The sequence below is a fragment of the Amycolatopsis sp. cmx-8-4 genome (assembly GCF_046548675.1).
Taxonomy (GTDB): domain Bacteria; phylum Actinomycetota; class Actinomycetes; order Mycobacteriales; family Pseudonocardiaceae; genus Amycolatopsis.
Genome location: NZ_JAEBDZ010000015.1, coordinates 166,613 through 224,283, shown reverse-complemented (window position 1 = coordinate 224,283; position 57,671 = coordinate 166,613). Strand labels below are relative to the sequence as shown.

48 protein-coding genes and 1 other RNA gene (2 of these 49 running past the window's edge) are annotated in these 57,671 nt (G+C 71.8%); 17 read left to right on the top strand and 32 right to left on the bottom strand.

The window, feature by feature from the left end; translation table 11 throughout:
* Positions 1-494 carry the beginning of an alpha/beta hydrolase gene (locus ACLJQZ_RS29760; RefSeq protein WP_410623180.1) on the bottom strand. The gene continues 1,075 nt to the left of window position 1, outside the view, so 494 of the gene's 1,569 nt are visible here — the first part of the coding sequence; its start codon is at positions 492-494; the stop codon falls past the left edge of the window.
* A gap of 149 nt (positions 495-643) precedes the next feature.
* Between ACLJQZ_RS29760 and secA2 the strand changes: the two genes are divergently transcribed.
* From secA2 to ACLJQZ_RS29745, 3 genes are all read left to right on the top strand, one after another.
* Positions 644-2,986 carry an accessory Sec system translocase SecA2 gene (gene secA2, locus ACLJQZ_RS29755; RefSeq protein ID WP_410623161.1) on the top strand — a complete coding sequence of 781 codons (2,343 nt, stop codon included), beginning with the start codon at positions 644-646 and terminating at the stop codon, positions 2,984-2,986.
* Between the two features lie 73 nt (positions 2,987-3,059).
* Complete coding sequence (locus ACLJQZ_RS29750; RefSeq protein WP_410623160.1) at positions 3,060-3,506, top strand: hypothetical protein; 447 nt, start codon at positions 3,060-3,062, stop codon at positions 3,504-3,506.
* Positions 3,482-3,619, top strand: coding sequence for a hypothetical protein (locus tag ACLJQZ_RS29745; RefSeq protein ID WP_410623159.1), 138 nt, complete (start codon positions 3,482-3,484; stop codon positions 3,617-3,619). The genes ACLJQZ_RS29750 and ACLJQZ_RS29745 overlap by 25 nt, the downstream gene beginning before the upstream one ends.
* Here ACLJQZ_RS29745 and ACLJQZ_RS29740 read toward each other — a convergent pair.
* Complete coding sequence (locus tag ACLJQZ_RS29740; protein WP_410623158.1) at positions 3,603-4,211, bottom strand: hypothetical protein; 609 nt, start codon at positions 4,209-4,211, stop codon at positions 3,603-3,605. The genes ACLJQZ_RS29745 and ACLJQZ_RS29740 overlap by 17 nt on opposite strands.
* Before the next feature lie 158 nt (positions 4,212-4,369).
* On the opposite strand from ACLJQZ_RS29740, the gene ACLJQZ_RS29735 reads away from it, so the two are divergent.
* Entirely contained in the window at positions 4,370-6,091 is a 1,722-nt protein-coding gene (locus ACLJQZ_RS29735) for an NAD+ synthase (RefSeq protein ID WP_410623157.1), read from the top strand.
* Positions 6,092-6,164: 73 nt separating this feature from the next.
* Here the strand turns inward: ACLJQZ_RS29735 and ACLJQZ_RS29730 are convergent, their stop codons facing one another.
* Positions 6,165-6,779, bottom strand: a complete 615-nt coding sequence (locus tag ACLJQZ_RS29730) for a VOC family protein (RefSeq protein WP_410623156.1) — start codon at positions 6,777-6,779, stop codon at positions 6,165-6,167.
* 62 nt (positions 6,780-6,841) lie between these two features.
* Here ACLJQZ_RS29730 and ACLJQZ_RS29725 point away from each other — a divergent pair, with 62 nt between their 5' ends.
* The gene (locus ACLJQZ_RS29725) at positions 6,842-7,375 is read left to right on the top strand and encodes a methylated-DNA--[protein]-cysteine S-methyltransferase (RefSeq protein ID WP_410623155.1); all 534 of its coding nucleotides are present in this window, start codon (positions 6,842-6,844) and stop codon (positions 7,373-7,375) included.
* Positions 7,376-7,529: 154 nt separating this feature from the next.
* Here the strand turns inward: ACLJQZ_RS29725 and ACLJQZ_RS29720 are convergent, their stop codons facing one another.
* From ACLJQZ_RS29720 to lysX, 3 genes are all read right to left on the bottom strand, one after another.
* The gene (locus tag ACLJQZ_RS29720; RefSeq protein ID WP_410623154.1) at positions 7,530-8,120 is read right to left on the bottom strand and encodes a DinB family protein; all 591 of its coding nucleotides are present in this window, start codon (positions 8,118-8,120) and stop codon (positions 7,530-7,532) included.
* Between the two features lie 67 nt (positions 8,121-8,187).
* Positions 8,188-8,757, bottom strand: coding sequence for a hypothetical protein (locus ACLJQZ_RS29715; protein ID WP_410623153.1), 570 nt, complete (start codon positions 8,755-8,757; stop codon positions 8,188-8,190).
* A 64-nt stretch (positions 8,758-8,821) separates the two neighbouring features.
* Complete coding sequence (gene lysX / locus ACLJQZ_RS29710; RefSeq protein ID WP_410623179.1) at positions 8,822-12,145, bottom strand: bifunctional lysylphosphatidylglycerol synthetase/lysine--tRNA ligase LysX; 3,324 nt, start codon at positions 12,143-12,145, stop codon at positions 8,822-8,824.
* 253 nt (positions 12,146-12,398) lie between these two features.
* Here lysX and panB point away from each other — a divergent pair, with 253 nt between their 5' ends.
* Entirely contained in the window at positions 12,399-13,283 is an 885-nt protein-coding gene (gene panB / locus ACLJQZ_RS29705) for a 3-methyl-2-oxobutanoate hydroxymethyltransferase (protein ID WP_410623152.1), read from the top strand.
* On the opposite strand, the gene ACLJQZ_RS29700 is transcribed toward panB, so the two are convergent.
* Together ACLJQZ_RS29700 and ACLJQZ_RS29695 are read right to left on the bottom strand one after the other, a co-directional pair.
* Positions 13,280-14,149, bottom strand: a complete 870-nt coding sequence (locus tag ACLJQZ_RS29700; RefSeq protein WP_410623151.1) for a cytochrome c oxidase assembly protein — start codon at positions 14,147-14,149, stop codon at positions 13,280-13,282. The genes panB and ACLJQZ_RS29700 overlap by 4 nt on opposite strands.
* Before the next feature lies 1 nt (position 14,150).
* Positions 14,151-15,077, bottom strand: a complete 927-nt coding sequence (locus ACLJQZ_RS29695) for an undecaprenyl-diphosphate phosphatase (RefSeq protein ID WP_410623150.1) — start codon at positions 15,075-15,077, stop codon at positions 14,151-14,153.
* Between the two features lie 459 nt (positions 15,078-15,536).
* On the opposite strand from ACLJQZ_RS29695, the gene pip reads away from it, so the two are divergent.
* Positions 15,537-16,475 carry a prolyl aminopeptidase gene (gene pip, locus ACLJQZ_RS29690; protein ID WP_410623149.1) on the top strand — a complete coding sequence of 313 codons (939 nt, stop codon included), beginning with the start codon at positions 15,537-15,539 and terminating at the stop codon, positions 16,473-16,475.
* Between the two features lie 91 nt (positions 16,476-16,566).
* On the opposite strand, the gene ACLJQZ_RS29685 is transcribed toward pip, so the two are convergent.
* From ACLJQZ_RS29685 to ACLJQZ_RS29665, 5 genes are read right to left on the bottom strand one after another with little or no spacing between them, the layout of a single operon-like run.
* Entirely contained in the window at positions 16,567-17,349 is a 783-nt protein-coding gene (locus ACLJQZ_RS29685; protein ID WP_410623178.1) for an ABC transporter permease, read from the bottom strand.
* A 25-nt stretch (positions 17,350-17,374) separates the two neighbouring features.
* A complete protein-coding gene (locus ACLJQZ_RS29680) occupies positions 17,375-18,214 on the bottom strand; it encodes an ABC transporter permease (protein ID WP_410623148.1) in 840 nt (279 codons plus the stop codon).
* 1 nt (position 18,215) lies between these two features.
* A complete protein-coding gene (locus ACLJQZ_RS29675) occupies positions 18,216-19,418 on the bottom strand; it encodes an ABC transporter substrate-binding protein (protein ID WP_410623147.1) in 1,203 nt (400 codons plus the stop codon).
* Positions 19,415-20,497: an ABC transporter ATP-binding protein gene (locus ACLJQZ_RS29670; protein ID WP_410623146.1), complete on the bottom strand. Its 1,083-nt coding sequence runs from the start codon at positions 20,495-20,497 to the stop codon at positions 19,415-19,417. Before ACLJQZ_RS29670 ends, ACLJQZ_RS29675 begins: the two co-directional genes overlap by 4 nt.
* Positions 20,498-20,505: 8 nt before the next feature.
* Positions 20,506-21,954: a gamma-aminobutyraldehyde dehydrogenase gene (locus tag ACLJQZ_RS29665; RefSeq protein WP_410623145.1), complete on the bottom strand. Its 1,449-nt coding sequence runs from the start codon at positions 21,952-21,954 to the stop codon at positions 20,506-20,508.
* Positions 21,955-22,066: 112 nt separating this feature from the next.
* On the opposite strand from ACLJQZ_RS29665, the gene ACLJQZ_RS29660 reads away from it, so the two are divergent.
* Positions 22,067-22,801, top strand: coding sequence for a FadR/GntR family transcriptional regulator (locus ACLJQZ_RS29660; RefSeq protein WP_410623144.1), 735 nt, complete (start codon positions 22,067-22,069; stop codon positions 22,799-22,801).
* A gap of 33 nt (positions 22,802-22,834) precedes the next feature.
* Positions 22,835-23,554 (top strand): cache domain-containing protein, encoded by a 720-nt coding sequence (locus ACLJQZ_RS29655; RefSeq protein WP_410623143.1) that lies wholly within the window; start codon positions 22,835-22,837, stop codon positions 23,552-23,554.
* A gap of 4 nt (positions 23,555-23,558) precedes the next feature.
* Here ACLJQZ_RS29655 and ACLJQZ_RS29650 read toward each other — a convergent pair whose 3' ends face one another.
* A complete protein-coding gene (locus ACLJQZ_RS29650) occupies positions 23,559-25,028 on the bottom strand; it encodes a PucR family transcriptional regulator (protein ID WP_410623142.1) in 1,470 nt (489 codons plus the stop codon).
* A gap of 102 nt (positions 25,029-25,130) precedes the next feature.
* On the opposite strand from ACLJQZ_RS29650, the gene gabT reads away from it, so the two are divergent.
* Complete coding sequence (gene gabT / locus ACLJQZ_RS29645; RefSeq protein WP_410623141.1) at positions 25,131-26,486, top strand: 4-aminobutyrate--2-oxoglutarate transaminase; 1,356 nt, start codon at positions 25,131-25,133, stop codon at positions 26,484-26,486.
* A complete protein-coding gene (locus ACLJQZ_RS29640) occupies positions 26,483-27,910 on the top strand; it encodes an aldehyde dehydrogenase family protein (protein WP_410623140.1) in 1,428 nt (475 codons plus the stop codon). Before gabT ends, ACLJQZ_RS29640 begins: the two co-directional genes overlap by 4 nt.
* 22 nt (positions 27,911-27,932) lie before the next feature.
* Here the strand turns inward: ACLJQZ_RS29640 and ACLJQZ_RS29635 are convergent, their stop codons facing one another.
* On the bottom strand, positions 27,933-28,706 hold the full coding sequence (locus ACLJQZ_RS29635) for a helical backbone metal receptor (RefSeq protein WP_410623139.1): 774 nt from the start codon (positions 28,704-28,706) through the stop codon (positions 27,933-27,935).
* The gene (locus ACLJQZ_RS29630; RefSeq protein ID WP_410623177.1) at positions 28,703-30,109 is read right to left on the bottom strand and encodes an RNB domain-containing ribonuclease; all 1,407 of its coding nucleotides are present in this window, start codon (positions 30,107-30,109) and stop codon (positions 28,703-28,705) included. The genes ACLJQZ_RS29635 and ACLJQZ_RS29630 overlap by 4 nt, the downstream gene beginning before the upstream one ends.
* A gap of 129 nt (positions 30,110-30,238) precedes the next feature.
* On the opposite strand from ACLJQZ_RS29630, the gene ACLJQZ_RS29625 reads away from it, so the two are divergent.
* Positions 30,239-31,183, top strand: coding sequence for an AAA family ATPase (locus ACLJQZ_RS29625; protein ID WP_410623138.1), 945 nt, complete (start codon positions 30,239-30,241; stop codon positions 31,181-31,183).
* Here ACLJQZ_RS29625 and ACLJQZ_RS29620 read toward each other — a convergent pair.
* The 12 genes from ACLJQZ_RS29620 to ACLJQZ_RS29565 all read right to left on the bottom strand — a co-directional run bounded on the left by ACLJQZ_RS29620 (position 31,180) and on the right by ACLJQZ_RS29565 (position 46,919).
* Positions 31,180-31,365 (bottom strand): hypothetical protein, encoded by a 186-nt coding sequence (locus ACLJQZ_RS29620; protein WP_410623137.1) that lies wholly within the window; start codon positions 31,363-31,365, stop codon positions 31,180-31,182. The genes ACLJQZ_RS29625 and ACLJQZ_RS29620 overlap by 4 nt on opposite strands.
* Positions 31,366-34,811: 3,446 nt before the next feature.
* A complete protein-coding gene (locus tag ACLJQZ_RS29615) occupies positions 34,812-35,813 on the bottom strand; it encodes a C40 family peptidase (protein ID WP_326955785.1) in 1,002 nt (333 codons plus the stop codon).
* A 2-nt stretch (positions 35,814-35,815) separates the two neighbouring features.
* Positions 35,816-36,421: a hypothetical protein gene (locus ACLJQZ_RS29610; protein WP_410623136.1), complete on the bottom strand. Its 606-nt coding sequence runs from the start codon at positions 36,419-36,421 to the stop codon at positions 35,816-35,818.
* 3 nt (positions 36,422-36,424) lie between these two features.
* Positions 36,425-38,590: a magnesium transporter gene (locus ACLJQZ_RS29605; RefSeq protein ID WP_410623135.1), complete on the bottom strand. Its 2,166-nt coding sequence runs from the start codon at positions 38,588-38,590 to the stop codon at positions 36,425-36,427.
* The gene (locus ACLJQZ_RS29600; protein ID WP_410623134.1) at positions 38,587-41,568 is read right to left on the bottom strand and encodes an ATP-binding protein; all 2,982 of its coding nucleotides are present in this window, start codon (positions 41,566-41,568) and stop codon (positions 38,587-38,589) included. The genes ACLJQZ_RS29605 and ACLJQZ_RS29600 overlap by 4 nt, the downstream gene beginning before the upstream one ends.
* Positions 41,569-41,571: 3 nt before the next feature.
* On the bottom strand, positions 41,572-42,051 hold the full coding sequence (locus tag ACLJQZ_RS29595) for a hypothetical protein (RefSeq protein ID WP_410623133.1): 480 nt from the start codon (positions 42,049-42,051) through the stop codon (positions 41,572-41,574).
* 13 nt (positions 42,052-42,064) lie between these two features.
* The gene (locus ACLJQZ_RS29590) at positions 42,065-42,331 is read right to left on the bottom strand and encodes a hypothetical protein (RefSeq protein WP_247061182.1); all 267 of its coding nucleotides are present in this window, start codon (positions 42,329-42,331) and stop codon (positions 42,065-42,067) included.
* Positions 42,332-42,786: 455 nt separating this feature from the next.
* Positions 42,787-43,647: an SCO6745 family protein gene (locus ACLJQZ_RS29585; protein ID WP_410623132.1), complete on the bottom strand. Its 861-nt coding sequence runs from the start codon at positions 43,645-43,647 to the stop codon at positions 42,787-42,789.
* 105 nt (positions 43,648-43,752) lie between these two features.
* Positions 43,753-44,147: RNase P RNA component class A (rnpB, locus tag ACLJQZ_RS29580), an RNA gene on the bottom strand.
* A gap of 29 nt (positions 44,148-44,176) precedes the next feature.
* Entirely contained in the window at positions 44,177-45,433 is a 1,257-nt protein-coding gene (locus ACLJQZ_RS29575) for an NAD(P)/FAD-dependent oxidoreductase (RefSeq protein WP_410623131.1), read from the bottom strand.
* Positions 45,430-46,242, bottom strand: a complete 813-nt coding sequence (locus tag ACLJQZ_RS29570) for a ferredoxin (RefSeq protein WP_410623130.1) — start codon at positions 46,240-46,242, stop codon at positions 45,430-45,432. The genes ACLJQZ_RS29575 and ACLJQZ_RS29570 overlap by 4 nt, the downstream gene beginning before the upstream one ends.
* An 8-nt stretch (positions 46,243-46,250) precedes the next feature.
* On the bottom strand, positions 46,251-46,919 hold the full coding sequence (locus ACLJQZ_RS29565) for a DUF4142 domain-containing protein (protein ID WP_410623129.1): 669 nt from the start codon (positions 46,917-46,919) through the stop codon (positions 46,251-46,253).
* Positions 46,920-47,166: 247 nt separating this feature from the next.
* On the opposite strand from ACLJQZ_RS29565, the gene ACLJQZ_RS29560 reads away from it, so the two are divergent.
* The 5 genes from ACLJQZ_RS29560 to ACLJQZ_RS29540 all read left to right on the top strand — a co-directional run bounded on the left by ACLJQZ_RS29560 (position 47,167) and on the right by ACLJQZ_RS29540 (position 53,478).
* Positions 47,167-47,745 carry a sigma-70 family RNA polymerase sigma factor gene (locus ACLJQZ_RS29560; protein ID WP_410623176.1) on the top strand — a complete coding sequence of 193 codons (579 nt, stop codon included), beginning with the start codon at positions 47,167-47,169 and terminating at the stop codon, positions 47,743-47,745.
* A complete protein-coding gene (locus ACLJQZ_RS29555; RefSeq protein WP_410623128.1) occupies positions 47,742-48,161 on the top strand; it encodes a hypothetical protein in 420 nt (139 codons plus the stop codon). Before ACLJQZ_RS29560 ends, ACLJQZ_RS29555 begins: the two co-directional genes overlap by 4 nt.
* A gap of 31 nt (positions 48,162-48,192) precedes the next feature.
* Positions 48,193-50,988, top strand: coding sequence for an AAA family ATPase (locus tag ACLJQZ_RS29550; protein WP_410623127.1), 2,796 nt, complete (start codon positions 48,193-48,195; stop codon positions 50,986-50,988).
* A 57-nt stretch (positions 50,989-51,045) separates the two neighbouring features.
* A complete protein-coding gene (gene sfnG / locus ACLJQZ_RS29545; RefSeq protein WP_410623126.1) occupies positions 51,046-52,161 on the top strand; it encodes a dimethylsulfone monooxygenase SfnG in 1,116 nt (371 codons plus the stop codon).
* A gap of 75 nt (positions 52,162-52,236) precedes the next feature.
* Entirely contained in the window at positions 52,237-53,478 is a 1,242-nt protein-coding gene (locus ACLJQZ_RS29540; RefSeq protein ID WP_410623125.1) for an SLC13 family permease, read from the top strand.
* A 120-nt stretch (positions 53,479-53,598) separates the two neighbouring features.
* Here the strand turns inward: ACLJQZ_RS29540 and ACLJQZ_RS29535 are convergent, their stop codons facing one another.
* From ACLJQZ_RS29535 to ACLJQZ_RS29520, 4 genes are all read right to left on the bottom strand, one after another.
* On the bottom strand, positions 53,599-55,344 hold the full coding sequence (locus ACLJQZ_RS29535; protein ID WP_410623124.1) for a hypothetical protein: 1,746 nt from the start codon (positions 55,342-55,344) through the stop codon (positions 53,599-53,601).
* A gap of 184 nt (positions 55,345-55,528) precedes the next feature.
* Positions 55,529-56,644 (bottom strand): bifunctional RNase H/acid phosphatase, encoded by a 1,116-nt coding sequence (locus ACLJQZ_RS29530; protein ID WP_410623175.1) that lies wholly within the window; start codon positions 56,642-56,644, stop codon positions 55,529-55,531.
* A gap of 83 nt (positions 56,645-56,727) precedes the next feature.
* A complete protein-coding gene (locus ACLJQZ_RS29525; protein WP_410623123.1) occupies positions 56,728-57,465 on the bottom strand; it encodes a zinc ribbon domain-containing protein in 738 nt (245 codons plus the stop codon).
* A gap of 10 nt (positions 57,466-57,475) precedes the next feature.
* Positions 57,476-57,671, bottom strand: the end of a protein-coding gene (locus ACLJQZ_RS29520) for a Nif3-like dinuclear metal center hexameric protein (protein WP_410623122.1). Its footprint extends 626 nt past the window's final position; 196 of the gene's 822 nt are visible here — the last part of the coding sequence; the start codon falls outside the window, past its right edge — the gene reads right to left on this strand; it ends in the stop codon at positions 57,476-57,478.

Sequence of the window (57,671 nt, the reverse complement as noted above, 5' to 3'; positions counted from 1 at the left end):
GCGTCGCGCTCGGAGTCGGTGAGGCAGCGGATGATCGGCTGGCTCGCGCCGATCCCCCGCGGGTCGAAGCCGACCAGGTCGAAGCGCTTGGCGAGGTCGGTGTTCGACGCCGGCTTGATCAGCCCGGCGGCGGCGACCATGCCCGAAGCGCCCGGTCCGCCCGGGTTGACCACCAGCGACCCGATCCGCGATCCCCCGTCGGTCGCCTTGTGCCGGAGCAGGCCGAGCGTGATGGTCGTTCCGTCCGGTTTCGCGTAGTCCAGCGGAACCATCAGCCGCGCGCACTGGATGTCTTTCGCCTGGAACGCCGACCTCGCGTCCTCCGACGTCGCGTAAGGTGCGCAGTCGGCCCAGGTCAGGCTCTGACCGTAGAACCGCTCCAGCCCCGCGGGCACCGGCCCGGACGGCGGGTGCGACTCGGTCGTCGGCGACGGCGGCGTGGTCTTGCCGGTGGACGTGCAGGCGGTCAGCGAGGCCGCGAGCAGCGCGGACACCGCGATCGCGGTGATCGCGCGACTACGGGACCTGGCGCTGGGATGTGGGAACACGGTTGGATCGTCCCATCCGGCCGCGGAACTCGAACGCACCACCGCCACGTTGGGTGGGGCAGGCCGGTCGAGCGAGAGAGAACGGGAGACCAGGGGTGGCAGCACTGATCAGCCGGGTGGGCAAACGGCTCCGCCGGATCATCCAGCGTCCGGGCAGCGTCGAGCTGACCCGCTACGAAGCACTGCTGCCCGCAGTCGAGAAGCTCGAACCCGAGCTCGAGAAGCTCTCCGACGAGGAGCTGACCGAGCGGGCCGGGAAGCTTCGCGCGACGCTGAAGGACACCGCGTTCGGCGACAATCACCTGATCGAGGTGTGCGCGCTCGGTCGTGAGGCCGCTCGGCGGGCGCTCGGCGAGCGCGCGTTCGACGTCCAGATCCTCGGCACGATGGGCCTGCTCAGCAAGCACGTCGTGCAGATGGAGACCGGTGAGGGCAAGACGCTCGCCGGGGCGCTGGCCGCGGCCGGGTACGCGCTGCGCGGCAAGCGCGCCCACGTCGTCACGGTCAACGACTACCTGGCGCGACGCGACGCCGAGTGGATGGGCCCGGTCTACGCGCTGCTCGGCGTGTCGGTCGGCTGGGTCGAACCGGCGCACTCCCAGCAGGAGCGCAAGGAGGCCTACGCCAAGGACGTCACGTACGGCGCGGTCGCCGAGATCGGCTTCGACGTCCTGCGCGACCGCCTGGTCTCGAAGGTCGACGACCTGGTCCAGCCGGACCCGGAGGTCGCGATCGTCGACGAGGCGGACTCGGTGCTGGTCGACGAGGCCCGCGTCCCGCTGGTGATGGCCGGCTCGATCGACCACACCGACGCCGACGACGAGGTCGCGAAGGTCGTCCGGCGGCTGCGGCTCAACCTGCACTACGAGACCGACAGCGAAGGCCGCAACGCCTGGCTGACCGACGCCGGTGCCTCGGTGGTCGCGAAGTCACTCGGCCTGGAGGTCGACGACCTCTACGGCGACGCGGCCTCGGACCGGCTCCCCGCGGTGAACGTCGCGCTGCACGCGCACGCGCTGCTCACCCGCGACGTCGACTACCTCGTCCGCGACGGCAAGGTCCAGCTCATCAACGCCGCCCGCGGCCGCGTCGCCGAGCTGCAGCGCTGGCCGGACGGCCTCCAGGCCGCCGTCGAGGCGAAGGAGCAGGTCACCGCGACCGACCGCGGCGAGATCCTGGACTCGATCACCGTCCAGGCCCTGCTGGCGCGCTACCCCGAGGTCGCCGGCATGACCGGTACCGCGGTCGCCGTCGCCGAGCAGCTGCGCGAGTTCTACGAGCTCGAGGTCGCGGTCATCCCGCCGAACACCCCGAACGTCCGCGAAGACCAGGAGGACCGGGTCTTCGCGTCGCCGTCGCAGAAGCTGCGGGCGATCGAGGAGGAGATCCGCACGGTCCACGAGACCGGGCGGCCGATCCTCGTCGGCACGCAGGACGTCGCCGAGTCGGAGGAGCTGGCCGAGAAGCTGGCGAAGGTCGACCTCGAGTGCGTCGTGCTCAACGCGCGCAACGACGCCGAAGAAGCGTCGATCATCGCCGAGGCCGGCAAGAAGGGCGCGGTCACCGTCTCGACCCAGATGGCCGGGCGCGGTACCGACATCCGGCTGGGCGGCACCGACGGCGCGACCCGCGAAGAGGTCGTCGAGCTGGGCGGGCTGCACGTCATCGGCACCGCGCGGTACCCGTCGAGCCGGCTCGACGGGCAGCTGCGCGGCCGCTCCGGCCGCCAGGGCGACCCGGGCAGCGCGATCTTCTTCGCCAGCCTCAACGACGAGCTCGTGCTGTCGAACGCACCGGACGTGCCCGAGGGCATCACCGACGACGAGGAGACCGGCGAGATCACCGACAACGCGGCGCTGCGGCAGCTCAACCACGCCCAGCGCGTCGCCGAGGGCGTCGACCTGGAGATCCACCGCAACACCTGGCGCTACACACGGCTGATCGAACGGCAGCGGCGTGACCTGCTGACCCACCGCGACAAGGTGCTTCGCACCGGGTACGCGGCGGAGCAGCTGGAGAAGGCGCACGCCGAGAAGTTCGGTGAGCTGAAGGAGAAGCTGGGCGACGACCAGGAGAAGGTGGAGCAGCTCAGCCGCGAGGTGCTGCTGTTCCACGTCGACCAGCTCTGGTCGGACCACCTGGCGTACCTGACCGACGTCCGCGAGAGCATCCACCTGCGGGCGCTGGCCCGGGAGACGCCGCTCGACGAGTTCCACCGCGCGGCGATCCCGGAGTTCCACAAGATCATCAACGAGGCGAACTCGCGTGCGGCGAAGACCCTCGAAGAGGCCGAGCTGACCGACGACGGCATCGACCTCGGCGACGCCGGCGTCCGGCGGGCGAACACGACGTGGACCTACCTGGTGCACGACAACCCGTTCGACTCCGACTTCGAGCAGACCATCAAGAAGGTCCGGAGCATGATCAAGCGCAAGTAGCGTGGTTCCGAATGCCCCCCGTCCGGTTCCCGGGCGGGGGTTTTTCGGTTGTCCGGCCGGGGATGATGAACCCATGCAGAAGATCCCGACGCTGTTCCGGCGCGACCCGGACGACCTGCGGCGCGTCACCCGCGAAGTGCACCCCGCGTGTCAGTGGGTGCTCGACGGCGAAGGCGTTCCGACGCGCAAGTACGACGGCACCTGCGTGCGGCTCGACGACGCCGGGACCTGGTGGGCGCGGCGCGAGGTGAAGCCGGGCAAGAGCGCGCCCGCCGGGTTCGCGGCCGTCCAGACCGACCCGGAGACGGGCAAGACCGTCGGCTGGGAGCCGGTCGCGCAGTCGGCGTTCGCGAAGTTCTTCGACGAGCCCGTGAGGGCCTCGTCGGCGAGGTGCCGGGCACCTACGAGCTGTGCGGCCCGAAGGTCAACGGCGATCCGGAGCAGCTCGGCGTCCACCGGCTGGTGCGGCACGCGACCGCGGAGGAGTTCGGCGGTGTGCCGCGCGACTTCGACGGGCTGATGACCTGGCTGCTGGCGCACCCGGAGTTCGAGGGCGTCGTCTGGCATCACCCCGACGGGCGGATGGCCAAGCTCAAGTACCGCGACGCCGCGGCGGTCACGACGGCGTCGTGACCCCGGAGATGCAGTAGTGCTCCTGGATGCGCGTCACCTGCAGTTCGCCGTGCACCGGCTTGCTGCCGATGGTGCCGTCGAGCGGGACGCGGATCTCGTCCGCGCCGCTCTGGACGGGCGGGCCGGCGGTGAGGTGCGCGTTGCGGCTGCCGAGCGTCCGCACCGCGGCGGCGACGACGCCTTCGGCGGACGCGCAGGCGGCTTGGCGACCTGTGACCGCGTCGTCGCCCAGGACGGCGAGGATGAACTTGCCCGCGGCGACGCTGCCCGAGTTCAGGTCGAGCGGCGGGCCGGTGCGGGCCGCCGGTTTGCCGTCGGAGACCAGGAATCCGGGCGCGAGGAACCCGGTGATCAGGAAGATCACCACCAGCAGGCCACCACCGCCGGCGAGCAGGCCGATGAGCAGGCCGTTGCCCTTCTTCGGCGGCTGCGGTGACGGATAACCCGGATAGCCCTGCTGGGGATAACCCTGCTGGGGATAACCCTGCTGCGGGTAACCCTGGTGCGGATAGCCCTGGCTGGGCGGTGGCTGCTGCGGGTAACCCTGGCCCGGGTACTGGCCGGGCGGCGGTTGCTGCGGCGGATACGTCAAGGTGGTCCCTCCCCCTGCGGCGATCCGGTTGCCCGGTTCGTCCGATCAGCGGCAACCTACCCGGGTGGGCGAAGGCGCCGCAGGGGATCGGCTCGCCGAGGTGGCATTTCGCCCACATTCGCTCGGCTGGGCGGGTGGCGGTGCGTCAGAATGGCGGCATGCCGCAACTGCGCATCGCGCTCGCCCAGGTCAACACCACCGTCGGTGACCTCGACGGCAACGCCGACCTGCACGTCGAATGGACCCGCCGCGCCGCCGAAGCCGGCGCGCACGTGGTCGTCTTCCCGGAGATGTCGCTGACCGGCTACCCGGTCGAGGACCTCTCGCTGCGCCGCACCTTCGCCGAGGCCTCCCGCCTGGGCGTCGAGGCGCTGGCGCGCCGGCTGGACGACGCCGGCTGCGGCGAAGTGCTGACCTACATCGGTTATCTCGACCTCGACGAGGCCGGCCCGCGCGACGCCGCGGCCGCGCTCTACCGCGGCGAGGTCGTCGCGCGGCAGTTCAAGCACCACCTCCCGAACTACGGCGTCTTCGACGAGCACCGCTGGTTCAAGCCGGGCACCACGCTCGACGTCGTCCGGTTCCGCGGGCTCGACATCGGCATGGTCATCTGCGAGGACATCTGGCAGGACGGCGGGCCGATCTCGGCGCTGGGCCGGGCGGGCGTCGACCTCGTCGTGGCGCCGAACGCGTCGCCGTACGAGCGGTCCAAGGACGAGCAGCGGCTGCCGCTCATCGCCCGGCGCGCCGCCGAAGCCGGGGCGCCGCTGGTCTATACCAACCAGGTCGGCGGCCAGGACGACCTCGTGTTCGACGGCGACTCGCTCGTCGTCGGCGCGGACGGCACGGTGCTGGCGCGCGCGCCGCAGTTCGTCGAGCACCTGCTCGTGCTGGACACCGACCTCGCCGCGGGCGGGCACGCCGGGGACGGCGAGCTCGACGGCCTGCACGTCCGGCGCCGGGTGCTGAGCGAAGAGCCGCTGCCCGCGTACGAGCCGACGGCGTCACCGGTGATCAGCGAACCGCTCGCGGACGAGGCCGAGGTGTGGGCGGCGCTCGTCGTCGGGCTGCGGGACTACGTGCACAAGAACGGCTTCTCGTCGGTGACGTTCGGCTTCTCCGGCGGCATCGACTCGGCCGTCTGCGCGTCACTCGCGGCGGACGCACTGGGCGGCGGCAACGTCTACGGCGTCTCGATGCCGTCGAAGTACTCGTCGGGGCACTCCAAGGACGACGCGGAAGACCTCGCGCGGCGGATCGGCGCGCACTACCGGGTCGAGCCGGTCGAGGACATGGTGCGCGTCTACGTCGACCAGCTGAACCTGACGGGCCTCGCCGAGGAGAACATCCAGGCGCGCACCCGCGGCATGCTGCTCATGGCACTGTCCAACCTGGACGGTCACCTCGTCCTCGCCACCGGCAACAAGACCGAGCTGGCCGTCGGGTACTCGACGATCTACGGCGACGCGGTCGGCGCGTTCGCCCCGATCAAGGACGTCTTCAAGACGCACGTCTGGCAGCTGGCTCGGTGGCGTAATGCCGAGGCTTTGAAACGGGGCGAGACCCCGCCGATCCCGGAGAACTCCATCTCCAAGCCGCCGTCGGCCGAGCTGCGGCCGGGCCAGATGGACTCCGACTCGCTGCCGGACTACGCGCTGCTCGACGACATCCTCGACGACTACGTCGAGGGCGACCGCGGGTACGCCGACCTCGTCGAGGCCGGGTTCGCGCCGGAGACGATCGACCGCGTGGTGCGGATGGTCGACAAGGCCGAGTACAAGCGGCGCCAGTACCCGCCGGGCACGAAGATCACGCTCAAGGCGTTCGGTCGCGACCGCCGGCTCCCGATGACCAACGCGTGGCGCGAGGGCAAGGCCTGACGCTCTCCCGCGGCAAAGGCCGTGAAGGCCTCCTTACCGGCTCTTATGGCCGGGAAGGGGGCCTTCACGGCTTTCAGCTCAGCGCGACCTGGCGGCCCTCCGGGGTGCGGACGGCGGCGTTCAGGGCCGCGCGGTCGGCGCGCCGGACGAGCAGCTCCAGGCCCAGCGCGTCCGTCACCGCGAGGACCGAGTCCGGGTCGGGGTGCGCGCCCGTCACCATGAGCAGCGGGAGGGACGGCAGGCCGCGCGTCGTCGGGTGCGGCGTGGCGCCCCAGTCGATGAGGAACGGCGTGAGCGTGCCCGGGCGGCTCGGCGGGGTCAGCCGCCAGCGCAGCAGTTCGCCGTCGGCCGTCTCGCGGGACATCTCGATCGCGTCGCCGGGGTCGAAGCCGTGGGCGCGGGCGTGCGCGATCGTGGCGTCGAGGTCGGTGGTGCGCACCGCCCAGGCGACCAGGGCCGGCTCGGTGAGGTCGTCGATGCCGAACGGCCGGGGTTGCGCGGGCTGCGGCTGCGCCGGATCCGGGCCGATCACCTCCAGGTAGGCCCCCGCGCCGAGGTCGGCGAGGTGGTTGGCCGTGCCCAGGCCGACGTGACTGCCGCCGGGCGCGGGCGTGACGCCGGTGAGTTCCTTGACGCGCGCGACGGCCTCGGCGAGGTCCGGTCCGGCGTAGACGAGGTGGTCCAGCACCGGCACATCATCCCGTGGCCGGGCCGCGGCCGACAGCCTCCCTTCGGTCGTAGGCTGAGCGCATGACGGTGGGGTTCACGGTGTTCGACACAGCGATCGGGCCGTGCGGGCTCGCGTGGCGCGACGACGTCGTGATCGGGACGACCTTGCCGGACGGCACCGCTCCCGGGACGCGCGCCAAGCTGGCCCGGTGGTTCCCGGACGCCGTCGAAGGCCCGCCGCCTCCGGCCGTGCAGGCGGCGATCGACGGGATCGTCGCGCTGCTGGCCGGCGAAAGACGCGACCTGGCCGAGATCGAGCTGGACCTGGCCGCGGTGCCCGAGTTCAACCGGCGCGCGTACGAGATCGCGCGCACGATCCCGCCGGGCAAGACCCTCACCTACGGCGACATCGCGCACCGGCTCGGGATGCCCGGGTCCGCCCAGGCGGTCGGCCAGGCCATGGGGCACAACCCGTTCCCGATCGTGGTGCCGTGCCACCGGGTCCTCGCGGCCGGCGGCCGCGACGGCGGGTTCTCGGCCCGCGGCGGGGTCGCGACGAAACGCCGGATGCTCGTGATCGAGGGCGCGCTGGCGGACGAGCCGACGCTGTTCTGACCCGCTCGACGCCGTTTCGCGGGTGCCGAGCCGTGATCAGAACGCCGGCACACGTGATTGCCGGGTCGACTCGCGTGATTGAAGGGTCGACACGGCTCGGCCGACCGGCCCGCCGGGAACGCGAACGGACGACTCGCGTGCCTGGAGGGTCGGGTCAGGCTGGTTGGGGCGCCGGTTTCCAGGGCTTCATCCAGGGGGACTCCGGCCAGTTTTCGGCCGCCGCCATCAGCGGGAAGGCCGTGGCGCCGTCGACGTGCTCGCGGATGATGTCCGCGTGGCCGGCGTGGCGGGCCGTCTCCTCGATCAGGTGCAGCAGGACCCAGCGGACCGACCACGCCGGGACGTCGTCCGGGTACCAGGGGACGCCCTTCGGCACCGGGACCGGGCGGCCGAGGTCGTCGATCCGGCCGATGACCTCCGCCGTGCGGGCCGCGACCTCGTCGTAGCGCTCCAGGACGCTCTGCAGCGTCTCCTCCGGGCCCAGCCGGTACGCCTCTTCGTAATCCCGCACGCCCTCGTCGAACGGCTTCTGGGGCAGCTGCAGCGCGATGTCGATCCAGCCGTCCTCGGTACTGGCGACGTGCTTGATCAGCCCGCCCACCGACAGCGCGCTCTTCGTCGGCGTGAGCCGCGCCTGCTCGTCCGTGAGGCCGTGCGCGGCCAGCTTCAGGACGTACCGCTGCTGTTCGAGGTAGCGCAGCAGCCCGTCACGCTCGTCGGCCACCGGGGGCACGTTTCCCGCCATGTCGATCTCCTTCTCCGGGAATCGGGAACCCGATGGTCGCATCCGGCACCGACAAAATCCGGAAGAACTAGATCCGGGGCGCGTGCCGCGGCGCCGGCTTGATGAAGGCGTACGCCCCGCCCGTGCCGAACAGCACCGCGCGCACCAGCAGCTGGAAGCGGCTGAACACGCCCTCGAACTCGCCGAGCTGCGCCGCGAGCACCACGGCCACCCAGGTCGCCAGCACCAGCACCAGGCCCGCGACGGCGAACCGGCGCCAGCCCGGCGGCCACCACAGCACCAGGCTGATCACCCCGACCAGCAGGATAACGCTCAGCAGCGACGAGATGACCCCGCTGCTCTCCGGGTAGGCGGCCTGGACCAGCACGACGGCGCCGAACACGCTCACCGAGATCGAGCTCAGCCGCGCCGGCCACTGGACCGGGCCGAGCCGGTGCAACGGCGGCCCGGCGAGCAGGAACGCGACGCCCGAAACCGCGAGCAGGACCCGGAACACCGGCGGCCCGGCGAGCAGGGCGTCGGCCGGATCGCGCACCGGGGACACGCCCGTCGGGACGGCGAACTCCAGCAGCCATCCCGAATAGGTGAGCACGGCCAGTCCCATGAGGAGGGCCGAGGCGATCCGAGCCGTGCGCACGTGGCACACATTAAGCGACCGCTTGCCATTGCGCGTCCCCGGCGTGATCACGGCGACCCAGTCGTTATGCCTGCGGACGGACGAACGGGAACAGGACCGTCTGGCGGATCGACGCTCCCGTCAACATCATGAGCAGGCGGTCTACGCCCAGGCCGAGGCCACCGGTCGGCGGCATTCCGTGCTCCAGCGCCAGCAAAAAGTCCTCATCGAGTTCCATCGCTTCGACGTCACCACTGGCCGCGCGCAAGGATTGCGCCTCCAGCCGGCGCCGCTGCTCGATCGGGTCCGTCAGCTCGGTGTAGGCCGTGCCGACCTCCGAACCGAACGCGATCAGGTCCCAGCGCTCGGCCAGCAGCGGGTCGGTCCGGTGCTGGCGGGTCAGCGGCGAGACGTCCGTCGGGTAGTCCGTGAAGAACGTCGGCAGCACGGTCGCCCCCTCGACGAGGTGCTCGTGCGCCTTCAGCACGAGGTCGCCGTGGCTCGGGTCCTCCCCGACCGGCACGCCGGCGGCGAGGCAGAACCGGCGCAGGTCCGCCACGGACGTCCCCGAATCGACGTGCTCCCCCAGCGCCGCCGAGACGGCTTCGTGCACCGGGACCACCGGCCAGTCACCGGAGATGTCGTACTCGACGACCTTGCCGCCGGTGTCGGGCCGCCGCACGACCTGGGCGCCGTACGCCGCTTCGGCCGCGTGCTGGACGAGCTCGCGCGTCAGCTTCCGCATGGTGTCGTAGTCCGCGTACGCCTGGTACGCCTCGAGCATCGTGAACTCGGGGTTGTGGGTGGCGTCGACGCCCTCGTTGCGGAAGTTGCGGTTGAGCTCGAAGACGCGCTCGACGCCGGCCACGCACAGCCGCTTGAGGTACAGCTCGGGCGCGATCCGCAGGTACATCCGCATGTCGTAGGCGTTGATGTGGGTGACGAACGGGCGGGCGTTGGCGCCACCGTGCACCGTCTGCAGCATCGGCGTCTCGACTTCGAGGTAGTCGGCGTGGTGCAGCCGTTCGCGCACCGCGCGGACCACTGTGGACCGCAGCCGCAGCATGTTCGTCGAGTCCGGGTTGACCGCCAGGTCGAGGTAGCGCTGCCGCACCCGCGTCTCCGGGTCGGTGAGACCCTTCCGCTTGTCCGGCAGGGGGTGCAGGCACTTCGCGGTGACCGTCCACTCGTCGACGAGCACCGAGAGCTCGCCGCGCTTCGACGTGACGACCTGGCCGCTGACGCCGACGTGGTCGCCGAGGTCGACGCCGGTCCGCCAGCCCGTGAGGTCCAGCTCCGCCGCGTCCAGCATCAGCTGGATCTCGCCGCTGAAGTCCTTGACGCGCGCGAAGCACAGCCCGCCGAGGATGCGCATCGCCAGCACGCGCCCGGCGATCCGGACCCGGTGCCCGGTCGCGCTGTCCGGCTGCAGGTCGCCGAACTTCTTGACGACGTCGCCGATGTGGTCGTCGCGGCGGAACCCGACCGGGTACGGGTCGATCCCGGCCTCGCGCAGCTTGTCGAGCTTCGCGACGCGCACGCGCACCTGCTCGGGCCGCCGCACGGCCTTGGTCACCGGCACGGCGGCCGACTCCTCGATCTCCCGGACGCGGGCGACGAAGCCGTCGGTGACCGTCTCCAGCCGCAGCGACCGCGACCGGCCGGTCGGGACGAACCCTTCGAGCGCGCCCGCGACGATGCCGACCCGCGGGAGCCGCCGCGCCGAGGAGTAGCAGAGGAACCGCGGTTCCCAGTCCGGCCCGTACTTGGCGTTGGAGCGGTACAGCGACTCCAGCTGGAAGAACCGCGAGGCGACGCTCAGGATCCCGCGCCAGGCGCGCAGCACCGGGCCCGCGCCGATCCGCTCCCCCTCCGAGAAGACCGCGCGGAACATGGCGAAGTTGAGCGAGATCCGCTGCGCGCCCAGTACCGGCCCGGCCGCGACGACCACGGCGATCATGTACTCGTTGAGGCCGTTTTCGGCGTCGCGGTCGCGGCGCATGAGGTCCAGCGAGAGCCCGCGCCGGCCCCACGGGACGAACGACAGCAGCCCGCGCAGCTCGCCGCGGGCATCGTAGGCCTCGACCATCACGCTGCGGCCGTCGCTCGGGTCGCCGAGCCGGCCCAGCGCCATCGAGAACCCACGCTCGGTCTCGGCACCGCGCCAGGCCTGCGCCCGGGCCAGCAGCTCGACCATTTCGTCATCAGGGATCTCGCCGTGCCGGCGGACCCGCGAGGTGTAGCCGGCGCGCTCGATGCGCTTGACGGCCTGGCGCACCGAACGCCGTTCCGGCCCGGCGAGGCTGAACTCGCGGACGTCGAGCACGGCCTCGTCGCCGATCTCCAGCGCCCGCAGGCCGGCGTCGGTGTACGCCTTCGCGCCGCGTTCGCTGGCTCCGAGCACGCCGGGCGTCCAGCCGTAGGTGCGCGTCTCGTCGAGCCACGCGCGCACCGCGTCCGGCCAGGCCTCGGGATCGCCGATCGGGTCCGCGCTGGCGACGCTGGTGCCGCCGAGCACGCGGTAGGTCACCGCGGCGCGGCCGTTCGGCGCGAAGACGACGCTCTTGTCGCGACGGGTGGCGAAGTAGCCGAGGGAGTCGTCCTCGCCGTGCTCGGCGAGCAGCTCCCGCAGGCGCAGCTCCTCCTGGTCGGTCCGCAGGCGACGGCTGCGGACCCCGCGGAAGAGCATGTACAGCGCGGCCGTGGCGACGACGGTCGCGCTCAGGTCGAGGAAGACGTCCAGCCAGGCCGGCCCCTCGCCGACGCCGATCCGCCGCAGCTGCAGGTTCTCACCGGTGGCGTGGTTGACGACCCAGGCAAAGCGCTCCCACGCGTCGCCGAGGTGGCCGGGGAAGGCCTCGGTGAGGCCCCAGCCGACCAGGATGACCGCGGCGAACCCGCCGAACAGCATGGTCAGGCCGTCACGCCAGGCGCTCGGCGCGAGCCGGGCCGGGAAGGCCGGGCGCAGCGTGAGCAGGAACACGATCAGCCCGATCGAGAGCAGGTCGGCCGCGGTCAGGGCCCACAGCTGCGCCGGGATGTGCCGGACCTGCTTCGGCCCGAGCGTCAGCAGATCGGGTGACCACAGCAAGGTCGCCTGCAGGGCCAGGGTGAGCAGCAGGCCGCCGACCTGGAACAGCACGAGCGTGTAGAGCGCCGCCTTCTTGCGGCGGCGCAGCGCCCCGCCCAGTACCACCAGCAGCAGCACCATGACCAGGCTCGCGCTGGTCGGCACGCTGAGGGCGGAGAAGCCCATGTCGATGCCGTTCATCAGGCGCCCGCGCGGGCCGCCGGTGAGCAGCAGGAGCACCGAAAAGACCGCGGCGAGCTGCACCACGGTGGCGACGATGCCGCCGCTCTTCGCCTGCCAGGCGGGGATGCGCGTGCGCGCGTACGCGGTGGTACCCATCGTCGCCGTTGTCGCCTTTCGCGGCCGTTCGGTCGCCATGCTCTTCATGACCTCTTCTTGACGTCAGTGAACACAGGTTGGTTGTCCCCCGACATCAACCTGAAGGCTGACGGCGGCTCGTCCCGCCGCACGACGGTGTGAAGCTGGTCGCACGGAGTCGAGGTCGGTGCGGGTGCGTGTCACGCTTTGAGGCGCCTCTGCTCCACGACCCGGGGACCTCACCCAGGCCCCGAGGGAAGGACGGTCGACGACGATGTCAGCCACCGAGAAGACCCCCTCCGACGAAGTAGCCGCCCCGTACGGCACCGGATCCGCCGCGCCCGCGGCACCGGGTCCGGGCCGGAAGGTCCGCGTGCACCACCTGCGGGAGCTCAAGGAACGCGGCGAGCCGTGGCCCATGCTCACCGCGTACGACATGTACACCGCCGCGCTGTTCGACGAGGCCGGGATCCCCGTGCTGCTCGTCGGCGACTCCGCGGCCAACAACGTCTTCGGCTACGACACCTCGCTGCCGGTGACCGTCGACGAGCTGCTGCCGCTGGTGCGGGCGGTGACGCGGTCGGTCAAGCGCGCCCTCGTGGTCGCCGACCTGCCGTTCGGCTCCTACCAGCTCTCGCCGCAGCAGGCGCTGGAGACGTCCGTGCGGTTCATGAAGGAGGGCCGCGCGCACGCCGTCAAGCTGGAGGGCGGACGCCGGTTCGCCGCGCACGTCGAGGCGCTGACCGCGGCGGGCGTGCCGGTGATGGGCCACATCGGGTTCACCCCGCAGAGTGAACACAACCTCGGCGGCTACCGGGTGCAGGGGCGCGGTGAAGCGGCGGACGTGCTGCTCGCCGACGCGCTGGCGCTGCAGGAGGCCGGGGCGTTCGCGGTGGTGATGGAGATGGTGCCCGCCGAAGCCGCGAAGCGCGTCACCGCGGAGCTGGCGATCCCGACCGTCGGCATCGGTGCCGGGCCGGACTGCGACGCGCAGGTGCTCGTCTGGCAGGACATGGCCGGGCTGCGGCGCGGCAAGGCACCGCGGTTCGTCAAGCGCTACGCCGACGTCGCGACGGTGCTGCAGGACGCGGCCACGGCGTTCGCCGAGGACGTCCGCCGCGGTGAGTTCCCGGCACCCGAACACGCTTTCCACGACTAACCCCGGCCCTTGAACCGCTCGGCCAGGGCCGGGTCGTTCTCCCACCAGAGCCCCGACGTCGACGCGGCGCCCGAGGCGGCTTCTTCGTCCAATCGGACGTCGATCTGCTTCGCGCGCCGCTCGTCGTCGCGGGCCCAGCGGACGAACAGCGCGATGACGAACGGCAGCCCGGCGACGTCGCCACCGATCCACAGCACGCCCGCGCCGACGATCTGGTCGGTGCGCGGGTCCGGGCCCCGGCCCGGGTGCGCCGCCGCGTAGTGCGCCGGCGCGAGCAGCGGGCCGAGCCACAGCACCAGGCCGAGGGCGCCGTCGAAGACGACCTCGGTGAAGGCGATCCACACCGAAACCAGGTGCGGGTCCGTGCGCGGCGTCGGGTCGAGCCCGAGGCGGGTCCAGAAGTAGAGGAAACCGGACAGGACGAGCATCGCCCGGGCCAGTCCGTCGACCACCGGTTCCCGGAGCGTGAGGTCGTAGAGCGGGGTCAGGTAGAGCGCCAGGACCGGGGCGACCAGGGCGAGCGTGATCACCGGAGGGAAGGTCAGCGCACGGGCCACCGGGCCGCGGCCGTGCCGTCGCAGCCAGCGGGCCGGGGCGACGTCGAGCAGCAACCGGATCGGTGCGCCCAAGGCCAGCAGCAGCGGGGTGATCATCAGCAGGGTGACGGTCTGGACCGCGCGAACCCAGAAGAACGTCCGGTCGTAGAAGGCCAGCGGCGAACAGGTGACGACGAGGATGGTCGCGAGCCCGGTGAGGAACGCCGTCGTGCGGCCTGGTGGCCATCGGCGGTGGCGTGTCGCCCGGAGGTAGAGCCCGCCCAGGGCGAGCACCACGAGCACCGCGGGAGCATCGAAGGTCAGGGGCATTTCAGACCGCGAAGAAGATCAGGCTGGCGATTCCGGCGATCACGCAGTAAATCGCGAACGGCGTCAGCGTGCGCGTTTCGAAGTAGCCCGTGAGGAAACGAACGGAAATGTAGGAAGCGACCCCCGCCACCACGCTGCCGACGAGCGCCGGGCCGAGCGACGCGTGGTTCTCCGGGGCGAACAGCGTCGGCATCTTGAGCACGCCGGCGGCCAGGATCACCGGCGTGGCAAGGAGGAACGCGAACCGCGCGGCGTCTTCGTGACCCAGCCCGCGGCGCAGCCCGGCGACCATCGTGACGCCGGAGCGGCTGATGCCCGGAAGCAGCGCGAAGATCTGCGCGGCCCCGATCATGACGGCTTCGCCGACACGCAGTTTCGCCAGCCGGACGTCGGTCGCCTCCTCGACGGAAACCGCGCGCATGACGAGCGTTTCCTCGGCCGAGAAGTCCACTGTGTCGTCATTCTCTTCGGGACGCCGTCGCGAGAACTTCTCGGCGGCGTAGAGGACTCCGCCGTTGAGCGTGAGGAAGATCGCGGCCGGCACGGGCTTGCCGAGGTAGTCGCGCAGCAGGCTCTCGAAGAGCAGGCCGGCCAGCCCGACCGGGATGGTGGCGAGCACGAGCAGCCACGCGAGCCGCTGATCCGGCGTGCGGACCTCGCGGTCGCGGACCGACGTCCAGAGGCCGGCGATGATCCGGACCCAGTCCTTCCGGAAGAACAGGACCAGCGCGAGCGCGGTCGCCACGTGCATCGCCACCAGCACCGCGAGGTACGGCGAATCCTTGCCGATGCTCAGGTCCTGCTGCCACTGGCCGCCGACCCAGGCCGGCAACAGGATGCTGTGGCCGAGACTGGACACCGGAAACAATTCCGACACCCCTTGCAAGGCGCCGACGACAATCGCCTCGACATAGGTCACCGCGGACATTCCGTGCCTTTCCGTACAGCGTTTCCTCGACCCCGATACCGGAACGTACCGGCGCATTCGTTAACGGCGGGCAAGGGGGACCTCAACGCTCAGCGCGCTCTCAGCGGGTGTTCACATCCATGAACATCAATCATGTCCTTGACTGGCGTTCGACTTGTGGCTTAGCGTCTAGCCCGTCGCCGCCACGACAAAAGTTCGAACCCTCGACGAGGAGGACGGGAATGCGTGAGCGGGAACTGACCTTCACGGCCGCACCGACGGCCCTCGTGCGCCGCCCTCCGGGATTCGCGCCGGCCCTGCGCTGACGCGTCACAGACTGGGGGCCCGCTCAGCCCGGCGGCGGGGGCGGGCCCCCACTTTTCCCGGTCGCCGTCCCGAGTCCCGGCGGCGGGGCGCCTCGGGGCGGCGACCGAGCACCACCTTCTCCCCCGCGGCACCGGTTCCGGCAGAGTGTCGGGCATGGACGAGCTCTACCCGCCGATCGCCGCGCGCGCCGAAGGGTTTCTCGACACCGGCGACGGCCACCGCATCCGGTGCCAGGAAGCCGGCAACCCCGGCGGGAAGCCGGTCGTCGTCCTCCACGGCGGGCCGGGCAGCGGCATCGCGCCGATGGCGCGCCGGCACTTCGACCCCGACGCCTACCGGATCATCCTGTTCGACCAGCGCGGCGCCGGGCAGTCCACGCCGGGCGCCGCCGACCTCACGGTCAACACCCTGTGGCACCTGGTCGCCGACATGGAGCTCCTGCGCGACCGGCTCGGCATCGAGCAGTGGCAGCTCTTCGGCGGTTCGTGGGGCGCGACCCTCGCGCTCGCGTACGCGGAGACGCACCCTTCGCGCGTCAGCGAGATCATCCTGCGCGGCGTGTTCACCGTCCGGCAGAGCGAGCTGGACTGGATCTACCGCGGTGGCGCGGCGAACCTGTTCCCGCGGGAGTGGGAGGCCTTCCTGGCGCCCATCCCGGAGGACCGCCGCGCCGACCCGCTATCCGCGTACGGCGACCTGCTCGCCGACGCCGGGGTCCGCGACGCCGCGGCGGTCGCGTGGAGCAAGTGGGAGGGTGCGACGGTTTCCCTGTACCCGCAGGAGTCTTTCGTGCAGCAGTACGCCGAACCGGCGTTCGCCCTGACCTTCGCCCGGCTCGCGGTGCACTACTTCAGCCACGGCGCCTGGCTGGAGGACGGCCAGCTCATCCGCGACGCGGGCAAGCTGGCCGGGATCCCGGGCGTGATCGTCCAGGGCCGTTACGACGCGGTCTGCCCGCCGACCACGGCGTACGAGCTGCACCGGGCGTGGCCGGGATCGGAGCTGAAGCTGATCGAGGGAGCCGGCCACGCGGTGACCGACCCGGGCGTCCTGGCGGCTTTGCGAGCCGCGACGGACGGGTTCCGGCCGTAGCCCGGCGAACGTTCGGCGCAAGTTGTCGTGAGTGTTTAGGGCGGTTCTAACCGCCCTAAACACTCACGACAAGCCGCGGCAGACCCGGGTACTAGAGCCGCCCGCCGGAAGCCGTGTCGCCCGACAACCTCTGGGCCAGGTACACCGGCACCGTCGAGGCCACGATCAGCACCGCTGCCACCACGTTCACGATCGGCGCCTGGTTGGGGCGGAACAGGTTGTCGTAGATCCAGATCGGCAGCGTCTCCATGCCCGTGCCCAGGGTGAAAGTCGTCACGATGATCTCGTCGAACGACAGCGCGAACGCCAGCAGCCCGCCCGCCAGCAACGCCGATCGCAGCATCGGGAACGTCACCAGCCGGAACGTCGTGAAGCCCGTCGCGCCCAGGTCCATCGACGCTTCCTCCAGGCTGCCGCCCATCCGCCGCAACCGCGCGACGACGTTGTTGAACACCACCACGATGCAGAACGTCGCGTGCGCGATCACCGCCGTCAGCAGGCCCAGGTTGATGCCCAGGATCGTCCGGAACGCGTTGTTCAGCGCGATGCCCGTGACGATCCCCGGCAGCGCGATCGGCAGGATGATCAGCAGCGACACCGGGTTCCGGCCGAAGAACCGGTAGCGCTGCAACGCGAACGCGGCCATCGTGCCGAGCACCAGCGCGATCGCCGTCGCCGCCAGACCCGCCTCGACGCTCGTCCACAGCGCGTTCAGCGCACCTTCGTTCGAGGCGGCGCGGCTCCACCATTCGAGGGTGAAGCTCGACGGCGGCCAGCCGAACGTCGTGTCCGCGTTGAACGAGTTCAGCAGCACCACCAGCAGCGGGAAGTAGATCACCGCCAGGCCCAGGCCCAGCGCCGTCCACAACAACATCCGAGACGTCCGCACGGAGCAGCTCCTAGAGGTTGTCCAGCGCGCCGGTGCGGCGCACCGCGGCCAGGTACACGAGCATGATCACCACGGGCACGGTCGCCACCGTCGCCGCGAACGGCAGGTTGTTCGCCGCGCCGATGTTGTCGTAGACGACGTTGCCGAGCATCTGCGACGTGCCGCCGACGATCTTCACCGCGATGTAGTCGCCCAGCGACAGGGAGAACGTGAAGATCGAGCCCGCGACGATCGCCGGGAACGTCAGCGGCAGGATCACCGAGCGGAACGTCCGGAAGGACTTCGCGCCGAGGTCACCCGACGCGTCCACCAGGGAGTCCGGCAGCCGCTCGAGGCCCGCGTAGATCGGCAGGATCATGTACGGCAGCCACAGGTACGACAGCGTGATGATCGTCGCCGTGACGCCGTAACCGGGCGAAAACCAGCTCAGGGCGCCGTTGCCCGACAGCATCGACCGCCACGCGTACGCCTTCACCAGGTAGCTCGCCCACAACGGCGTCATCACCGCGATCACCAGGATCCGCCGCGCGCGCGGCGACGCCAGCTTGGCCATCGCGAACGCCATCGGGAACGCGATGACGGCGTCGATCACCGTCACCAGCGCCGCGATCCCGACCGTGCGGAAGGTGATCGTGCGGTACACCGCGTCGCTGAACAACGTCTTGAAGTTGTCCAGCGACCACTCGATGACGACCTGGCCGGTGAACGCGTCGGTGTGCCAGAACGCCGTCACGAACAACGCGGCCAGCGCGCCCAGGTAGGCCAGGCCGAGCCAGAGCAGCGGGGCCGAGAGCAGGAAACCCAGGCGCAGCTTCGGTTTCCGGTAGAAGAAGGCCGAGAGCGCGGTCATGTCAGCCCTTGATCTCGGTCCACGCCTTGGTCCACTCGCCGTAGTCCGTGCACTTGACGTCCGTGCGGCCGTCGAGGCACTGCGGGATCGGCGTGGTCCAGTACGCGATCTTCGACGCGTACGCCGAATCGCCGGCGTGATAGGTGTCGCAGAGCGTCTTGTCCGTCATCTCCGCGCACGCCTTGGTGTTCGCCGGCGCCTCGCCGAAGTACTCGGCGACCTGGGCGTTCACCTTGGGGCTGACGATGTAGTCGAGCCACTTGTAGGCACACGTCTTGTGCGCCGACTTCGCCGCGACCATCCAGGTGTCCGACCAGCCCGTCGCGCCCTCGCTCGGCACGGCCGACTCCAGCGGCGCGCCCTCGCCCTTGGTCAGGTTGACCGTGACCTGCCAGGCGGTGCCGACGACGGCGTCGCCGTTCTTCAGCGCCTGCGACTCCTTGAGGTAGTCCGACCAGTACTCGCTCACCAGCGGCCGCTGCTGCTTGAGCAGGTCGACGGCGGCGGCGAACTGCTTGTCGTCGAGGGCGTACGGGTTCTTGATGCCCAGGTCCGGCTGGTGCGCCATCAGGTACAGCGCGGCGTCGGCGATGTAGATCGGCGAGTCGTACGCGATCACCTTGCCCTTGTACGGCGAGTTCGCGTCGAACATCACCGACCACGAGCCCGGCGCCGGCGTCACCTTGTCGGTGCGCCAGGTCAGCAGGTTCGCGCCCCAGCCGTGCGGGATGCCGTAGGCGACACCGGCGACGCTGTTCCACGACTGGTCCTTGAGGAACGGCTGGACGTCGGCGTAGTTCGGCACCAGCGCGGTGTTCACCGGCTCGACGTCCCCCGAGGCGACCAGCCGCAGCGACGCGTCCCCGGAGGCCGAGACGACGTCGTACTGGCCGGTCTTCATCAGCGTGACGGCCTCGTCGGACGTCCCGAACGGCTTGACGTTCACCTTGCACCCGGTCTGCTGCTCGAACGGCGTGACCCAGTTGATCTTCGGGTCGTTTGAGCCGTTCTCCGCGTACCCGGGCCAGGCCAGCACGTTCAGCTGGCCCTCCGGCTGCCCGAGCGCCTTCAGCGCCTCCAGCTTCGGCGGGGTGAACCCCTGCGCGCCGGGCGGCGCGGACGCGCTCGTGCCCGACGTGCCACATGCAGCCAGCAGCAGGCCGGCGCCGAGGATCCCGGCAAGCCGCGTCTTCCTGTTCTTCATGGCGTTCCTTCCGGAGTACTGACCGGGAAACTGTGTTCGTGGCGCCAGCTGAGCCGGACGCGGCCGGCCGCCAACGCGCCGTCGGTGTTCTGCCGGACGACCGAAAGCCGGCCGCCGGCGTCGAGCGCGACGGCGTACCGCACGGTCGCGCCCGCGTAGACGACGTCGGTGACCGTGCCGGTCGCGCTGGTCTCCCCCGCGGCGGCGGGCTCGGACAGCTCGTCGTCGATCCGGATCTTCTCCGGCCGGATGCTGAACAGGCCCGGCCGGCCGATCACCGACTCGGCGCCGCGGCCGCCCAGCAGGTTCGACGTCCCGACGAAGCCCGCGACGAACGCGCTCGCGGGCCGTTCGTAGACCTCCTCGGGTGGCCCGACCTGCTCGATCTTGCCGTCGTTGAAGACCGCGATCCGGTCGCTCATGGTGAGCGCCTCGTCCTGGTCGTGGGTGACGAAGACGAACGTGATGCCGACGTCGCGCTGGATCTGCTTGAGTTCCAGCTGCATCGCCTGCCGCAGCTTGAGGTCGAGGGCGCCGAGCGGCTCGTCGAGCAGCAGCACCTTGGGCCGGTTCACCAGCGCGCGGGCGAGCGCGACGCGCTGACGCTGCCCGCCGGAGAGCTGCGACGGCTTGCGCGAGCCGTAGTCCTCCAGCCGCACGGTCTTGAGGGCCTCGAGCGCGCGCTCACGGCGTTGCTGCTTCGGGACGCGCTTCACGCGCAGGCCGTACTCGACGTTCTGCTGCACGGTCATGTGCGGGAACAGCGCGTAGTCCTGGAACACCGTGTTGACGTCCCGCTCGAACGGCGCCAGCCGGCTGACGTCGCGGCCGGCCAGCTCGATCGTGCCCTCGGTCGGCAGCTCGAAGCCGGCGATCATGCGCAGCACGGTCGTCTTGCCGGAGCCGGACGGGCCGAGCATGGAGAAGAACTCGCCGGGCGGGACGTCGAGGTCGACACCGTCGACGGCGTGGACGTCACCGAAGTGCTTGCGCAGCCCGGAAAGCCGGACGGCGGGCTGGTCTTCGTCGATGGTCGACGCGGGCTCGGCCCGGGTCTCGAAAGGTGCTTGGTTCGGCATCGCCAGCCTCACAGAGCGCTCATGACGTGCTTGATCCGGGTGTAGTCCTCGAGGCCGTACAGCGAGAGGTCCTTGCCGTAGCCGGACTTCTTGAAGCCGCCGTGCGGCATTTCGGCGACCAGCGGGATGTGCGTGTTGATCCAGACGCAGCCGAAGTCGAGCTTCGCCGCGAAACGCATCGCGCGCTGGTGGTCGCGGGTCCAGACCGAGGACGCGAGGCCGTACTGGACGGCGTTCGCGTCGGCCAGCGCTTCGGCCTCGTCGGAGAACCGCTGGACGGTGATGACCGGCCCGAAGATCTCGTTCTGGCTGATCTCGTCGTCCTGCTTCACACCGGAGACGACGGTGGCCTCGTAGAAGTAGCCCTCGTCGCCGACCCGGCGCCCGCCACAGTGGACGGTCGCGTGCTTCGGCAGGCGGTCGATGAACCCGGCCACCTTGTCCAGCTGGGCCGCGTTGTTGAGCGGGCCGTACGCGACGTCTTCGTCGTCCGGCTTGCCGGTCTTCGTGCCCTCGGCCCGCCGGGCCAGCGCGCCGACGAACTCGTCGTGCACCTCGTCGGCGACCAGCACCCGGGTCGCGGCGGTGCAGTCCTGGCCCGCGTTGAAGTAGCCCGCGACGGCGATGGCCTCCGCGGCGGCTTCGAGATCGGCGTCGCCGAAGACGATGACCGGCGCCTTGCCGCCCAGCTCCAGGTGCACGCGCTTGACGTCGTTCGCGGCGGACTTGGCCACCTCGATGCCGGCCCGGACCGAGCCGGTGATCGACACCATGGCCGGGATGTCGTGTTCGACCAGCGCGCGGCCGGTGTCACGATCGCCGCACACGACGTTGAACACGCCCGGCGGCAGGAACTCCCCGGCGATCTCGGCGAGCAGCAGCGTCGACGCCGGGGTCGTGTCGGACGGCTTGAGCACGATCGTGTTGCCCGCGGCCAGCGCGGGCGCGATCTTCCAGATGGCCATCAGCAGCGGGTAGTTCCACGGCGTGACCTGGGCGCAGACGCCGATCGGCTCACGGCGGACGAAGGACGTGTGGCCTTCCATGTACTCCCCCGCCGAGCGGCCTTCCAGCACGCGCGCGGCCCCGGCGAAGAACCGGACCTGGTCCAGGACCATCGGGATCTCTTCGGCCAGGGTCAGTGCGACCGGCTTGCCGGTGTTCGCGGACTCGACGCGCACGACCTCGTCGGCGCGGGCTTCGAGCGCGTCGGCGATCTTCAGCAGCGCGAGCTGGCGCTGGGCGGGCGTCGTCGCGCGCCAGGTCTCGAACGCGGTCGCGGCGATCCGCAGCGCGTGGTCGACGTCGTCCGGCCCGGCGATCGGCGCGGTGCAGTAGGGGCGCCCGGTGACCGGGTCGGTGATCTCCGCCGTCCGGCCCGACTTCGATTCGACGTACGCGCCGCCGACGTAGTGCTTGAGCTCCTGCGGCGGGGCGGGTGGGCAGGTGGACGACACGGTGGCTCCCTCGGGGTTGACGGGAGCTAAAACATATAAGTCCATATGTAATAGGACAAGCGAATCAGGCAAGATTGGTGCGAACGGGTACTCCGACGGCCGAAGGGGCACGATGCGCCAGGGGATGTCGCACAGCGCGCGCTCCGCCATGTTCGCCCCGCTCGGGCAGGTCGGGCGGGCGGAGGCGGTGGCGGCGCGGCTCGTCGACGCCATCACCCTCGGCCTGCTCGCCGACGAGGAGCAGCTGCCCAGCGAAGCCGACCTGGCCGCGCAGTTCGGCGTCTCGACCGTGACGGTCCGGGAGGCGCTCGTGGCGCTGCGGCAGCAGGGCCTGGTCGAGACGCGGCGGGGGCGCAGCGGCGGCAGCTTCGTCCGCACGCCGGCCAACCCGCCCGCGGACGTCTGGCGCGAGCGGCTGCAGGAGGTGTCGCTGTCCGACCTGCGCGACGTCGGCGACCACTACCTCGCGATCGCCGGGGCCGCCGCGAAGCTCGCCGCCGAGCGCAGCTCCCCCGAAGACGTCGAGCGGCTGCGGCTGGCCACCGACGACCTCCGCACGGCGCGCGGCATCGACTTCACGCGGGCGGAGCGCCAGTTCCACCTGGAGATCGCGGCGGCCGCGCAGTCGCCGCGGCTGACACACGAAGAGGTGCACCTGCAGGCCGAGCTGGGCGGGCTGCTGTGGCTGCCGCTCGGCGGCGACGCGCACCCGCACGAGGAGCACGCGGCGATCACCGCGGCGATCGCGTCGGCCGACGGCGACCTCGCCCGCAAGCTCACCGAAGAGCACCTCCTCGGCGCGCTCGACCGGCTCGCGGACGTGCACCTCGACCTGCTCACCCCCTAAACTCGGCATACTCCGCGCATCGAGGTGAGCACCGTGACCGACACCCGCACGCTGGCCGGCGACGAGGTCGTCGAGCACGTTTCCGCGTTGGTGGAAGGGGTTTTCGACCGGTTGAAGCCGCTCCTGGCGGCCGCCGAGTCGGTGCTGACCGGTACGCCGGCCGCCTCGGCGTTGCACCGGATCCGCCCGGCCGTCACCGAGGCCCTCGGCGGGCTGGTCGTCGGCGCGGGGTTCGTCAGCGCGCCGCGGGTGCTCGCGGATTCGGAGTTCGGCTTCGAGTGGTGGACTGGCTCTGCCGGCGAGCCGCCGTCCCAGTTGTTCATCAGCCTCGACCCGGGCAGCGAGAACTTCCTGGACTACACGCGCCAGTCGTGGTTCACGGTCCCGCGCGACACCGGGCGCCGGCACATCAACGGCCCGTACGTCGATTACCTGTGCACCGACGAGTACACGCTGACGTTCACGATCCCGGTGGTTTCGGCCGGCAACTTCGCGGGCGTGGTGGGCGCGGACGTGTACGTGCGCGAGTTCGAGCGCGCGGTCCGCCCGCGGCTGCGGTCGCTCGGGCGCGGTGCGGCGTTGCTGAACGCGCAGGGCCGGGTGATCGTGTCCAACAGCGTCCGCCAAGCGACGGGATCATTGGTGCGCGAGGTGGACGTCCCGGCGTGGTGGTCGTCAGGCGCGGAACCGGGCCCGGTGCTGCGCCGCTGCGGGGACTCACCCATCGTGCTCGTGAGTGGTAATTCGGGTTAGAACCCTAATTACCACTCACGACAGCCTGCAGCGCCACCCAGAGTTCCGCGCGGACGCCCGGTGACTCGAGGTCGCGGCCCAGGAGTTCCTCCGCCTTCCGGATGCGGTTGCGGAGCGTGTGCCGGTGGACGCCGAGGCGCGCGGCCGCGATGTCCCAGTGGCCGTGGTGTTCCAGCCAGCAGCGCACCGAGCCGACCAGGTCGCCGCGGCCGGTCTCGTCGTGCTCGCGCAGCGGGGCCAGCAGGCCGTGGGCAAACGCTTGCGCCACCACCGGATCGATGAGGGACAACAGGCCACGGCCGGTGTGCTCGGCCGCCGACAAGAGAATCTTGTCCTCGGCTTCCGCCGCCCGGGCCGCCAGTTCCGCTTGCTCCAGACCGGCCGCGAAGTCCGCCGCGGCCACCGGCCCGGCGACGCCGCCGTGCAGGCCGCCGATCCGCAGCGCCGCCTCGGCCACCACGTCGACCACCGCGCCCGAGCCGAAGGCGACCACCAGCGCGTCCCAGCGCGCCGCGAACAACGCCTCGCCCTCCAGCGCTTCCAGGAGCTTCCGCCGCGACGCGGCCGCCCCGGCGAACACCAGCACCGACCACGGTCCCTCCGGCGGCTCGGCGCCCGTCGTGGTCAGCACCCGCAGTGCCAGCTCGTCCTGCCCGCCGACGAGCAGCTCCAGCAGCCCCGACCGCAGAGCCTGCCGCGCCGCGGCCTGCGCGCGATCCTGTTCCAGCGCAAGGGAAAGCAGCGAAACCGCGGTGTTCACGATGTGCCGCCCCGCCGTGTCGAGCGGCACCGCGGTGCCGACCGCCAGCACCCGGCGCGCGCTGGTGTCGAGCGTCTGCAGCACCACCTCGTCCTCCCCCACCGACACCACGCGTGTGCCCGTGCGAAGGCGCTCCAGCTCTTCGCGCAGCGAAGCGCCGTACGCACGCGCGCTCGCCGGAGCCGCTTCGGTGACCGTGGCGCGGTCGAAGAGCAGGACCCAGCCGTCGATCAGCTTGGCCAGTTTGCGCAGCACCCCCGCCGGGCCGCCCTTGCCGACCGCGGTGCGGGTCAGTTCCTGCTGGGCCTTGCCGATGCGGACCGTCGTGGCGTACTCGTCCGCCGCCACCGCTCGCGAAACCGCGCGGGTGATCGCGATGAACGGCGTCTCGCGCGGCACCTCCAGCACCGGCAGCCCCACCTCGGCGGCGGTGGCGACCAGCGCGTGCGGCACCTCGTCGTGGCTCAGGCCGACGCCGAAACCGAGCCCCGCGACTCCGGCGTCCACCAAGCGGCGCACATAACCCGGGGACGTCCGCTCGTCCAGGGCCAGGCCGGTCGTCAGCAGCAGCTCGCCGCCCTCCAGGAAGGCCTGCGGGTCGGTCAGCTCCGTCGGGTGCACCCAGCCGATCGGCCGGTCCAAGAGGGCGTCCCCGGTCAGCACGCGCAGGCCGAGCGGGCGGTCGGCGGCCAGTCCTCGCAGCGTAAGTGCCATAACGGCCAATTCTACGCCCCGAAATAGCCAGAACGGCCAGCTGACGGCCGCCGCGCGGCAGCTCATCCTGAGGACGTCCACCCCCGTCCGGAGGAGCACGCCGTGACCGCAAGCACCACCGCCGAGCCGCAGGCCCCGGCCCCCCGGCAGCGCCGGCTGCGCACCGAGATCCCCGGTCCCGTCTCGCGCGAACTGCAGCAGCGGCGTGCCGACGCCGTCGCCGCCGGGGTCAGCTCGGTGCTGCCCGTCTACGTCACCTCCGCCAGCGGCGGGCTGCTCACCGACGCCGACGGCAACGTCCTGATCGATCTCGGCTCCGGCATCGCGGTGACCAGCGTCGGGCACTCCGTCCAGGCCGTCGTCGACCGCGTCCGCGAGCAGGCCGGGCTGTTCACCCACACCTGTTTCATGGTCACGCCGTACGAGGGTTACGTCGAGGTGTGCGAAGCCCTGGCCGAGCTGACGCCGGGTGCCCACGCGAAGAAGTCGGTGCTGTTCAACTCCGGCGCGGAAGCCGTCGAGAACGCCGTGAAGATCGCGCGCGTCGCGACCGGACGCCAGGCCGTCGTCGTGTTCGACCACGCCTACCACGGCCGCACCAACCTGACCATGGGTATGACCGCGAAGTCGGTGCCCTACAAGCACGGCTTCGGCCCGTTCGCCCCCGAGGTCTACCGCGTGCCGGGGTCGTACCCGTTCCGCGACGGGCTTTCCGGCTCCGACGCCGCCGCGCTGGCGATCGACCGGATCGAGAAGCAGATCGGCGGCGACCAGGTGGCCGCCGTTGTCCTGGAGCCGATCCAGGGCGAGGGCGGGTTCATCGAGCCGGCGCGCGGCTTCCTGTCCGCGTTGTCGCGCTGGTGCTCGGAAAACGGTGTCGTGTTCGTCGCCGACGAGGTGCAGACCGGCTTCTGCCGCACCGGTTCCTGGTTCGCGTCGAACGACGAGGACGTCGTCCCGGACCTGGTCGCGACGGCCAAGGGCATCGCGGGCGGCCTGCCCCTCGCCGCCGTCACCGGCCGCGCCGAGCTGCTCGACGCCGTCCCGCCGGGCGGCCTCGGCGGTACGTACGGCGGCAACCCGATCGCCTGCGCGGCCGCGCTCGGCTCGATCGAGACGATGAAGGCCGGGAACCTGGCCGCGTCGGCGAAGCGTATCGAAGGGGTTGTCCTGCCGCGGCTGCGCGCGCTGGCCGAGGAGACCGGAGTGATCGGCGACGTCCGCGGCCGCGGCGCGATGCTGGCGGCGGAGTTCGTGCGGCCCGGCACGACCGAACCCGACGCCGACCTGACCAAGCGCGTCGCGGCGGCCTGTCACCGGGCCGGCGTCGTCGTGCTGACCTGCGGCACCTACGGCAACGTCGTCCGCCTGCTGCCGCCGCTGTCCCTGTCCACCGACCTGCTCGACGAGGGCCTCGCGGTCCTCGAGCACGCTGTCCGCACGGAGGCCCGCTCGTGACTTTCCCCTTCTGGGTCGCCGGAAAGCCGGTGACCGGCGGCGCTACCGCTCTTGTCCGGCATTCCTATGACGGTTCCGAGGCGGGCTCGCACTTCGTACCGTCCACTTCGGACGTCGAGGCCGCGGTGCAGGCCGCGCACGACGTCCGTGACGAGTTCGCGACGCTGCCCGCGCACGTCCGCGCCGGCGCGCTGGACCACGTGTCCCGGGCCTTGGGCGAGCGGTCCGAGGAGATCGCCCAGCTGATCACGGCGGAGTCCGGCAAGCCACTGAAGTGGGCGCGCGGCGAGGTCGGCCGCGCGGTGTCGACGTTCCGCTGGGCCGCCGAGGAGGCCCGCCGCTTCTCCGGCGAGCTGCAGCGCCTCGACACCGACCCGGGCGGCACCGGCCGGCTGGCGCTGGTCCGGCGCGTGCCGCGCGGGCCGGTGCTGGGCATCACGCCGTTCAACTTCCCGCTGAACCTGGTGGCGCACAAGGTGGCCCCGGCGATCGCGGTCGGCGCGCCGATCGTGCTCAAGCCCGCGCCCGCGACGCCGCTGACGGCGTTGCTGCTGGGCGAAATCCTTGCCGAGACGGATCTTCCGGCGGGCTCGTGGTCGATCCTGCCGGTGGACAACGAGACGTCGTCGCGGCTGGTCCAGGACCCGCGGCTGCCGGTGGTGTCGTTCACCGGCTCGGTCCCGGTCGGCTGGAGCATCCGCGACAGCGTGCCGCGCAAGCACGTCGCGCTGGAACTGGGCGGCAACGGCGCGGTCCTGGTCTGTCCCGATTGGACGGACCTCGACTTCGCGGCCCAGCGCATCGCGACGTTCGCCATGTACCAGGCCGGGCAGTCGTGCATCTCGGTGCAGCGGGTGTACGCGCACACTTCGGTCTACGACGCTCTGGTCGAAAAGGTCCTTTCGCAGGTCAGCGCTCTGCGCACGGGCGACCCGCGCGCGGAGGGCGTCGACGTCGGCCCGATGATCAATGAGGACGCGGCCGCGCGGGTTTCCTCGTGGGTGTCCTCTGCTGTTGCCGCGGGCGGTCGCTTGCTGACCGGTGGTTCGCGGTCCGGTGCGACCTTCGAGCCGACGGTGCTCGCGGACGTCCCGGAGGACGCGTCGGTGATGGCCGACGAGGTCTTCGGCCCGGTGGTCTCGCTGGTGCGCGTCGCCTCGGTGGAGGAGGGAGTGGCGCGGATCAACGCGTCGCGCTTCGGCCTGCAGGCGGGCGTGTTCACGCGAGACCTCCCGACGGCGTTCTCGGTCTCGGCCGCCTTGCAGGTCGGCGGGGTCCTGGTGGGCGACGTCCCGAGCTTCCGAGCCGACCAGATGCCGTACGGCGGGGTGAAGGACTCGGGCGTCGGCCGCGAAGGCCCGGCATCGGCGATGGCGGACTTCACGGAGGAGCGGGTAACGGTCCTGACCGGCCTGACGCTGTAGCCGAAAGCCGTGAAGGGCACCTTCACGGCTTTGGCAGGGCCTCCAGCAGCGCGGCGTGCGCGTCCACCAAGGACGGGCCGTACCACGTGAGGTGCCGCCCCGAGACCAGGACGTACCGCTCGTCCGGGAAGTGGTCCGGGCCGTCGTCCTCGGTGAACAGGTACGGCTCGTCCGGCAGCACCAGCAGGTCCGCGTCCGCCGTGAAGTGCGCGCGCAGCTCCTCTACGTCCGGCCTCGGGTAGCGCTCCTCGGACGCCGCGTAGACGTTCGCCACGCCGACCCGGCGCAGGACGTCGCCCGCGAACGTCTCGCGACCCAGGACTATCCACGGCTTGCGCCACACCGGGATCACCGCGCGGAACCGGACCGGGCGCACCTCGCGCCAGATCTCCTCGGCCGCGACCAGCCAGTCCGGCTCCGCCAGGTCGTACGCCTGGGTCAGGATCCGCCGCAACGAGCCCAGCGCGGCCGGGACCGAGGCCGACGCCTCCATCACCCACACCGGGATCCCGTTGGCGCGCAAAAGTTCCACGTCCTCCGGGCGGTTCTCCTCCGAGTTGGCCAGCACGAGGTCGGGCGCCAGGTCCAGCACCTGGTCCAGCTTCGGGTACTTCGACCCGCCGACCCGCGGAACGTCCAAAGTGGACGGATGAGTGCAGTAGTCCGTGGCCCCGGCGAGCCGTCCGGGCGCGCTGACCTCGACGGCTTCGGTCAGCGACGGCACCAGCGACACCACCCGGGACGCGGGACCGCCCAAGGGCACCGGCTCCCCGAGATCGTCGACGAGAGGGCTCATGCGCGTTCGAACGACACCTTCCGCTTCTCGACGTCCACCGCGGTCAGCCGCACGCCGATGCGCGCGCCCGCGGTCAGCTTCTCCCCCGCGCACTTGGCCATCACCGTCGGGTCCTCGACGAGGATCTCGGCCTTGTTCTCGTCCGCCCGCAGCACGACGGCGCTGAACTCGCCGCCGACGTGCTCGGCCAGCACCCACGCCTCGACCTGGTCGATGCACGCCCGCTCGACCTTCGCGGCGAGGGTGTCCGACGCCGTCATCCGGTCCGGGACGTCCGTGAGCGCCGCGTGGACCCACTCCGGCACCTCGCGATCGGCCGAAACCGCGAGGCAGATCTCCGTCGCGAACCGGTCGACCAGCCGCCGGATCGGCGCCGTCACGTGCGCGTACGCGCCGCCGATGCCCGCGTGCGTCGTCAGCGCGGGCAGCTCGCCGTCGAAGGCCGTGTAGCCCGCGCCGCGCAGCAACCGCGTCGTGTCCGCGTAGATCGCCATCGACGCGGGCTGCCGGGGATCGAGCCGGGACAGGAACTCCGAGACGGTGTCGGCCGCCGGCCAGGCGATGCCGACCGCTTCGGCGGAGCGGCGCAGCCAGTCGACGGCCTCGGGTTCCGGGTCGGGCAGCGTGCGCAGGACGCCGATCTTCGCGTCGATCATGATCCGCGCCGCGGCCATCCCGGTGAGCAGCGAGATCTCGGCGTTCCAGGCGTCGACGACGGTGCGCGGACGGCGGGCGAGCACCCAGCCGCCGTCCGGGTCGCCGCTGATCTCCTGCTCGGGCAGCTGCAGCTCGACGGCGCCGCGCCGGACAGCCAGCTCCCGCCGTCGCCGTCCCAGCTCCGGCAGCGCGGCCACCGAAGGGTGCGGGTGGCCGGCATCGAGAGCGGCCTGGACGGTCTCGTAGTCGAACTGCTCGGTGGACCGGACCAGCGCGCGGCGCACCCGGGTCGCCGTCGGCTCGCCCGCTTCGTCGGTCTCGATGGTCCAGAGCACCGCGGGCCGGATCTCGCCGGGCAGCAGGCTCGCCGCGCCCTCGGACAGCACCGGCGGGTGCAGCGGGACGTTGCCGTCGGGCAGGTAGAGCGTCTGCCCGCGCCGGCGCGATTCGCGGTCCAGCGCGCCGCCGGGCGGCACGAACGCGGCCAGGTCGGCGATCGCGTAGTGCACGCGGAAGCCGTGCGCGGTGCGTTCGACGACCATCGCCTGGTCGAGGTCCTTGGAGCCGGGCGGGTCGATGGTGACGAACGGCAGGTCCGTCGCGTCCTCCCGGGGCCCGGCCGCGGCCAGGGGATCCAGGACCGCGGCTTCGGCCTCGGCCAGCACCTCGGGCCCGAAGGACTCCGGCAGCGAAAACTCGGCACGAAGGGGGCCGAAGTCCCCGCCCGCCGAGTGTGTCCTGATCACGAGGGGAGGCACCCCCCAACCCTAACCCGCGAAAGGCCGATGATCGCCCGATCGGGCGCGGGCCGGTCGGGTGTACGTTGATCGCGTCAGTAATGAAAACCGTCTTCATTTCCAGGAAGGGTCTCGACCGTGAAGATCGCGTTCGTCGGCAAGGGCGGGAGCGGCAAGACCACGCTGTCGTCGTTGTTCGTCGCGTACCTCGCCGCCGCCGGCAAGCCGGTGCTGGCCATCGACGCCGACATCAACCAGCACCTCGCGGTGGCGCTCGGCGCGACCGAGGAGGAAGCGCTCGCCTGGCCGACGCTCGGCGACAACATGACCCTGATCAAGGACTACCTGCGCGGCGACAACCCGCGCATCCCGGACGCCGCGTCGATGATCAAGACGACGCCGCCGGGGCGCGGGTCACGGCTGGTCAGGCCGTTCGAGGACAACCCGGTGTTCGACACGTGCTTCCGGCAGCTGGGCGGTGTGCGCCTCGGCGTCACCGGGCAGTTCGACGAGGACGACCTCGGCGTCAAGTGCTACCACTCGAAGGTCGGCGCGGCGGAGCTGCTGCTGAACCACCTGGTCGACGTCGACGGCGAGTACGTCGTGATGGACATGACCGCGGGCGCCGACGCCTTCGCGTCGGGGCTGTTCACGCGGTTCGACGTGACGTTCCTGGTGTGCGAGCCGACGGTGCGCAGCGTGGGCGTCTACCGGCAGTACGCCGACCACGCGCGCGACTTCGGCGTGCGGCTCGTGGTGGTCGGGAACAAGGTGACCGACGACGAGGACGTCGAGTTCCTGCGGGAGCAGGTCGGCGGGGCGCTGCTGGGGTGGCTGTCGGCTTCGGGCCACGTGCGCGCGGCCGAGCGCGGTACGACCCGCCCGATCGGCGAACTGGAACCGCGCAACCTGTCGACGCTGCGCGCGATGCACGCGGCGGTCGACGCCGAGCAGCGCGACTGGGCGCGCTACCAGCGTCAAGCCGTCGAATTCCACCTGCGCAACGCCAAGGCCTGGGCCGGCGCCGGCCTCGTCTCCCAAGTGGACCCCGAGTTCGTGCTGGGCCCGCAGGTCGCGGTCTAGTCGGCGTCTTCGGCGTCGGCCCGCCGGGTCCGTTCCCGCGCGATGTCGAGCGCGCGGCGGGCGGTGGCCTCATCGGGGTACGGGCCGAGCAGGTCGACGCCGCGGGAGCGTTCGAGGTGCTCGACCTGGTTGGTGCGGGTGTTGTAGTACCAGCCAGGGTCCGGGTTCGCGTCTTTCGCCATGCCCCCAAGCCTGGCATCCCGGGGCGAGTCTGTCAGCGCTTGTACCGGTAGGGGATCTCGGTCGGCAGCCCGGTGGGCCCGAACTCCTGCGGTTCCTCGGGGTCGGCGGGCTGCTCGCCGATCTCGTCGAACCAGCCGCGGGAGGGCATGGCGGTACCGCGCGGAGGAGTGTCGGCGTCCTGCGCACTCGGCTGCGGGAGGGGTTGGGGCTCCCGCCCGGGAAAGACGGGCGGAGCCTGCGGACTCGGCGGCGGGGGCGTGGAGTTCGGCCCCGGGAAGACGGGCCGCACCGGGGCGGCGTGCCGGGCCGGGAAGGACTGGGGGGTCGATTCAGGACCGGGGAAGACGGGCTTGGCGGGTTGGCCACGGGTGGGGCCGTTGGCCGGACCCGGACCCCACGGCTGGGGCGGCTGGGACTGGCCTACCGGCGGCTGAGGCTGGCCGGTAGGCGGCTGGGACTGGCCCGCTTGGGGTTGGGAATGGCCCGTTGGCGGCTGAGGCTGGCCCGCTGGCGGCTGAGGCTGGCCTGCTTGGGGCGCAGCCTGGTTTGGCTGAGGCTGAGCGGGCTGCGGCGCAGCCTGCGTCGGCTGCGGCTGACCGAGCGGCGGCGCAGCTTGGATGGTCTGCGGCTGCGGCGCGGCCTGGTTGGGCTGCGGCTGAGCGGTCGGGAGCGCGGCCGGGCTTGACCGCGGCTGAGCGGCCGGGAGCACAACCGGGCTCGACTGCGGCTGAGCGGTCGGAAGTGCGGCCGGACTTGACTGTTGCTGAGGCTGGCCAGGCTGCGGCGGCGTGGCTGAGCCGGGCTGCGGACCAGGAGGCGGCGCGACAGGCTGACCACCCTGCGGCGCCGCAGGGTGAACCGGCTGCGGCAAAGACGCCGCGGCCGGCGGTACGGCGGACTGGCCGTGCTGCTGCGGCGGAGGTCCCCCGGGCTGCGGACCGGCCTGAGGCACCGGGTGCGGCACCACGAGGCCGCCGGGCTGTGGCGCCCCCGGGCCGGCGGGTGTGCCGGGCTGCCAGGCCTGCGGAACAGCGGGCTGACCAGGCCGCCAACCAGCCGGCGCGACGGGCTGCGAAGTCGTCGGCTGAACGGGCGGCACCGCGGCTTCCTCGGCAAGCGGCCCAGCGGAATCGCCGGCGAGTGAGGTCGGCAAATCGACCCCCGCGGCAGCCGGCGGCTCTTCGGATTGCGGCACCTGCGAGTCAGACGGCTCTGGTCGCTGCGGAGGAGTGGTCTCGCCACGAGGCTCCGCAACGGCCGCGTCCGAGTACGAGGCCGGATCGGCATCCGTGACCGTCGCCGGCCCGGCGGGCTCCACAACGGGTGCCTCGGATCGCGAGGCCGACGTCGACTCGACGGACCGGTCAGGTTCCGGCACGGACTGGCCCGGCTCCGCGACGGGTGCACCGGAATACGAATCGGCCTGCGTGACCGTCGGCGGCTCGACGGGCCGGCCGGGTTGTGCCGTCTGTTCGGCAGGCAGCGACCGAGACTCGCCATCCTGCTGAGCGGACGGCTCAGCCGGCACCACGAGCTCGGACGCCATCGGCTGGGCCGTCGCCTCGGGCGCCTGTTCTGCCCGCGCGTCCTCAGCGGTCGTTTCAGGCTGCGACACAGGTTCCGTCCGGACCTCCGCCGCGGGTTCAGGTTGCAGCGCCGGTTCCGCCTCCAACTCCGCGGCAGGAGCCTCACGTACCGGCGCCGACTCGACCCGGAACTCCGCGGCAGGAGCCTCGCGATCCGGTGCAGGTTCCGTCCGGAACTCCGTTGCGGCAGCCTCGGGTTGCGATGCTGCCTCTGTCCGGGACTCCCCTGCGGGAGCTTCAGGCTCCGGCGCTGGTTCGGCCTGGAACTCCGTGACCGGCGCTTCGGGCTCCGGCGTCCGTTCCGGCTCCGTGGTGAGAGGCGCCGGTTCGGCCGGTGGCTCCGACTTCGGATCGGCAACCGACGGCTCCGGGTCGAACTCGTCGGACGGTGCGGAGCCGGCCGGCGCCGGGCCGGGATGGTCGGCCGGTACCGGCTCGCTCGGGGCCGATTCGGCGGACGGCTCCGGGTGGCGATCCTCCGCGAGCAGGTTCGGCTGAGCCGCTTCCGGCGGGCGGAGATCCGACTGGACGGCGGCCGCCAGCGGCTCCCCCGCGGGCAGGTCCGGCTGGGCGACTTCAGGCCGCGCGGACTCTGCCGGAACCTCGGGCTGCTCGGCTGGGGGTGCATGCCGCGACTCACCGACGTACGGCGGCAGAGGGCCGCCGGGCTCGGATGTCTCCGGGGCCGCGTGGCGGGCCGTCTGGTGGGGGGCCTTCGCCGGGCCTGGGAGGTCCGGCTCCGCGGCTACCGACCACTCCGGCTCCGGGGCGCGGTGCTCCCAGCTCGGCGGGGGGTCCGGGCGGTGGCGGCTCGGCGACGCGTCCTCCATGTGGCCCCACGCCGGGCCCGTGACCGACGCCCCGAATCCCGCGGGCGGCTCGGTCTCGGCCGGACGACCCGGCCGCGGCTCGACGAACCCCACTGGACGGGCCGCCGCTCCCGGCCGTGGCTCAGCGGGCGTCTCGGCGCCGGCCGGACGCCCTGCCTGGTACTCCGGAACCGACGGAGCCGAGGGAGGCTGGGCGGTCTGGGAAGCGGAAGAAACCGACGGAGCCGAGGGGACCTGAGCGGCCTGGGAAGCTGAGGGAGCCGTCTGACCAGAAGAAGCCGACTGGCCCGAGGCAACCGCAGGACCAGCCTGACCCGAGGGCGCCGGCTGTCCCGGCTGCCCGTGCGGCATCGTGCGCCACACCGGCGCGGGGCCGATGTTCATCGCGGCCGGGGCCTGCCCCGGTGGCGGCGGCGCTCCCGGCGGCGGGGCCTGGGGACGCGCCGCCGGCTTGGGGATCGGGTCCAGGCTGGACACCAGGACCGTCGTGTTCATCGGGTCTTCGACCTTGCGGCCGCTGCGCTCGCGGTAGACCATCTCGCCGTCGGCGTCCATCTCGACCAGGTAGCCCGCCTCCGCGAGCTGCTCTTCGTCGAGGTCACCCAGCTTTTCGTAGCGGGACGGGACCACCCGGTAGATCGGCCACGCCAGGCGCGCGTTCTCGGCGTGGAACTGGGCCAGCAGCGCCGCCATCTGCTGCTGCCACGGCAGGGACATCCCCTCGGCCAGCGACCGGGGCAACACGACGTACCCCGGGTCGACGCCGGGGTAGCCGACGCTCAGCTGGTCGGCCAGCGGGGTGCTGGAGGCGGGGCGAGCCGACTGCCGCGGCGGCTGGGGCGCGCCGAACAGCGACGCGGGGTCCTGGGGACCGCCGGGCTTGCCTCGCTTGCCGAATTTCCGTCCCACGTGCTCATCCTCTGCCAGTACGCGGCCGCCTGCTGGTGGAGGTGCCGCGACGTCGGGTGAATCGGTTCCGTTGTCGGCCCATCCGCCGGCCCGCTCATGTCAAGGGGGCTTTAACCCATGCTAAACGCCGGGCCGGACCGCCTGCGGCACCACTTCGGCCTCATCGAACGAGAACGCCCGTGTGTGCACCGGAACACCGGTCTGCTGCGCCTCGACGACCTTGCCGTCACCGAGGTACATCATCACGTGGTGGATCGTGTTGGGATCCGCCGGATTGTTCGCGAGGAACAGCAGGTCACCGGGCTGCGCCTCGCGCACCGGCAGCATCGCGCCCGCGTGGTACTGATCACGCGAGACGCGCGGCAGGATGATCCCGGCCGACTCGTAGGCGCGCAGCATCAGACCCGAACAGTCGTACGAGCCGGGCCCTGTGGCGCCCCACACATACGGCTTCCCCTGCTCGCCCAGCGCGAAACTGATCGCCTTCGCGGCGGCCTGGCTCGGTGGCAGCAGCTGGCCCAGCCCGGTGCCGCAGGCGACGACGTCAACGACCTGGCCGACGTTCTCCACCAGCGTCGCCGCCATCGGCTCCCACTTGTGGTACCGGTCCGGGAACCCCGAGCGCTCGACCCGCTGCGCGGCGTCACCCGGACGCATGTTCTCCCAGTCCGGCACCGCCAGCAGGACGTCGAAGAACTTGTTGACCTCGTACGTCGGGTCGGTGACCTGCGCGTACGTGCCCCAGCCCATCGACGGGCGCATCTGGAAGATGCCGAGGGAGTCGCGGTCGCCGTAGGTCAGGTTGTGCAGCCCGGACTCGGTCATGCCGGCCTGGATCGCGACCTGCCAGGCCCGCGGCGCGAGCGACCGCTGCTTGCCCAGCGAGACGATCAGCGCGACGGTGCCGCGCTGCTCGTCGTCCAGGTTCGACGCGTCGACCGTGCCGCGCTCGCCCTCACCGGGCTGGGTCGGGCCGACCGAGGCGTCGCAGCTGGTCAGGGAGACGCCCCGGGCCTGCGCCTGCTGGTTGTCGATGACGACCTTGGCGGCGACGGCGGTGACGATGAGGGCGCCGATCGCGACGAACACGACCAGTCCCAGCCACAGCCCCAGCCGCCGCATCGTCAGCTCGCCTGGTCGTAGTCGGCGACCCGCCAGCCCGCGTTGGTGCTCACGACCGTGATGCTGAGCTTCGGCCCGTCGGTGGGGATCGTCAGCTGCACCGAGCTGGTGTAGGACGTGCCGACCGTCGGCTCACCGGTGACCTTCGTGGCCGGGACGTTCGCCGGGTCGACCGACGACATCACCGGCAGGTACTCCTCGGTCGTGAAGGGCTTCAGCTGCTCCAGCCACTGCGCCGACGTGATGCCCGCCGGGTGGTTCACCCAGGCCGCGGCCCATTCCTTCGCGACGCGGACGGCGTCCCCGTTCGGCGCCGCCGTCGTCGGGGTGACCAGGGGCTGGGACAGGCGCGTCGGCAGGTTCGACGTCGGCACCGACGCGGCCACGCCCGGCTGCGTCGCCGTGACCGAAGTGGTGGTCGTGCCGGTGGCGAGCGGCGACGCCTTGGCCGGCTGCTTGCCCATCACCTTGGGCACCACGATGCCGAGCACGGTGACCAGGATGGCCAGGAACACCAGCGTCCCGACGAGGTGGCGCGGCGAGCGCAGCGGAAAGCCCCACAGGCGGCGGTAGACCGCGGCGCGGCCGCGGTTGGTCCGGATCGGCATCCGTCACCGCCCCATCACTTGGTCGGTGTCACGCGGTTCTTCACGGACTTCGATGCCCCGCGACGGCCGGTACAGCACGAAGACCGGCTTGCCGGCGACGACCTCGGGGTCGACGCGGCGCGGCTGCGCGCGCACCCCCGGCGGCCGCGGCGCTTCCTGCGCGGCGTAACCGTTGAAGTCGGCTTCGGGCGAGCGAAGGTCCGACGGCACGACGACGGGCTCGGGCTCGTCGTTCCAGCGCCGGTCGGCCACCGGCGAGGTGTCGACGCGGCGGCTTTCCTCACCCCGCACGGTCGGCCGGCCACCGGCGCCGACGACGACGTACTCGCCGGGGTCACCGCCGGCCGGGTTGTACTGGCCGTACACCGGAGAACCCGGGCGGCCGCCCGAAGGCAGGGCGCCGGCGGAGCCACCGCCGATGGCCCCCGGCCACGCGCCGGACCACGCCGCGGCCGGCCGGGACGCGCTGGTGCCGTTGTTGTCGAGCCGCTGGGCGTTGGCGAAGATCGTCGCCTCCGGCCGGAACCGGCCCCCACCGGCGGTCGCGCCGAGCGGCCCGCGCTGCTCGCCGTCGACGGCGTCGTCGGTGTCGCGCACGTTCTGCCAGAACGCGTCCTGCGGAGTCGGGCCGCTGTTGTTGCGCCGGAACCGGGAGAAGATCCCACCGCTCGGCGACGGCACCGCGGCGCCGACCATGCTGACCGACATCTCGACCATCTGCCACAGCCGTCGCACGGGGCGGCCGACCATGAACAGCAATACGGTGATCAGCCCGGCGAGCACCATCTGGGTGAGCATGTTGAGCGAGTTCCCGGCACCGAAGATCGCTTGGAGGAGCAGCATGTGCACACCGGCGAGCACCGAGAGCACGATCAGGTTGAACGCCACTCCCCCGGCGACCTTGAGCACGCGGGGGAGAACCTGCGGCTGGAGCAGCGCGATCAAGCCGATCAACGGGGCGGTCAAGGCGAACAGCCGGATCAGCACCTGCGCGAGCAGGATGGATGCCTTGGCCAGCAACTGGAACAGCGAATACACGAGCGCTTGGCCGAGCGAAAGGAACCCGGCACCGGTGCGGCCGCCGGCCTCGCCGGTGAAGTATCCCGTGGCGGGGCCGAGCTTCGTGGAGATGTCCTTGAAAGCGGCCTTCTTCGCGTCCACGAGACCGGCATCGCCGTCGCCGCCCTGCTGGATCTGCTGCCAGGTGAAAGCACGCGCGTCCAGCAGGGGCGCGCCGAACTGCTGCGCCTGTGGTGCCGTCGCGGAGCCGAACTCGCCCCGCAGCCAGTTCTCGTAGACGATCTGGCAGTGCAGGTCGGTGGGCAGGATGTCCCAGGTCGGACGGCCGGCCGTGGTTCCCTTGTTCTGGCAGGAGATCTGGCCCTGCGCCGGATCTTGCGGCGGCGGCGCAGTCGGCGGCCCGGCGTCGACGAAGCCGGCCTGGATGTTGGTCGTGGTCTGCACGATCGCGTTGTCGATCGGGTCGAGGTACCGCAACAGAGCCAGCGAAGACGCGGCGAGCCAGACCGCGGCGAGCCCGTAGAGGGCACGTTTGCTCACGGCCGCGAGGTCGCCCCGCCAGATGTTGCGGAACATCATGATCGACATGATCAAGGCGACCAGGCCGAACAACTGGGCGTAGATGTTGTTGTAGATCTTGTCCGCACCCGCCTTGACGGCGTTGTAGAGCGGGCTGAGCAGACTGCCCTGCAGGACCGTGTAGTGCAGCGAGTTGGTCGCCCCGACGATGTTCTTGCCGAGGCTGAACAGCTGGTTGCCGGCCCAGGTGTCGATCGCCGAGTTCGGCGAGCCGATCCCCGACAGCGGGCCGCAGTCGGTTTCGAACGTGTCCCAGACCATGCCGGCGTAGCCGTACGCCCGATACGGGCTGAAACCCTCACCGTGGACGCCGTCCGGCGGGTCGAGGGCACCGACCATGCCCGCGCCCGGCCGTTCCGGGTTCGGCGCCTCACCGCACGCGGCCGCGCTGGCTGCCGGGGCCGTGGCGATCGCCTGCAGGCCCAGGACCAGCATGACGGCGAACATCGTCGCCTTGCGGCTCGGTGTGCGGCGGCCCGGTCGTCGCGGGCCTTCCTTGATCCGCCGTTTCAGCGCATTCCATCCGGCTGCCAACGTCAGCAGCACCGCCAGCGTCAGCAGTGTGCTCATGCGGCGTCCCGGCCGGTGCCGCCCTTCCCGCCCGTGCGGGCGTGTTGCTGCCCACCGTGTCCGTTGCCGTTCGCGGGCTGCTGGACGTCGCCCTGGACCTCGCCGGTTTCCGAGGCCAGCGGGTCCGGTGCGCCCAGGAGGTTCTCGTCGGCCAGGCCGACCTCCAGTTCCGCCGCCAGCTCGAAGTCCTGCTCCAGCTCGATGTCGTCTTCCGGTGGGGCCGCCACGAACGGCTTCTTCTCCTCCGGATGAGGCAGGGCCAGTTCCGTGCCCGGACGGCGGGGTTTCTCCGCATCCTTCGAGCCCGGCGTCGTGTCCATCACCCGGCGCAGGTGGTCCAGGTGCGGGCCGGAGAAGTCGACGCGGATGCGCTCCACGCCGCCCGCGCCGTCGCCGAAGATGAACTGGCGGGGCTCGATGTCCCGCTCCAGGCCGCGCTGCTGCGCGCCCGGGCGGCGGCCCAGCGCCGCGACGACCTGCTCGTAGCCGACGCCCACCGGGACCTTCAGCAGGCGCAGCGCGTCCGCCTGGGCGTCGTCGTCGTCCAGGCGTCCGACGAACACCGAGTCCAGCAGGGTCACGAAACCCTGGATCTTCAGGAAGTCCGCCGGGATCTGCGACGACAGCAGCACGCGGACGTTCCACTTGCGCGAGTCACGCGCGAAGCGGTTCATCAGCACGCGCCCGGTCGGCACCTCGGACAGGAAGAACGCCTCGTCGATCCAGACGCCCTTGCGCATCTCCTTCGGCTTCTCATACACCGACCGCTGGGTCAGCCACGCCGCCAGGTTCAGCATCTCGACGCCGAGGGACTCCGCGTCCGTCCAGTACTCGCGCGGGACGCCGTCCTTCGGCAGGGTCAGCCCGGCCATGGTCAGCACCGTCAGCCGGTCGTCGCGGGTTTCGGCGTACGGGTCGGCGTCGGTTTCCGGGATGAGCAGCGCCATCCGCTCGCGCATCTCGTCGAGGAAGTCCGCGACGACGCCCGCGTGCTCGTGGTGCTCGCTCGAGTCGCGCCGCAGGGCGTCGATCACCTGGCCCGGGTCGGCGTCGAACCGGCCACCGACGGTGCGGACCGCGCGCAGCAGCACGATCCGGGTCTGCGCCATCCGCGACACCTCGTACGGCAGGACGCCGGTGAGGACGTCCAGCACGAGACGCCGTCGCGTGGCGCCGGCCAGGGCCTTCTCGCGGCGCCAGGAGCGCTCGGGGTCGTCCTCGTCCATGAAGTGCTCGATCAGCGGCTCGGCGACCACCCGGTACGGGTTGAGGATGCCGGGCTGGGCGTTGAGCAGGTTGATCGGCCGCGCGTAGGGCCGCAGCTCCGGCAGGTCGCACAGCCGCGACAGCGGGCCGGACGGGTCGAGCAGTGTCCAGCTCGCCCCGGCGCGCAGCGTCTTGTAGACGATGCCGCCGCCGAGGAACGACTTGCCGGCACCCAGGCCGGCGACCATCGCGGTCAGGCCCGAGCCGTCGCGGATCTCCTGGGCCATCCACGGGTCCCAGGCCACCGGGCGCCGGGTCGCCGTGCAGGTCTCGCCGAGCAGGATGCCGCGCCGGTCGCCGACCTCCGCGGTCGCCGTCGGCACCGCGGACGCGCCCCAGACGACCGAGCCGCGGCGCATGTAGGCCGCCGAGGCCAGCGGCTCGCCCGGGATGAACTCCCGCGCCAGCGCGTACTGGGCCTCCGGGTGCTCGATGGCGATCTTCGGCTTGTACAGGTCGAGCAGCTGCTGGGCCAGGCGCAGCGCGTCCCGCTCGGTCGGGCCGGACACCGCCAGCCGCCACCAGCTGCGCACGCGGGTGGCGAGCGCGGTGAAGCCCGACGTCATCTCGTCGTCGATCTCCAGCACCCGCCCGGCCTGGCGCGACAGCGACTGCGGCGGCTCCAGCTCGTGCTCGTCGGTGTAGTGCTTGACCTGGGAGCGCACCTTGTTCATCTGGCGCGCCAGCTCGCCGGCGACCTCTTCGGGGCGCCGGACGTAGATCCGCGCGGACACCTCGACGGCGGCGGGCAGCCGGTCGGCGTGCTGGATCCACGGGTCGTCGACCTCGGGGATCTGCAGGCCGTGCATCTGCCCGACGGTGAGGATCGCCAGGTGGCGCGAGACGCCGGCGTTGGAGCCGGTGCGGCCGCGGACGGTCACGGTCGGCGCGTACGGGTCGGCGTAGTAGTCGGCGGCGTCGGTGAAGCTGGCCAGGTCCTCGGGCTCCCAGGCGGCGCCGGGCACCGCGGGCATGTTCCGCGGCGCGGGCAGGCCCAGCGAGCACGAGCGGTGCATCAGCCAGGACATCTCCTCGGCGTGCACCGGCCGGCCTTCCAGCCCGGCGCTGCCGATGACCTGGTCGAGGTGCTCGACCTCGGAGTCCAGCGCGGTCAGCTCGGCGTCGACGGCCTCGGGCAGGATCTTGCGCAGCACCGGCGCGGCCCGCTCGACCGCGCGGTCGACCATCCGCCGGGTCTGCACCTGGACGCCCAGGTAGACCTCTTTTTCGGCCATCGAGCGGCCCATCAGCTGCTGCTGCTCGCCGATCAGGTAGTCGTCGAACGACAGCGCGCCCGGGACGTCGTTGGGGCGGCCGTGCGCGTTGTAGACGTGCGCCTCGGCCCACATCCGGATCGGGTACGGCCGGTTCGTGACGCGCAGGTGCAGCCAGCGGCCCTGCAGCTCGGCGTACTGGCCGGCGATGGCCGCGACGAGGTCGCGGCGCTGCGAGTCGGAGCGAAACGACCAGCGCTGCGGCGCCAGCCGGTACCAGGCGTAGACCTCGTACCCGCTGCGGACCAGGTGACCGTCGATGCTGCGCACCGCGATCGACGGGGTGTACGCCGGAATCGCCTGCTCACCGGGCAGGCGACGGCCCTTGGTGCTGCTGCCGCCCGAACCGTTCCGCGTCGCGCGGACCTGCTCGGGCGGCTGCCACGCGCCCGAGTGTGCGTCCCGACCTTTACCTCGGCTACCGCCGCGACCGAACAACGACTACCTCCCGGCCCGAGCCGCGCTGCGGCTCCGGCGCGCTCGTGGTGGGGCTCCCTGGACCACGGCACCCGGCTGTGCGCCGTGGTGCCGGTACTGCCGTCTCCGACGGTGCTTCGGCAACGGGCGCTCGGCCCGCACCCGGACGCGGCTGGCGCTGACGGCGCCGCCCGTGCCCGTGGTCAGCTGCCGCGGCGTGTTGAGCTCGCGCCCGGCCATCGAGACCACGGTGCCGAGCGGCCGCTCGTGGCTGATCTTGGCCGTCAGCAGCCGCGTCACCACGATGGTGGCGATGAACGCCCAAGCCGTCGAGAAGAACCCGAAGCTCCACCCGGCCCAGCGCTCGACGCCGAGGACCACGAAGAACACCGGGATGCCGATGAGCCACGCGACGTAGCGGGCCCGCCAGGGAAAAGTCGCTTTCGGAGGGCCGAGCCAGACGGCGTCGACCCGGTAGACCTCGTCATCAGTCCTGATGCGCACGCGGGCCCCTGCCTCAGCCGGTGAACAGGCCGGCGATCCACTGGCCGACGTTGACGCCGGCGCCGCTGACCGCGAGTCCGATGATCGCCAGCGCGATGACCACGCCGGCGAGCCTGCGCATCACGCCGGCGTTGTCGCCCTTGCCGCCGCCCAGCCACAGGAGCAGGAGCGCGACGGACAGCAGCACCAGGGGGATGACGTTGTCGAGCAGCCACTGGCGCACGTTTCCGGTGCCCAGCTCGCCTGCGGCCAGCGTGTCGAGGGTGGTCAAGGTCATCATCGCGTTACTCCCGGTGCGCGGTGGGGGCCGCGCGGTTCTGGCTCAGGCAGTGCTTCGAACAACATCATGGCGGCTACGAGGGGTAGCGGTCAAAGCGCGCTGAGTAGGTACCGGCTCGCTGCTCAACCGGGACGGCGCGCTTGTTACCCGAAATCTCCACGCCCACCATCATCGCGGCAAGGGTCCTCCGGTCAAAGCCCGGCCGCCCATCGTTTTTGTCGCAGTGCCGAACTCACTCTCTTGGCAGAGAATCGCTCACTTTGCGTGCCCGGCTTGTGACCGTCGCCGGGCCCGAAACAGTGTGACACGACCCGAACGGCGGGCTTGCAGGAGTCCACACTGTGACGCCCAGTGGACCGGTCCGCCAAGATCCCGATCTTGGCGACCGCGGACGTCCGTCACTAGGTGTTCAGAACCTCACACAAGTTTCACTACATAGCGTGATCTTGCTCCATTCAGACGCGCCGCTGCCGGGCGAACACGCCTTCCGGGAAGGCGCCCGCCTCGACGGCCTGGCGGCTGAGGGCGCGGCACAGCAGTTCGAGCCGGGCCGTCTTCTCCGGCCCCAGGTGGTCCCACGGCCCGGTCGCGGCCGCCTCGGTGGCGACCTCGACCCGGTCGCGCAGCGCGACGCCCGCCTCGGTGAGCGCGCCCTCGGCGTCGAGGATCCCGCGGCCGGTCAGCCCGGCTTCGGCGGCGGCCCACTGCTCGTCGCTCCAGCCCCGGGTGAGCTTGGCGACGGCGGGCAGGAATCCGTCGCCGGTGGCGACGTGCGTGACCAGCGCCTCGATGTTGCCGAGGCCGTTGAGCACGAGCGCGGCGATGTGGCCGTCGCCGCGGTACTCGCGCAGCAGCGTGATGGCGTGCCAGAGGGCGAGGTGCGGCTGGTCGGGCCAGGCCAGCGCCGCGTGCGCGGCGTAGAGGGGACGGCCTTCGGCGGTGCAGCCGGCCGCGGCCTCCCGGGCGAGTTCGGCGGCCTCGGCCACCTCTTCGCTCTTGAGGGTGTCGTCGCCGAGGAGGCGGGTCAGCACCTTGTCGACACCGTCGAGGCGGGCTTCGAGGACCTGTTCGGGCGTGGCCAGCGTCCAGGCCCGCGGGATCACCCGCGCGACGACCTCGGGGTTGAAGTTGTAGAAGGTGGCCGCGACGACCTCGGCGCCGACGGCCCCCATGGCGGCGGAGCGGCCGGCGAAGTAGGGCATCCGCCCCGGTCGTAGCCCGATCCCGGTGAGAGCGGCGTCGACCTCGGGCGCGAAGTAGGTCAGCGCGTGCAAGGAGTCGAAAGCCGACTTGAACTGCTTCTCGTTTCCCGCCATGCGGGCACCCTACCCCCGGGTAACCACTTGGCACGAGCCTCCGCGACACCCCGGTCGTGAGTGTTCAGGGCGGTTAGAACCGCCCTGAACACTCACGACGGGGTGCGGACGAGCTGGCGTGTAAGCCGGATCCTGTTCCCCGGTCGCCTTGCGGCTCGCGGGGCGGCGGTCATCCATCTCGGCCTGCCGTCGCCGGCAGGCTCCAGCGGCCTACCCGCAGACTCGGACGGGCCGTCCTCGAACGCCTGCGCAGGAGCCGAAGCTCCCTCTTGGCCTTGCTCCGGGTGGGGTTTACCTAGCCGTCCCGGTCACCCGGGACGCTGGTGGTCTCTTACACCACCGTTTCACCCTTACCCCTGGTCCGAGAACCGGGGCGGTCTGTTTTCTGTGGCACTTTCCCGCGGGTCACCCCGGGTTGCCGTTAGCAACCACCCAGCCCTGTGGAGTCCGGACTTTCCTCGAGCCGGGTCACCCCGGCCCGCGACCGCCCTGCCAGCTCGTCCGCGCCGGGAATCGTACCCGGGCGCGCTCACCACCCCGCGACGGCGCCGCTGTGGTCGCGGTCGCCGCCGTGGCGCGGGCGGACGATCTCGGGCGCGGGGTCCCCGTCGGGTGACCGCCGCCGCCGCGCCAGCTCGGCCGTCCAGTGCAGGACGGCGGCGGGGCTGTCGAGGCCGATCAGCCCGACGAGCGCGCCGTCCCGGACGAAGCCGGTGATCGGGCGGGTGCCGGGCGCCGGAGACTCCAGCAGCACCGTGTCGGTGCCGAGCATGGGCCGGCCGGCGACCTGGATGCGGACGCCGTGCTGTTCGGACCAGTAGCGCGGCACCGGCGTGTACGCCGGCGAGCCCTGGGGCCCGGCGAGGAGGTTCGTGGCGGCCGCGCGGCTCATCTCGACCGCGTTGAGCCAGTGTTCGTCGCGTCGTGGCACCGGGTCGAAGCGCAGGTTCGGCCAGCGGGCGACGTCGCCGGCCGCGACGATCGTCCGCGAGCCGACGACGTGGCACGTCGGCCCGCAGACGACGCCGTCGTCCAGCGGGAGCTTGGCACCGCGCAGCCACGACACCGCCGGCACGCTGCCGACGGCGACCACGACGCAGGCGACGTCGAGGGCGCGCCCGTCGGTGAACTCGATCCCGACCGACATCGCAGTGGGCCGCCACCGCCGGACCGCGGTGCCGAGCTCGAGGCGGACGCCGCGGGCGGTGTGCAACGCCGTGAGCCACTCGCCGATGTCGGGGCCGAGGACGTCGGCCAGCAGCGCCCGCGCGCGGCCGATGAGGACGACGTCGCGGCCCATCTCCCGGAGGCTGGACGCGACTTCACAGCCGATGAAGCCGTCGCCGACGATGGCGACCGGGCCGGGGCCGGTGGCCAGCGCGCGCTGCAGGGCGATCGTGTCGGCCAGCGTCCGGACGACGACGACCCGCTGGTGGCCGTGCGGGGCGCCCGGCATCCGGCGGGGTTCGACGCCGGTGGCGATGATCAGCCCGTCGTAGCGCAGTTCCTCACCGGCGAGGTGGACGACCTGGCGGTTCGGCGACAGGCCCGTGACGGCGGTGGCGAAGCGCCACTCGGCGTCCACTTCGAGGGGGTCGGCCAGGAGCGTGTCGGCGCGGCTGACGGCGCCGGTGAGCAGGTGCTTGGACAGCGCCGGGCGGTGGTAGGCGATGTCGGGCTCGGCGCCGATGACGACGACCTCGCCGTCGAACCCGAGTTCGCGCACCCGCTCCGCGGCACGCAGGCCGGCGAGGCCGGCTCCGGCGATGACGATCCGTTCGCTCATCGGATGGCTCCCACCAGGTGGATGGCTCGCATGGGACAGGCGCGGGCGGCGGCCCGGACGTGGGGTGTCAGCCGGGCCTCCGGCCGTTTCTCGTACTCCAGCCGGCCGTTGTGGCCGAGCCGGAAGACCTGGGGCGCCTCGGACTGGCAGACGCCGTAGGAGTGGCAGAGGTGGCTGTCGACGTCGACGCGCAAGGTGTCCGCGTCCGGGACCGGCGCGATCAGCCCGGCGCGCACGAGCGCCGACGCGGGCAGCACGCGCAGCGCCGAGAGCACGACCGGCGGGACCAGCAACGTGATCCCGGCGAGCCAGACGACGGCGAGGTGGCCGCTCCAGACCGCGCCGAGCCAGGCGTGCGCGGCGAGCAGGCCGATCGCCGGGTAGCCGAGCTGGTGGAAGCGGAGCCATCGGCCTTCGCGGGCGCCGCGGCGCAGCCCGGCCGTCACCGAGACCGCGACGACCAGTTCGAACCCGACGATGCCGAGCGCGTGCCGGGTGGTGCCGTCGTAGAACGGGAGGAGCAGATCGGCGAAGCCGAACGAGTCGTCGTCCCGGAAGTCGTCGAGGAACAGGAACGTCAGCCCGTGCAGGGTGCCGGTGGCGAGGGTGAACGCGGCGAGCACGACGTGGCCGGTGCGCAGCGCGTCCTGCCCGCTGAACCGGCGGACCCAGCCCGCGGCGGCCAGGACGCCCCAGCACAGGGTGAGGCACATGCAGAGGTAGGTGAGGCGGCCGGACAGCGCGGCGGCCTCGGCGATCCCGGCGTCGTGCGGCGACGGCACGGTGTTCAGCGCGGCTGACAAGGACATGGAGCGGCTTACCTCCGGGTGCGCGGCGGGGTCGTGGCGGGGGTTCCGAGCAGGCGGAGCAGGCCGAACGTGGCGGCGGCGGCGAAGGCGACGAGGACCGAGCCGAGCGCGATGTCGCCGCCGTCGAGCGTGTCGTCTTCGGTGGCCGAGACGAGCAGGGACGTCGTCTCGGCGAGGCCGGTGCTCTCCAGCAGCGTCAGGTGCCCGAGCGCGGTGTCGACGGCGGTCTGGGCGAACGCGCGGATGTCGTCGTCCCGGGTGCCCGCGCGGACGTCGGAGGCGAGCGCGAAGAGATCGCCGTACTCGGCGCGCAGCCGGTTGACGTAGGCGCGGTCGAACTCGTCACCGGAAGCCGCGGCGATCTCGTCCGCCCAGGCGCGTTCCTGGTCCGTCGGCTCGGCGGGCAGCGTGATGGCGACCCGGTCGGCGGCCGCGCCCAGAGCGACGTCGAGGCGGGCCTGGTCGTCGGCGATGCGGGCGGCGACGTCGCGCACGCGGCGGTTGGTGCCGCGCTCGGCCGCCAGCCGGCTGGCCGGCACGGCCCACAGGGTGTGCTGCTTCAGCCGCGTCAGCAGGGTGCGGTCGGTCTGCTGCAGCTCCCCGGCGGCGGCCGGGAGAACGGCGCCGAGCAGCAGCGCGGCGGTGGCCGCGAACAGTGCTGCGAATCGGAGCGGCATTCCGTGTCCCCTCGTGGAGTAGTCCTTACCGGGAGCTACGCGTGAAAGGTGCGACACGGTTCTCGTTGTCACCTTTTAGTGACTGTGACGTGCATCACAAGACAATTTTTGAACCGGCTACGGGCACACGCCGTGACGACCGGGAGCCGAATAGCCGGAGAAACTGATGCATATGGCCTATCAAGTATTTCTGCGCTACGCTCTGCTGACCCTTACGGTCCGCCAGTCAGGTGAGGTTGCGAGCTTTATGGAAGCACCGGGCAGAACAGGTCTCGGCCACGCCGGCCCCTCCTCGTCCGCCACCGTGGCCGTCCTCGCAGCGGACCCGGTCGACGACCTGGTTCCGTTGCTGTACAAGAACTTCCGCGCAACGTTGTTCAGCCAGGTGTTGTCCCTCACCAACTACGACCGGCAGTGGACCGAGGATGTGGTGCAGGAGACCATGATCCGCGCCTGGCAACACTCCGACACCCTCGAGCGCGAGCCCGGCATGCTGCGGGGCTGGCTGCTCACGGTGGCCCGCCGGATCGTCATCGACGGCTGGCGGAATCGCCGGGTACGTCCGCAGGAGGTCGCTCTGGAGATCCCCGACAACGCCGAGTCGGCCGACCGCACCGACAGTTCGTTAGCGGCACTAACGATTTCCCGCGCATTGACGGAGCTGGACGAGAAATACCAGTCCGTCATCTCCGAGACGTACCTCGCCGGAAATACCGTTCGCCAGGCCGCGACCATTCTCGGAATTCCGGAGGGAACCGTGAAATCGCGGTTGTACACGGCGATGCGGCAATTGCGGAAGGCGCTCGGGGAAATGGCGGTGCGATGAGGGCGGGGAAAGGAGTGCACCGGGACGCCGCGGCCTACGGGCTCGGCGTCCTCGACGATCCGGGGGAATTCGAAACGCACTTGAGCGGGTGTGCCCGCTGCCGGGTCCGCGTCGCCGAGTTCCGCTCGGTGACCGGCGCGCTCGCGCGGGCGGCCGAGCTCGGCTACCTGCCCCCGGGTGACGGGACGGCCCCACGCCGGAAGTCGTGCCGGTTCGGCGGCCGGCGGCCGGGCTCGGCGACCGGCACGCTCCTGCTGCTGGCCCTGGGCGTCGGCGTGACGGCCCTGTGCGCGACGGGCGCGACCTTCGGGAAGGACGGGTTCGCAACCGCTGCGTCCATCGTCTCCCCTGCTCGGTTCGTCGCCGGCACCGGCGCCCACCTGCGGGTTCTCCCGAGATCGGCCGGTTACCGGTAGTCTGCCCGAACCCAACATGAAAGTCCTTACGGTGGATACCGAAGTAAATCCCGAGAACCCCGTCAGCGGGGCTTCGGTACCGAAGCGTCCGGCTCCGCGGCTCCCCGGCCGCGAGCCCGAGCTCAGCCGCTTGACCAGGCTCTTCCCGGTCGCGCTGGGCGGCACGGCGGCGAGCGCGGTACTGGTCGGCGAGTTCGGCATGGGCAAGAGCGCCACCCTGCGCGCCGCCGCGGCGCTGGCCGCGGACTCGGGCTTCACCGTCGCGATCGCCACCGGGTCGCGGCTCGAGAGCCACCTGCCCGGCGGGGTGGCCCGGCAGCTGGCCGACGCGCTGCAGAACGTCACCGCCGACCCGGCCGCCCCGCGCACGCCGTACACCGAGCAGTGCGGGCCCGCCGGGGAGAGCGAAGCGCTCGAACACTTCTTCCACCTCGTCCGCGACGCGGCCGGGCGCGGCCCGCTGTTCCTCGGCATCGACAACGTCCACCTCGCCGACGCCTGGTCGATGCGGTGCCTCGCCTACATCCGGCACCGCGTGCTCGACCTGCCGGTGCTGATCATCCTCACCGCCCTGATCGGGCACCCGCCCCACCGCGAGGTGGCCCTGCTGGAGATGGCGGGCTGCACGCCGGCCACGATCACGCTGAACGGCCTCGGCGACGCGGCCGCCGCGGAGATCCTCGGCCTCGCCCCCGGCGAGCTGGCGTCCACCTGCCGCGAGGCCACCGGCGGCAACCCGTACCTGCTGCACGCGCTGCGGCCGCGGCTGCTGCCCGGCGCGGACCCGCACGCGCTCGGCTCGTCGCTGATCGGCCAGGTCCTCCACACCCGGATGCACGAGTTCCCGCACGCCCCCGCGATCCTGCACGCGGCCGCGATCGCCGGCGAGGACGCGAGCTTCGACCTGCTGGCCCAGCTCGCCGGCGTCGACGAACTGGACGCGCTGCCGGCGATCGACACCATGGTCCGGCTGCACGTGCTCGACAACAGCAGCCGGCCGGTGCTGTCCTACTCCTTCGTCCGCAACTCCGTGCTCAAGGACATGCCGCAGACGACGCGGGCGGTCAACCACGCGCGGGCGGCGAAGCTGCTGGCGGAGACCGGCGCGCCGATCGAGCGCGTCGCCGCGCACCTGCTCGAGGCCACCGCGATCCGGATCCCCTGGGGGGTCGACGTGCTGCGGCTGAGCGCGCGCAACGCCCTGTTCGCGGGCGAGGCCGAACTGGCCTCGCGGCACCTGCGGCGCGCGCTCGACGAGCGGCTGAGCTCCGGGCGGCGGGTGGCTGTGCTGCTGCAGCTGGCGCACGCCGAGTTCCAGGTCGACCCGCCCGCGGCCGCGGTGCGGGTGCGCGAGGCCGTCGACAACATCGGCCGCCGCGAGACCGCCGCGTTCATCGCCAACGCCATGCTGCTCTCGCTGTGCGGCGGTCAGGACGCCCGGCTCGCGATCAGCGCGGCCGGCCAGATCGCGGCGCGGCTCGACGCCGGCGGCCCGGACGCCGTCGGGCCGCTGCTGAGCATGACCTACCTCGCCGAGGCCGGCAGCCGCCTCGGACCGCCGCCGGAGTTCCGCGACTTCGAGGAGCAGTGGGCGCCGCTGACCGACCCGGCCGCCCGCCGGAGCCGCTCGGCCCTGCTGGCGCTCGACACCGTCCGCAGCGGCGAGTCCGCGCAGGACGCCATCGCGCACTTCGCCGACGCCTTGGCAGGGGACGATGACGGCGATCTGTTCGAGCAGCACTACTTCTTCACGCTGGCCACCGCGGTGCTCGCGGACGAACCGGCCCACGTCGACCGGCTGTGCCGGATCCTCGACGTCGAGCGCGAGCCGTGGGACGTGCACGTGCCGCAGGGTGCGCTGCCGACCCTGGCCCGCGGGATCGCGCTGCAGGCCGGCGGCGACCTGCAGCGGGCCAGCGTCCACTTCGAGTCGCTGCTGCGGCGGTTCGACGAGCGCGGCGCGACGACGACGTGCCCGGTCGGCGTGCTGTGCGCGGCCAAGCTCGTCGAGTGCTGGGTCGACCTGGGCCGGTTCGAGGCGGCGACGTCGCTGCTGGACCGAATGGACTTCGTCGCCAGCCAGGGCTTGTTCACCCACACCTACCTCCTCTACGCGCGCGGCCGCCTGCGCGTCGCCACCGGCTACACCCGCTTCGGCTTCGAGGACCTGCTCAGCTGCGGACGGCGGCTCGCCCACCACGGCATGCGGTTCCCCGGGTTCGTGCCGTGGCGCGCGCACGCGGCCCGCGCGGCACTCGCGCTCGGCCAGGCCGAGGACGCGGCCCGGCTGGCCGAAGAGGACCTGTCCGCGGCGACCCGCTGGGGCGCGGCGCGGCCGCTCGGCACGGCACTCACGACGCTCGGGCTCGTCCGCGAGGACGACGAAGCCGAGCGGTCCCTGACCAAGGCGATCACGGCGCTGAGCGCGTCACCGGCCCGCCTGCAGCTGGCGACGGCGCTGACCGAGCTCGGCTCGCTGCAGTCGCGCCACGGCCAGTCCGAAAAGGCCATCGAGACGCTGCGGCAAGCCGTCGAGCTGAGCGAGCACTGCGGCGCGCGCCCCCTGGCGCGGCGCGCGGCGGAGGAGCTGCGCTCGTCGCGGCGCGCGCTGACCCCGGCGAAGGACAACGAGCACGGCCTGACGCGCCAGGAAAGCCGCATCGCCGTGATGGCCGCGCAGGGCCTGACCAACCGCGAGATCGCGACGGCGTTGCACCTGACGCGGCGCACGGTCGAGCTGCACCTGTCGGGCGCGTACCGGAAGCTGGGCATCCCGGGCCGCGCGGAACTCGGTGGCGCACTGGCGAAGTCCCACCGCGGCGGGTGAAGTCCCACCGCGTGGACGCGCGTTGACCGCCCCTGGCGTCGTTGCTCTACTCGGGCCATGTCTTCGCCCGAAGAACCTCTGAAATTCGCCTACTGGGTCCCGAACGTGAGCGGCGGGCTCGTCACGAGCGACATCGAGCAGCGCACGGACTGGGGCTACGAGTACAACCGCGAACTGGCGGTGCTCGCCGAGAACAACGGGTTCGAGTACGCCCTCTCCCAGGTGCGCTACACGGCGAGCTACGGCGCGGCCTACCAGCACGAGTCGACCGGGTTCAGCCTGGCGCTGCTGCTCGCCACCGAGCGGCTGAAGGTGATCGCGGCCGTGCACCCGGGCCTGTGGCACCCCGGCGTGCTGGCGAAGTTCATCGCGAGCGCCGACGTCATCTCCGGTGGCCGCGCGGCCGTGAACGTCGTCAGCGGCTGGTTCAAGGACGAGTTCACCGGCCTGGGCGAGGCGTGGCTCGAGCACGACGAGCGCTACCGGCGGTCGGAGGAGTTCATCCGCGTGCTGCGGGAGCTCTGGACCAGCGACCACGCCGAGTTCCGCGGCGACTTCTACCGGATCCACGACTTCGACATCAAGCCGAAGCCGGTCGTCACGCCGCACCCGGAGATCTTCCAGGGCGGCAACTCCACGGCGGCGCGCAAGCTCGCCGGGCGCGTCTCGGACTGGTACTTCAGCAACGGCAAGGACTTCGACGGCTTCAGCGAGCAGGTCGCGGAGGTGAACGGGTACGCGGCGGAGAACGACCACACCGTCCGATTCGGGCTGAACGGCTTCCTCATCGCCCGGGAGACCGAGAGCGAAGCGAAGGCCGTGCTGCGCGAGATCGTCGACAAGGCCAATCGCCCCGCCGTCGAGGGCTTCCGCAACGCCGTCAAGCAGGCCGGAAAGTCCACTTCGGACACCAAGGGCATGTGGGCGGACTCGGAGTTCGAGGACCTCGTGCAGTACAACGACGGCTTCCGCACCCGGCTGATCGGCACGCCGGAACAGATCGCCGACCGCGCCATCGAGTACAAGCGGCGCGGGGCGAACCTGCTGCTGCTCGGGTTCCTGCACTACCTGGAGGACGTCGAGCACTTCGGCGAGCACGTGCTGCCGGTGATCCGGGAGAAGGAACGCGACCTCGCCCGCGGCGCCGCCACCCCCGAACCCCTGGGCGTCTGAACGTCCTGAAGGGCACCCTCAGGGAAACCAGGTCCCTGAGGGTGCCCTTCACGGCACTCCGGCTAGCGTGAACTGGTGAACTTCTGGGCGGGTGCCGCGAGCCTGGTGCTCCTGATCGGGGTGCTGGTCTTCGCGATCGTCCGGCCGCGCGGCTGGCCGGAAGCGGTCGCCGCGGTGCCGGCGGCGGGGCTGGCGCTCCTGTTCGGACTGGTGCGCCCGGCCGCGGCCGGGCACCGGGCCGTCGAGATCCTGCCGACGCTCGGCTTCCTCGCCGCGATCCTCTTGCTGTCCTTTTTGGCCAGTGTGGACGGCGTGTTCGACTGGCTCGGCAACCGTCTCGCCGAGGCGTGCCACGGCCGGCCCCGGCGGCTGCTGGTCCTGACGTTCGCCGCGGCGGCCGGCGTGACGGCGGTCCTCAGCCTGGACGCCACCGTCGTCCTGCTGACGCCGGTGGTGCTCGCGACGGCGTCGAGCCTGAAGATGCCCGCGCGGCCGCACGCCTACGCCTGCGTGCACCTGGCGAACTCGGCGTCGACGCTGCTGCCGGTGTCCAACCTGACCAACCTGCTGGCCTTCGCCGCGTCCGGGCTGACGTTCGCCGGCTTCACGGCGTTGATGGCACTGCCGTGGCTGGTGACGATCGGCATCGAACTGCTCGTCTTCCTGCGGTTCTTCGCCACGGACCTGAAGCCACAGGAGACGGCCGAGCCGCGGCAGCACCTGGAGACGCCGACGTTCGCGCTGGTCGTCCTGGCGCTGACGCTGGTCGGCTTCGGGCTGGGCCCGCTGGGCCACGTCGAGCCGGTCTGGATCGCGACGGCCGCGGCGCTGGTCCTCGGCGTGCGCGCGCTGGCGCGGGGCAAGATCAAGCCGTGGCAGCTGATCAGCGAGGCGGCGCCGCAGCTGTGCCTGTTCGTGCTGGGCCTGGCGGTGGTGGTCGAGGCGGTGTCGGAACACCTGCTGGGCGGCTTGCTCCGCGACGTGCTGCCGACGTCGACGGGCCTGGTGGACCTCCTGCTGGCGGCCGGTGTCGCGGCGTTGCTGGCCAACCTGGTCAACAACCTCCCGGCGACGCTGATCCTGCTGTCGGTCCTGGGCACGCACCCGGCGCCGGGTGTGCTGCTGGCGGTGCTGCTGGGCGTCAACATCGGCCCGAACGCGAGCTACCTGGGCTCCCTGGCCACGCTGCTGTGGCGCCGAGCGCTCCCGCGGCACCCTTCGGCCCGCACGTTCCACACGCTGGGGGCCCTGACGACACCGCTGTGCCTGGCCGCGGCGACGGTGGCCCTGTGGCTGGGCCTCACCGTCGCGACGTAATCCGTCACCCGCGTGATCGCGGCCGGATCTCACGTGACTGAGGCCGGAACTCGCGAGTTCCGGCCTCGATCACGCTGGTCACGGGCCCGATCACGCGAGTGACGGGCCGGGTCACGCGGGTTACGGGTTCGGGACCGTCAGGGTCTGGCCCGGCTTCATCGTCGCGCCGCAGTCGTCCAGCGGGCCGCCGAAGCGGTCGGCCGCCACCGCCGGGATCGTCACCTTCGCGTAGTCTTGTGCCGACTTCAGCTTGGCCGGGTCCGTGACCGCGTCCTTGCGGACCCAGTCGCCGTTGCGCAGGCCCTCGATCGGCGACGAGTAGATCAGCACGTAGTCGCGGTCCAGGCGCGGGTCCAGCGCGATGCCGTTGCCCGCGGCCCACGGGCCCCACGAGTGGATGAACGTCGGCTTGACCGTGTCGAACACGTAGTTCCGCAGGCCGGCCAGGTCGTTGTCGTGGACCAGGTCGGCGATCGGCTTGTTGACCAGGCCGGCCATGTCCACCAGCTCGAGCCGGCTGGTCATCGACGAACCGCCGAGGTCCGGCAGCAGCAGCGACGCCTTCTGGATGCCCAGGATGTCCGCGTACGTGTTGAAGCCGCGGCCGAAGCGGTCCGCGACCAGGCACGCGGTGATGTTCGGGTTCTTCGCGAACTTGTCCGCGGCCTGGGCGAACCCGACGGCCGACGGGACGAACGCGCCCACCAGGACCACGACGATCCCGATCCGCAGCAGCGCCCGGCGGTGCTTCAGCAGCTCACCCGCCGACAGCGTCCCGGCGATGACCGCCAGCGGCCAGATCGGGCTGGCGAACCGGCTCTGGTACATCCAGTCGGCGACCATCACGCCGTACGCGACGACCCCGAGGCCCAGCGGCACCAGCAGCGCGATCAGCGAACGCCGCCACGGCGCCTTGACCAGTGCGAACACGATCACCAGCACGAGCAGGACCACGCCGGCCCAGCCCGCGTACTCGGCCAGTTCGAAGGGGCGCTTCAGCGCGTCGAACCCGGGCAGGCCCTGTTGCTTGGCGACCGACGGGTTGGCCAGCAGCCTGCCGAACTCGGAATACCGCCAGACGACGTACGCGCCGAACGGGACGGCGAACGCGGCCACCGACAGCAGCGCGAGCCGGAAGCTCTTCCAGAACAGGCCCGGCCGCAGCAGGAACAGCGCGGCCAGCGGGTACGCGCCCGCGTAGATCAGGCCTTCCGGCCGGGTCAGCGCGGCGAACGCGACCATGACGCCGGCCCACAGCGCGACCTTCGGGGTCAGCAGCTTGTCCCGCTTCACCGAGACGAACAGCGTCACGCCCAGCGTGACGACGGCGAAGGCGAACAGCGAGTTCTCCAGGCCGGACACGACCCAGATGACGAACGACGGGATCGTCGCCAGCGTCAGGCCGACGACCAGGGTGGCCAGCCACGCGAAGCGCGTGAAGATCTGCTTCGCGGCGATGTAGCAGGCGGTGAGGATGCCGCCGGTGAACAGCAGGCCCAGCAGCTTCGGGAACAGCACGTAGTCGGGCAGGCCGAAGAGCAGGCCGTGGTCGAAGAGGCCGACGAGCTTGCCGACGCCGAGCAGCACCATCCACGTCGGGTCCGAGAAGCCCTCGACCGGCGGCGCGCCCGGCTGCAGCACCGGGCCGAGGCCGTCGGCGAAGCTGCGGGCGTAGGAGAAGGTGATGGCGGCGTCGTCGACGATCCAGTGGCCGTAGCGGGTGGCGTGCGCCGCGACGGCGGCCACCCCGGCGAGCACGGCCAGTACCGGCGCCAGGCGCGCGCCCCAGCCCCGCGTCGTGGTGGTGGCCACGGGGTCGCCGGGGACGTCGCTCTGGGAAGTCTCGGTGAGTGCGCTAGCCGTCATGTCCTCGTCACTGTTCCGCCCGCAGGCCTCTGCCGGTGGGTTACGCACGAGCCGGCGCCCCATGAATGGACCCGAGGCCGGGCCCACCGCCGCGGCGCCGCGGTCGAGCCACTGTAGCCAATACCCCATCGGGGGTCGGCCACGCGTCGCCATTGAGCGTGATCCACCCCACAGTTGTCCCCGGTCAGCTCAGGTGCGACGTGTCGTTCACCAGCCGGACCGACGCGTTGCCGTCCGGGTAGAACTCGACGATCGACAGCGACGCCAGGTCCAGGTGCAGCCGGAACAGCAGCGACGGCCCGGCGTCCAGGCCCATCCGCAGCAGCGTCTTGATCGGCGTCACGTGGCTGACCAGCACCAGCGTCCGGCCGCCGTGCTCGGCGATCAGCTCGTCGCGGGCCTTGCGGACGCGCTGGTGGACGACGTCGAAGCTCTCGCCGCCGGGCGGCGGGACCGAGCTGTCGCCGATCCAGGAGCGGTGCAGGTCCGGGTCGCGGTCGGCGGACTCGGCGAACGTGAGCCCCTCCCACTCGCCGAAGTCGGTCTCGATGAGGCCGGGATGGGTCTCGACGCGGCCGCCGAGCGCGTCGGCGACGGCCTGCGCGGTCTGCTTCGTGCGCGTGAGCGGCGAGGAGATGATCGGGACAGACTCGCCGTCGACGATCAGGCCCTCGGTCGCGGCCAGCCGCTTCGCCGCCGCGGCCGCCTGCGCGCGGCCGAGCTCGGTGAGCGGGACGTCGCCGCGGCCGGAGTAGCGCCGCAACGCCGACATCTCCGTCTGGCCGTGGCGCAGCAGGAGCAGCCGGGTCGGGGTGCCGCTGGCGCCGGTCCAGGCGACGACGGCGCGGTCCGGCTTCCGGGTCGGCAGCTTCGGCGTGGCCGGGGCGGGCTTGCCGGCGGCCGGCTTCCCGGTGGCCGCGTCCATCGCCTCGTTGGCCAGCCGGTCGGCGTGCGAGTTCTGCGCGCGCGGGATCCACTCGTAGCGGACGCGCGTGAAGCCGGCGGCGATCTCCTTCGCCTGCGCGGCGAGCGGCTGCATGTCCGGGTGCTTGATCTTCCAGCGTCCGGACATCTGCTCCACCACGAGCTTCGAGTCCATCCGGACGTCCACAGTGGACGCTCCGAGCTCGGCCGCGGCGGCGAGCCCGGCGATCAGGCCGCGGTACTCGGCGACGTTGTTGGTGACGACGCCGAGGCCTTCCTTGCGCTCGGCCAGGACTTCGTCGGTCGCGGCGTCCTTGACCACGGCGCCGTAGCCGGCCGGGCCCGGGTTGCCCCGGGACCCGCCGTCGGCCTCGATGACGACATGCTTTGGGGGGTCCGTGGGGGCGGAGCCCCTCGGGCGGGGTCCGGGGGTTGCACCCCCGGAATCACTGTGCTCGGTCACAGGCCGGACTCCACGGTCCTGACCAGGATCGCGCCGCAGTTCTCGCACTGCACGACGTCGTCCTCGGGGCCGCCCTTGATCTCGTTGACGGTGTTGCGGTCCAGCTCGAGCTGGCAGGCGCCGCACCGGCGGGCGCGCAGCAGCGCGGCGCCGATCCCCTTGTGCTCGCGGACGCGCTCGTACAGCTTCAGCAGCGGCTCCGGGAAGCGCGGCAGCAGCTTCGCGCGGTCTTCGTCGCGGCGGGCGCGGATGGTGTCGAGGTCCTTGAACGCCTCGTCACGGCGGATGATCGCGGCGGCGACCTCGGACTCGGCCTTGTCGACCTCGGCGCCGGTGCGCTGCGCGTCCAGGCCCAGCGCCTCGCGCTGCTCCATCAGCTCCAGGAGGTCGTCTTCCAGCGCGCTCTGCCGGCGCTGCAGGGTCTGCAGCTCGTGCTCGATGTCGGTCATCTGCTTGGAGTTCACGGATCCGGACGCCAGGAGCTTGCGGTCGCGGTCCTCGCGGGCGCGCACCGACTCGATCTCCTTCTCCTGCCGGGCCACCTCCCGGTCGAGGTCGGACGCGGCGGTCTCCGTGGACACGAGCGCGTCGCGGCGATCCCGGACGGTCTTCTCCCCGGCGTCGATCTCGGCCAGCTCGGGAAGGGTGCGGCGACGGTGCGCGGTGCGCGAGAGCTCGGCGTCCACCTTGGCGAGCTCGAGCAACTGGCGCTGCACGGCGGGTTCGGCCTTCACGGTGCTCCTCTTAATTCGATGTGCGCTCGGCGCGGACGTTCCACGGGTCGGTGCACCGCGTGGAGACGCGGATGTCGACGTTACCCGCAAACGCTCGCGCCACGACCGCCGAGGCTTGCCTGCACCAGGGCCATTCGCTGGCCCAGTGGGTCAGCCCGACCAGCGCGGGCACCGGGCCCGGGCTCGCCAGGTGCTCACCCGCGGGG

Coding starts and splice junctions, on each gene's coding strand:
- ACLJQZ_RS29750 (WP_410623160.1), top strand. CDS start 3,060: ATGCAGAAGATCCCGACGCTGTTCCGGCGCGACCCGGACGACCTGCGG.
- ACLJQZ_RS29735 (WP_410623157.1), top strand. CDS start 4,370: ATGCCGCAACTGCGCATCGCGCTCGCCCAGGTCAACACCACCGTCGGT.
- ACLJQZ_RS29725 (WP_410623155.1), top strand. CDS start 6,842: ATGACGGTGGGGTTCACGGTGTTCGACACAGCGATCGGGCCGTGCGGG.
- ACLJQZ_RS29720 (WP_410623154.1), bottom strand. CDS start 8,120: ATGGCGGGAAACGTGCCCCCGGTGGCCGACGAGCGTGACGGGCTGCTG.
- lysX (WP_410623179.1), bottom strand. CDS start 12,145: ATGGGTACCACCGCGTACGCGCGCACGCGCATCCCCGCCTGGCAGGCG.
- panB (WP_410623152.1), top strand. CDS start 12,399: ATGTCAGCCACCGAGAAGACCCCCTCCGACGAAGTAGCCGCCCCGTAC.
- ACLJQZ_RS29700 (WP_410623151.1), bottom strand. CDS start 14,149: ATGCCCCTGACCTTCGATGCTCCCGCGGTGCTCGTGGTGCTCGCCCTG.
- ACLJQZ_RS29695 (WP_410623150.1), bottom strand. CDS start 15,077: ATGTCCGCGGTGACCTATGTCGAGGCGATTGTCGTCGGCGCCTTGCAA.
- pip (WP_410623149.1), top strand. CDS start 15,537: ATGGACGAGCTCTACCCGCCGATCGCCGCGCGCGCCGAAGGGTTTCTC.
- ACLJQZ_RS29685 (WP_410623178.1), bottom strand. CDS start 17,349: ATGTTGTTGTGGACGGCGCTGGGCCTGGGCCTGGCGGTGATCTACTTC.
- ACLJQZ_RS29680 (WP_410623148.1), bottom strand. CDS start 18,214: ATGACCGCGCTCTCGGCCTTCTTCTACCGGAAACCGAAGCTGCGCCTG.
- ACLJQZ_RS29675 (WP_410623147.1), bottom strand. CDS start 19,418: ATGAAGAACAGGAAGACGCGGCTTGCCGGGATCCTCGGCGCCGGCCTG.
- ACLJQZ_RS29670 (WP_410623146.1), bottom strand. CDS start 20,497: ATGCCGAACCAAGCACCTTTCGAGACCCGGGCCGAGCCCGCGTCGACC.
- ACLJQZ_RS29660 (WP_410623144.1), top strand. CDS start 22,067: ATGCGCCAGGGGATGTCGCACAGCGCGCGCTCCGCCATGTTCGCCCCG.
- ACLJQZ_RS29650 (WP_410623142.1), bottom strand. CDS start 25,028: ATGGCACTTACGCTGCGAGGACTGGCCGCCGACCGCCCGCTCGGCCTG.
- ACLJQZ_RS29635 (WP_410623139.1), bottom strand. CDS start 28,706: ATGAGCCCTCTCGTCGACGATCTCGGGGAGCCGGTGCCCTTGGGCGGT.
- ACLJQZ_RS29620 (WP_410623137.1), bottom strand. CDS start 31,365: ATGGCGAAAGACGCGAACCCGGACCCTGGCTGGTACTACAACACCCGC.
- ACLJQZ_RS29615 (WP_326955785.1), bottom strand. CDS start 35,813: ATGCGGCGGCTGGGGCTGTGGCTGGGACTGGTCGTGTTCGTCGCGATC.
- ACLJQZ_RS29610 (WP_410623136.1), bottom strand. CDS start 36,421: ATGCCGATCCGGACCAACCGCGGCCGCGCCGCGGTCTACCGCCGCCTG.
- ACLJQZ_RS29605 (WP_410623135.1), bottom strand. CDS start 38,590: ATGAGCACACTGCTGACGCTGGCGGTGCTGCTGACGTTGGCAGCCGGA.
- ACLJQZ_RS29590 (WP_247061182.1), bottom strand. CDS start 42,331: ATGATGACCTTGACCACCCTCGACACGCTGGCCGCAGGCGAGCTGGGC.
- ACLJQZ_RS29585 (WP_410623132.1), bottom strand. CDS start 43,647: ATGGCGGGAAACGAGAAGCAGTTCAAGTCGGCTTTCGACTCCTTGCAC.
- ACLJQZ_RS29575 (WP_410623131.1), bottom strand. CDS start 45,433: ATGAGCGAACGGATCGTCATCGCCGGAGCCGGCCTCGCCGGCCTGCGT.
- ACLJQZ_RS29570 (WP_410623130.1), bottom strand. CDS start 46,242: ATGTCCTTGTCAGCCGCGCTGAACACCGTGCCGTCGCCGCACGACGCC.
- ACLJQZ_RS29565 (WP_410623129.1), bottom strand. CDS start 46,919: ATGCCGCTCCGATTCGCAGCACTGTTCGCGGCCACCGCCGCGCTGCTG.
- ACLJQZ_RS29560 (WP_410623176.1), top strand. CDS start 47,167: ATGGAAGCACCGGGCAGAACAGGTCTCGGCCACGCCGGCCCCTCCTCG.
- ACLJQZ_RS29555 (WP_410623128.1), top strand. CDS start 47,742: ATGAGGGCGGGGAAAGGAGTGCACCGGGACGCCGCGGCCTACGGGCTC.
- sfnG (WP_410623126.1), top strand. CDS start 51,046: ATGTCTTCGCCCGAAGAACCTCTGAAATTCGCCTACTGGGTCCCGAAC.
- ACLJQZ_RS29535 (WP_410623124.1), bottom strand. CDS start 55,344: ATGACGGCTAGCGCACTCACCGAGACTTCCCAGAGCGACGTCCCCGGC.